At 72.8% G+C, this 57,671-nt stretch carries 42 protein-coding genes and 1 pseudogene (2 of these 43 only partly in view); 38 read left to right on the forward strand and 5 right to left on the reverse strand.

The window, feature by feature from the left end:
• Both ACVDFE_RS29385 and ACVDFE_RS29390 read right to left on the reverse strand, forming a co-directional pair.
• Positions 1 to 108, reverse strand: the 5' end (the start) of a protein-coding gene (locus ACVDFE_RS29385) for a DUF6416 domain-containing protein (RefSeq protein WP_360384563.1). It extends 219 nt beyond the left edge of the window; only the first 108 of its 327 coding nucleotides appear in the window; it begins with the start codon at positions 106 to 108; its stop codon lies beyond the left edge, outside the window.
• Positions 109 to 241: 133 nt separating this feature from the next.
• The gene (locus tag ACVDFE_RS29390) at positions 242 to 472 is read right to left on the reverse strand and encodes a hypothetical protein (RefSeq protein ID WP_360384565.1); all 231 of its coding nucleotides are present in this window, start codon (positions 470 to 472) and stop codon (positions 242 to 244) included.
• Between the two features lie 115 nt (positions 473 to 587).
• Here ACVDFE_RS29390 and ACVDFE_RS29395 point away from each other — a divergent pair, with 115 nt between their 5' ends.
• The 4 genes from ACVDFE_RS29395 to ACVDFE_RS29410 all read left to right on the forward strand — a co-directional run bounded on the left by ACVDFE_RS29395 (position 588) and on the right by ACVDFE_RS29410 (position 6,560).
• On the forward strand, positions 588 to 1,601 hold the full coding sequence (locus ACVDFE_RS29395) for a pyridoxal-phosphate dependent enzyme (protein ID WP_458432694.1): 1,014 nt from the start codon (positions 588 to 590) through the stop codon (positions 1,599 to 1,601).
• Between the two features lie 77 nt (positions 1,602 to 1,678).
• Positions 1,679 to 5,212, forward strand: coding sequence for an nSTAND1 domain-containing NTPase (locus ACVDFE_RS29400; RefSeq protein WP_458432695.1), 3,534 nt, complete (start codon positions 1,679 to 1,681; stop codon positions 5,210 to 5,212).
• Positions 5,213 to 5,331: 119 nt separating this feature from the next.
• Positions 5,332 to 6,183 carry an NAD(+)/NADH kinase gene (locus ACVDFE_RS29405; protein WP_458432696.1) on the forward strand — a complete coding sequence of 284 codons (852 nt, stop codon included), beginning with the start codon at positions 5,332 to 5,334 and terminating at the stop codon, positions 6,181 to 6,183.
• 20 nt (positions 6,184 to 6,203) lie between these two features.
• Entirely contained in the window at positions 6,204 to 6,560 is a 357-nt protein-coding gene (locus ACVDFE_RS29410; protein ID WP_458432697.1) for a 5-carboxymethyl-2-hydroxymuconate Delta-isomerase, read from the forward strand.
• Here the strand turns inward: ACVDFE_RS29410 and ACVDFE_RS29415 are convergent.
• On the reverse strand, positions 6,557 to 7,096 hold the full coding sequence (locus ACVDFE_RS29415; RefSeq protein WP_458432698.1) for a CGNR zinc finger domain-containing protein: 540 nt from the start codon (positions 7,094 to 7,096) through the stop codon (positions 6,557 to 6,559). The two genes, ACVDFE_RS29410 and ACVDFE_RS29415, sit on opposite strands and share 4 nt — an antisense overlap.
• A gap of 72 nt (positions 7,097 to 7,168) precedes the next feature.
• On the opposite strand from ACVDFE_RS29415, the gene ACVDFE_RS29420 reads away from it, so the two are divergent.
• From ACVDFE_RS29420 to ACVDFE_RS29440, 5 genes are all read left to right on the forward strand, one after another.
• Entirely contained in the window at positions 7,169 to 7,630 is a 462-nt protein-coding gene (locus ACVDFE_RS29420; RefSeq protein WP_360384578.1) for a mycothiol transferase, read from the forward strand.
• A complete protein-coding gene (locus tag ACVDFE_RS29425; RefSeq protein WP_458432700.1) occupies positions 7,627 to 8,727 on the forward strand; it encodes a MalY/PatB family protein in 1,101 nt (366 codons plus the stop codon). The genes ACVDFE_RS29420 and ACVDFE_RS29425 overlap by 4 nt, the downstream gene beginning before the upstream one ends.
• Positions 8,728 to 8,731: 4 nt before the next feature.
• Complete coding sequence (locus tag ACVDFE_RS29430) at positions 8,732 to 8,923, forward strand: hypothetical protein (protein WP_458432702.1); 192 nt, start codon at positions 8,732 to 8,734, stop codon at positions 8,921 to 8,923.
• Between the two features lie 155 nt (positions 8,924 to 9,078).
• Positions 9,079 to 9,801: an MgtC/SapB family protein gene (locus ACVDFE_RS29435; RefSeq protein WP_360384584.1), complete on the forward strand. Its 723-nt coding sequence runs from the start codon at positions 9,079 to 9,081 to the stop codon at positions 9,799 to 9,801.
• A 264-nt stretch (positions 9,802 to 10,065) separates the two neighbouring features.
• Entirely contained in the window at positions 10,066 to 11,010 is a 945-nt protein-coding gene (locus ACVDFE_RS29440) for a hypothetical protein (RefSeq protein ID WP_360384586.1), read from the forward strand.
• 160 nt (positions 11,011 to 11,170) lie between these two features.
• Here ACVDFE_RS29440 and ACVDFE_RS29445 read toward each other — a convergent pair whose 3' ends face one another.
• Positions 11,171 to 11,746, reverse strand: coding sequence for a TetR/AcrR family transcriptional regulator (locus tag ACVDFE_RS29445; RefSeq protein ID WP_458432704.1), 576 nt, complete (start codon positions 11,744 to 11,746; stop codon positions 11,171 to 11,173).
• A gap of 107 nt (positions 11,747 to 11,853) precedes the next feature.
• Here ACVDFE_RS29445 and ACVDFE_RS29450 point away from each other — a divergent pair, with 107 nt between their 5' ends.
• From ACVDFE_RS29450 to ACVDFE_RS29475, 6 genes and pseudogenes are all read left to right on the forward strand, one after another.
• Positions 11,854 to 13,377: an MDR family MFS transporter gene (locus ACVDFE_RS29450; protein ID WP_360384984.1), complete on the forward strand. Its 1,524-nt coding sequence runs from the start codon at positions 11,854 to 11,856 to the stop codon at positions 13,375 to 13,377.
• A 4-nt stretch (positions 13,378 to 13,381) separates the two neighbouring features.
• The gene (locus ACVDFE_RS29455) at positions 13,382 to 13,864 is read left to right on the forward strand and encodes a universal stress protein (protein ID WP_360384590.1); all 483 of its coding nucleotides are present in this window, start codon (positions 13,382 to 13,384) and stop codon (positions 13,862 to 13,864) included.
• A 33-nt stretch (positions 13,865 to 13,897) separates the two neighbouring features.
• A complete protein-coding gene (locus ACVDFE_RS29460; RefSeq protein WP_458432705.1) occupies positions 13,898 to 14,371 on the forward strand; it encodes a GNAT family N-acetyltransferase in 474 nt (157 codons plus the stop codon).
• Between the two features lie 522 nt (positions 14,372 to 14,893).
• Positions 14,894 to 15,805 (forward strand): annotated as a pseudogene (locus ACVDFE_RS29465) (CobW family GTP-binding protein); the annotation flags it as partial.
• A 99-nt stretch (positions 15,806 to 15,904) separates the two neighbouring features.
• Positions 15,905 to 17,029, forward strand: a complete 1,125-nt coding sequence (locus ACVDFE_RS29470; protein WP_458434418.1) for a GTP-binding protein — start codon at positions 15,905 to 15,907, stop codon at positions 17,027 to 17,029.
• 73 nt (positions 17,030 to 17,102) lie between these two features.
• Positions 17,103 to 18,062, forward strand: coding sequence for an alpha/beta fold hydrolase (locus ACVDFE_RS29475; protein ID WP_458432707.1), 960 nt, complete (start codon positions 17,103 to 17,105; stop codon positions 18,060 to 18,062).
• 51 nt (positions 18,063 to 18,113) lie between these two features.
• Here the strand turns inward: ACVDFE_RS29475 and ACVDFE_RS29480 are convergent, their stop codons facing one another.
• A complete protein-coding gene (locus ACVDFE_RS29480; RefSeq protein WP_458432709.1) occupies positions 18,114 to 19,364 on the reverse strand; it encodes a helix-turn-helix domain-containing protein in 1,251 nt (416 codons plus the stop codon).
• 122 nt (positions 19,365 to 19,486) lie between these two features.
• On the opposite strand from ACVDFE_RS29480, the gene ACVDFE_RS29485 reads away from it, so the two are divergent.
• The 23 genes from ACVDFE_RS29485 to ACVDFE_RS29595 all read left to right on the forward strand — a co-directional run.
• On the forward strand, positions 19,487 to 20,434 hold the full coding sequence (locus ACVDFE_RS29485) for an alpha/beta hydrolase (RefSeq protein ID WP_458432710.1): 948 nt from the start codon (positions 19,487 to 19,489) through the stop codon (positions 20,432 to 20,434).
• Positions 20,435 to 20,514: 80 nt separating this feature from the next.
• Positions 20,515 to 21,585: a FecCD family ABC transporter permease gene (locus ACVDFE_RS29490; RefSeq protein ID WP_458432711.1), complete on the forward strand. Its 1,071-nt coding sequence runs from the start codon at positions 20,515 to 20,517 to the stop codon at positions 21,583 to 21,585.
• The gene (locus ACVDFE_RS29495) at positions 21,582 to 22,655 is read left to right on the forward strand and encodes a FecCD family ABC transporter permease (protein ID WP_458432712.1); all 1,074 of its coding nucleotides are present in this window, start codon (positions 21,582 to 21,584) and stop codon (positions 22,653 to 22,655) included. Before ACVDFE_RS29490 ends, ACVDFE_RS29495 begins: the two co-directional genes overlap by 4 nt.
• 29 nt (positions 22,656 to 22,684) lie before the next feature.
• Positions 22,685 to 23,518, forward strand: a complete 834-nt coding sequence (locus ACVDFE_RS29500) for an ABC transporter ATP-binding protein (protein ID WP_360384608.1) — start codon at positions 22,685 to 22,687, stop codon at positions 23,516 to 23,518.
• A 104-nt stretch (positions 23,519 to 23,622) separates the two neighbouring features.
• Positions 23,623 to 24,645 (forward strand): iron-siderophore ABC transporter substrate-binding protein, encoded by a 1,023-nt coding sequence (locus ACVDFE_RS29505; protein ID WP_458432713.1) that lies wholly within the window; start codon positions 23,623 to 23,625, stop codon positions 24,643 to 24,645.
• Between the two features lie 34 nt (positions 24,646 to 24,679).
• Positions 24,680 to 26,473 carry an ABC transporter ATP-binding protein gene (locus ACVDFE_RS29510; RefSeq protein WP_360384612.1) on the forward strand — a complete coding sequence of 598 codons (1,794 nt, stop codon included), beginning with the start codon at positions 24,680 to 24,682 and terminating at the stop codon, positions 26,471 to 26,473.
• Between the two features lie 29 nt (positions 26,474 to 26,502).
• The gene (locus ACVDFE_RS29515; RefSeq protein ID WP_458432714.1) at positions 26,503 to 33,366 is read left to right on the forward strand and encodes an amino acid adenylation domain-containing protein; all 6,864 of its coding nucleotides are present in this window, start codon (positions 26,503 to 26,505) and stop codon (positions 33,364 to 33,366) included.
• Positions 33,260 to 37,426: a non-ribosomal peptide synthetase gene (locus tag ACVDFE_RS29520; RefSeq protein WP_458432715.1), complete on the forward strand. Its 4,167-nt coding sequence runs from the start codon at positions 33,260 to 33,262 to the stop codon at positions 37,424 to 37,426. Before ACVDFE_RS29515 ends, ACVDFE_RS29520 begins: the two co-directional genes overlap by 107 nt.
• A complete protein-coding gene (locus ACVDFE_RS29525; RefSeq protein WP_458432716.1) occupies positions 37,413 to 39,116 on the forward strand; it encodes an ABC transporter ATP-binding protein in 1,704 nt (567 codons plus the stop codon). The genes ACVDFE_RS29520 and ACVDFE_RS29525 overlap by 14 nt, the downstream gene beginning before the upstream one ends.
• Before the next feature lie 34 nt (positions 39,117 to 39,150).
• Positions 39,151 to 40,227: an alpha/beta hydrolase-fold protein gene (locus tag ACVDFE_RS29530; RefSeq protein WP_458432717.1), complete on the forward strand. Its 1,077-nt coding sequence runs from the start codon at positions 39,151 to 39,153 to the stop codon at positions 40,225 to 40,227.
• A 124-nt stretch (positions 40,228 to 40,351) separates the two neighbouring features.
• Positions 40,352 to 41,425, forward strand: coding sequence for a hypothetical protein (locus tag ACVDFE_RS29535; protein WP_458432719.1), 1,074 nt, complete (start codon positions 40,352 to 40,354; stop codon positions 41,423 to 41,425).
• A gap of 1 nt (position 41,426) precedes the next feature.
• Positions 41,427 to 42,569, forward strand: a complete 1,143-nt coding sequence (locus ACVDFE_RS29540; protein ID WP_458432721.1) for a toxic anion resistance protein — start codon at positions 41,427 to 41,429, stop codon at positions 42,567 to 42,569.
• Entirely contained in the window at positions 42,566 to 44,179 is a 1,614-nt protein-coding gene (locus ACVDFE_RS29545; RefSeq protein WP_458432722.1) for a substrate-binding domain-containing protein, read from the forward strand. The genes ACVDFE_RS29540 and ACVDFE_RS29545 overlap by 4 nt, the downstream gene beginning before the upstream one ends.
• Positions 44,166 to 44,756, forward strand: coding sequence for a hypothetical protein (locus tag ACVDFE_RS29550; RefSeq protein WP_458432723.1), 591 nt, complete (start codon positions 44,166 to 44,168; stop codon positions 44,754 to 44,756). Before ACVDFE_RS29545 ends, ACVDFE_RS29550 begins: the two co-directional genes overlap by 14 nt.
• 60 nt (positions 44,757 to 44,816) lie before the next feature.
• Positions 44,817 to 46,112, forward strand: a complete 1,296-nt coding sequence (locus ACVDFE_RS29555; RefSeq protein ID WP_458432724.1) for a glycoside hydrolase family 3 protein — start codon at positions 44,817 to 44,819, stop codon at positions 46,110 to 46,112.
• On the forward strand, positions 46,084 to 47,154 hold the full coding sequence (locus ACVDFE_RS29560) for a glycoside hydrolase family 3 protein (protein WP_458432725.1): 1,071 nt from the start codon (positions 46,084 to 46,086) through the stop codon (positions 47,152 to 47,154). The genes ACVDFE_RS29555 and ACVDFE_RS29560 overlap by 29 nt, the downstream gene beginning before the upstream one ends.
• Positions 47,155 to 47,895: 741 nt before the next feature.
• A complete protein-coding gene (locus tag ACVDFE_RS29565; protein ID WP_458432726.1) occupies positions 47,896 to 50,577 on the forward strand; it encodes a BTAD domain-containing putative transcriptional regulator in 2,682 nt (893 codons plus the stop codon).
• Positions 50,578 to 50,668: 91 nt separating this feature from the next.
• The gene (locus ACVDFE_RS29570) at positions 50,669 to 50,848 is read left to right on the forward strand and encodes a thiazolylpeptide-type bacteriocin (protein ID WP_360384633.1); all 180 of its coding nucleotides are present in this window, start codon (positions 50,669 to 50,671) and stop codon (positions 50,846 to 50,848) included.
• Positions 50,845 to 53,262 carry a lantibiotic dehydratase gene (locus tag ACVDFE_RS29575; protein WP_458432727.1) on the forward strand — a complete coding sequence of 806 codons (2,418 nt, stop codon included), beginning with the start codon at positions 50,845 to 50,847 and terminating at the stop codon, positions 53,260 to 53,262. The genes ACVDFE_RS29570 and ACVDFE_RS29575 overlap by 4 nt, the downstream gene beginning before the upstream one ends.
• Positions 53,259 to 54,338 carry a hypothetical protein gene (locus tag ACVDFE_RS29580; RefSeq protein ID WP_458432729.1) on the forward strand — a complete coding sequence of 360 codons (1,080 nt, stop codon included), beginning with the start codon at positions 53,259 to 53,261 and terminating at the stop codon, positions 54,336 to 54,338. The genes ACVDFE_RS29575 and ACVDFE_RS29580 overlap by 4 nt, the downstream gene beginning before the upstream one ends.
• Positions 54,339 to 54,342: 4 nt before the next feature.
• A complete protein-coding gene (locus ACVDFE_RS29585; protein ID WP_458432730.1) occupies positions 54,343 to 55,824 on the forward strand; it encodes a hypothetical protein in 1,482 nt (493 codons plus the stop codon).
• Complete coding sequence (locus ACVDFE_RS29590; RefSeq protein ID WP_458432732.1) at positions 55,821 to 57,371, forward strand: YcaO-like family protein; 1,551 nt, start codon at positions 55,821 to 55,823, stop codon at positions 57,369 to 57,371. The genes ACVDFE_RS29585 and ACVDFE_RS29590 overlap by 4 nt, the downstream gene beginning before the upstream one ends.
• A 12-nt stretch (positions 57,372 to 57,383) precedes the next feature.
• A protein-coding gene (locus ACVDFE_RS29595) for a thiopeptide-type bacteriocin biosynthesis protein (RefSeq protein WP_458432733.1) crosses the window boundary here: on the forward strand, positions 57,384 to 57,671 show its 5' portion. Its footprint extends 1,218 nt past the window's final position; only the first 288 of its 1,506 coding nucleotides appear in the window; it begins with the start codon at positions 57,384 to 57,386; its stop codon lies beyond the right edge, outside the window.

Consider the following 57,671-nt stretch of genomic DNA (forward strand, 5'->3'; position numbering starts at 1 on the left):
TGTCATCAACTCCGAGAAGAGGGCTTTTGCGCTGTCGTTCAGCGTCTCCCACAGTTGCTCCGCAGCGGCACCGTCGGCACGGCTCCACGCGAGCCGGTCTTCAGGCACGGACCGCTCCTCTTCCTGGTCGGGTCGAGGCCCGACCGGCCACGCACGAGTCGCCACGAAAGATCATCGACGATTCGCCCCGCGTGTTACAGCACCTGTGCCGCGGCATCACGAACGGCAACCGCCCCCGGTGCTAGTCCCGAGGACCGCGCAACGTCAGCACCACCCGCAACACGTGCTCCACAGCAGCCGGGAACACCGCCCCGCGCAGCTCGTCGCGGTGAGCCAGGGTCTGGCCGGCGAACTCCACCATCCGGTCGGGTCCCACGCGGCGGACCACGAGCGCGGCGACCTCCTCCAAGTCGAGGCCAGGGTGGTCGAGGCGGGTCAGGGCGAACTCGACGACCAGCTCGTCATCGGTCACGGCGCCTCCTCCCACCGCGGTCCAGCCTAGTGGAGAACCGGTGGGCGAACCTGACGAGCAGGCGTCGCGAACGCGCGCTGGACCGACGGCTCGGCCAGGCCCCAGGCTGGGCACCATGATGTGGTTCACGCGGCCGGGTGCCCGGCAGTGGCGGTGTGCACCGGCGCCTCGCGAGGTGCGCGCCTTCCACGCGGGGCTGCCGGGTTATGCGCCGACGCCGCTCGTCGAGCTGCCGGACCTCGCGGCGGAGCTCGGGGTCGGGCGGTTGCTGGTGAAGGACGAGTCGGACCGGCTGGGGCTGCCCGCGTTCAAGGCGCTCGGAGCGTCGTGGGCCGTGCACCGCCTCCTCGAACGGGTCACCGCGCCGGTCACGCTCGTCGCCGCCACCGAGGGCAACCACGGGCGGGCGGTGGCGCGGATGGCTCGGCTGCGGGGGCGGGCGGCGCACGTGTTCGTGCCGGAGGCCGTGCACCCGCAGGTGGTGCGGGCGATCGCCGGCGAGGGTGCGCGGGTCACGGTCGTGCGCGGGTCGTACGGCGACGCGGTCCGTGCGGCCGCGGAGGCGGACGGGGTTCTGGTGCAGGACGTGGGGTGGCCCGGTTACGAGGAGGTGCCGGGGTGGGTCGTCGAGGGGTACGCCACGCTGTGCGCCGAGGTCGACGAGCAGCTCGGGCGGGCACCGGACCTGGTCGTGGTGCCGGTCGGGGTGGGGTCGCTCGCGCAGGCCGTGATCACGCACTACCGCAGCACGACGGCCGCGCCCTGCGTCCTCGCCGTGGAACCGGAGACCGCCGCGTGCGTCACGGCCAGCCTCATCGCCGGCGAACCGGTCACCATCGGCACGAGCGACACCGTCATGGCCGGGCTGAACTGCGGGACGCCGTCGACCACCGCGTGGCCGTTCCTGCGCAACGGACTGGACGCCGCCGTCACCGTCTCCGACGCCGAATGCACCAAGGCGGCAGCGGATCTGCACACGCGCAACGTCCACTCCGGACCGTGTGGTGCCGCCCCGCTCGCCGGGCTGCGGGCGGCACCACACGGGGACCTCGGGCTCGACTCCACGTCCGTCGTCGTCCTGCTCGGCACCGAGGGCACGAGCGCCAACCCGCGAGGAGCGACCGGCTGACGGCGATGATCATCCAGTTCTGCGGCTGAGCGGCGCCCGCTACCTTGCTCGGTACGCGAGGGCAGGGGGATTCGGGGATGCCACGCAGGGAACGACCGCTCGACGCGGGCGACGGCGCGGTGCTCGCGTTCGCGCGCGAGCTGAGGGCGTTGCGGGAGCGGGCGGGGAGCCCGACCTACCGCGAGCTGAGTGCGCGCACGCACTACTCGGAGGCGGCGTTGTCGCAGGCCGCGGCCGGGCGCAAGCTGCCGACGCTGCAGGTGGCGCTGGCGTACGTGCGGGCGTGCGGCGGTGACGAGGACGAGTGGCGGCAGCGCTGGCAGGAGACGTCCGCAGGCCAGCGGCCCGCCGACGTCGACGACCGGAGCGCGCCGTACGCGGGGCTCGCGGCCTTCCAGGCGGAGGACGCCGACCGGTTCTTCGGCCGCGACCGGCTCGTCGAGCAGCTGGTCGAACGCACGGAGGAGCAGCGCGTCGTCGTGGTCGTCGGGGCGTCCGGTGCGGGCAAGTCGTCGCTGCTGCGGGCCGGGCTGCTGCCGCGCCTGGGCAACGCCGTGCTGTTCACGCCCGGTGCGCAGCCGCTGGAGGAGTACCGAGCACACGCACGTGAGGACGCCGTCCTGGTGGTCGACCAGTTCGAGGAGGTCTTCACCCTCTGCGCCGACCGCGAGACCCGGCGCCGGTTCGTCGAGAAGATCACCGCTCACCGGGTCGTGCTGGGGGTGCGCGCCGACTTCTACGGCCACTGTGCCGACTTCCCGGTGCTGGTCGAGGCGATGGGGTCCGGCCAGGTCACCGTCGGGCCGATGAGCACCGACGAGCTGCGCGCCGCGATCGTCCAGCCCGCCCGCGGCGTCGGGTGCGCCGTCGAGACCGCGCTGGTCGCCGAGCTGGTCGCGAACGGGACCGGCCACGCGGGCGCGCTGCCGCTGCTGTCGCACGCGCTGCTGGAGACGTGGCACCGCCGCAAGGGCAACACGCTGACGTTGCAGGGGTTCCAGGCCGCCGGCGGGTTCGAGGGCGCGCTGTCCAGGACGGCGGAGTCGGTGTTCGGCGAGCTGACCGGGGCACAGCGGGAGCGCGCGCGGTCGTTGTTCCTCCGGCTCACCGCGGTCGGCGACGGCACCGAGGACACCCGGCGCCGGGTCGCCCGCGCCGAGCTGGACGACGAACCGGACACGCGGCTGGTGCTGGAGGCGTTCACCGCGCAGCGGCTGGTCACGGTGGACCACGACCGGGTGGAGCTCACCCACGAGGCGCTGATCCGCTGCTGGCCCCGGCTGCGCGAGTGGCTCACCGCCGACCGCGACGGCCTGCGCGCCCACCGCGACCTCACCGAGTCCGCCGGTGTCTGGGAGTCGCTCGACCGCGACCCCGGCGCGCTGGTGCGGGGTGCGCGGCTCGCGGCGTTCCGGTCGTGGCTCGACGAGCCGCCGCACCCGCTGACCGCCCGTGAACGCGACTTCCTCACCGCGAGCCTGGCCGCCGAGTCCGCGGAGCTCGCGAAGGCCCGCTCCGACCGGCGCCGGCTCGGCCTGCTCACCGCGCTGCTGTCGGTGCTGCTGGTGGCCACGGCCATCGGTGCCGTCACGGCGGTCGACGCGGGTTCCGAGGCCACCCGGCAACGCAACAACGCGCTTTCGCAGAAGGTCGCCCAGGACGTGCACCGCCTGCGCGGCACCGATCCCGCGCTCGCCGCCCAGCTCGCGCTGGCCGCGTTCCGCCTGTCCCCCACCGTCGAGGCGCGCAGCGCGTTGCTGGGCTCGTTCACCCCGGCCTACGCCACCCTGCTGACCGGCCACACCGACGCCGTCAACGCGGTCGCCCACAGCCCGGCGCGGCACCTGCTGGCCAGTGCGAGCCACGACCGCACGGTGCGGCTCACCGACATCGCCGACCCGCACCACCCCCGTGAGGTGCGCACGCTGACCGCCCACACCGACAACGTCCCGCACGTCGCGTTTAACTCCACGGGCAACGTGCTCGCCACGGCCGGTTGGGACCGCACGGCACGCTTGTGGGACACCAGCTCCGGCGCCGTTCTCGCGACGCTGACCGGTCACACCGGGCCGGTCAACGCCGTCGCGTTCAGCCGTGACGACCGCCTGCTCGCGACCGCCGGATCGGACAACTCCGTGCGGTTGTGGGACCTCACGGACCTCCGCTCACCCCGCGAGGTCGCCGTTCTCCCGCACCCGGCACCGGTGGTGGCGCTCGACCTGGGCGACCGGCACCTCGTGACGGGGTCGTGGGACGGCTCGGCGCTGCTCTGGGACCTCGGCACCCGCCGGGCACGGCCCTTGACCGGGCACACCGGCGCGGTCCAGGCGGTCGCGGTCAGCCGGGACGGCGCCCTGGTCGCCACGGCGGGCCAGGACCGGGTGGTCAGGGTCTGGCCGGTCGAGGGCGGCGAGCCGCGCGTGCTGACCGGGCACACGGACGCCGTGCGCGGGCTGGCCTTCGAGGGCTCCCGGCTGGTGAGCACCGGCGTCGACCGCACGGCCCGCGTCTGGGACCTCGACCACCCCGGTGACCCGCTGGTGCTGACCGGCCACACCGCCGCGGTCGTCGGCGCGGTGGTCGCGGGCGGCACGCTGGTGACCGCGAGCGACGACCACACCGTCCGGCTGTGGGACCTGCCGTTGCCGTTGAGCCACAACGACTCGGTGTACTCGGTGGCCTCCTCCGGCCCCCTCGTCGCCTCCGGCGGCTACGACCGCACGGTCCGGTTGCTGGCGAACGGCCGGACGGCCGCGGTGCTCACCGGACCGGCCGGCGCGGTGAACTCGGTGGCGTTCTCCGCCGACCGCCGCACCCTCTACGCCGCGAGCGCCGACCAGCGCGTGCACCGCTGGGACATCGGCGATCCCCGGCAGCCACAACCGCTGCCGCCGCTGACCGGGCACACCGACGCGGTGAACGCCATGGCCGTCAGCCCGGACGGCAAGGTGCTCGCCACCGGCAGCACCGACCGCACGATCGTGCTGTGGGACACCGCCACCGGCACGTCCCTGGGCACCCTGACCGGGCACGCGGAGTCGGTGCAGGCACTGGCGTTCAGCCCGGACAGCCGCAGGCTCGCGAGCGGCGGCGGCGACTTCGGCGTGCGGATCTGGGACGTGGACACCCACCGGGTCACGACCCACCTGCCCGGCCAGGGGCACGTGGTGAAGTCGGTCGCGTTCAGCCCCGACGGCACCCGGATCGCCACCGGGACCACCGACTTCGCCGTCCGCGTCTGGGACGCGGCGACCGGCGCCCGCACGGCGGAGCTGACCGGGCACACCGACACCGTCCACGCCGTCGCGTTCTCCCCGGACGGCACGACGTTGGCCAGTGCGAGCGCCGACCACGACGTGCGGTTGTGGCGCCTGTCCGACCACACCCCGTTCGCGGTGCTCAGCGGGCACACCGAACGGGTGTACGGGCTGGCCCACCCGGACGCGCACACGGTGCTCAGCGCGAGCGGCGACCACACCGTCCGGACCTGGGAGGCCGACGAAGAGCATGCCGCGCAACGGGTCTGCGCCACCGCGTCACCACCGTTGTCACCGCAGGAGCACGACCGGCACTTCCCCGGCGTCGGGCACACCCCGCTCTGCGGATCGTGACCTTCCCCGAACGGGGTGCCGGCCGTGGCGGGAGGCCCGGTACGTCCCCCGTACCGCACGCTTCCCGCCGGACGAGGGCAGACTGGCGTCCGTGACCCAAGACGTGAGGACCCGCTGACGTGCACGCCGCAGGACTGGTGCTGCACCCGCGCCGTGACTCCGCCGCCGCGGTCGAGGCCGTGCTCGGCTGGGCGGCCAACCGCGGTGTCGAGATCCTCGGCATCGACGACGAGATCCAACGCCTGCGCTGCGCCGCCACCCCGGTGTCGGCGGTGGAGCTGGGGCGGCGGGCCGACCTGGTGGTGAGCCTGGGCGGTGACGGCACGATGCTGCGCGCGATGCGGCTGGCCGACGGGGAGAAGGCGCCGGTGCTGGGCGTGAACCTGGGCAAGCTCGGGTTCCTCGCCGAGGTCGACGTGCCGGACCTGCCCGCTGCTCTGTCGGCCATCGACGCGCACGAGTTCACCGTCGAGCCGCGGCTGGCGGTCGACGCGACGTTCGGCGATCAGGAGGTGACCGCGTTCAACGACGTCGCGGTCGTGCGCACGCCCGGTCAGGGCAGTGCGCGGGTGGCGGTGCGGGTCGCGCGGCAGCCGTTCGTGAGCTACGCGGCGGACGCGGTGATCGTCGCGACGCCGACCGGGTCGACCGCGTACAGCTTCTCGGCCGGTGGCCCGATCACCAGCCCGTCGGTGGAGGCGTTGCTGGTCACCCCGGCTGCGCCGCACTCGGCCTACAGCCGCGGGGTGGTGCTGTCGGTGGCCGACGAGGTGGACCTCGACCTGCTGCCGTCGAGCGGGCGGCTGGCCGTCGAGGTGGACGGGCAGGTCGCGGGCTACGTCGAGCCGGGTGAGCGGGTGTCGTTGCGCGGGCGGCCCGCCGCCGCGAAGGTGGTGCGGCTGGGGATGACCACGTTCTACCAGCGGGCGCGGCGCAAGCTGCAGCTCACCGACTCGGCCGAGCTGATCTGAGCACCCAGTAGGTTGACCTCATGCCACAGATCACCGTCGAGTACTCCGCCGAGCTGGCCGGCGCGTTCGACCGCCGCGGGTTCGCCCTCGCACTGCACCGGGCCGTGTCACCGCTGGTCTCCTCCGAGGTGGCCGCGTTCAAGACGCGGTTCCGGCAGATCGAGGAGTCGGTGATCGGCGAGGGTGCGCCAGCCGCGATGGTCCACGTCCGGGTCGGCCTGCTCTCCGGCCGTCCGGCCGAGCTGAAGCAGGAGGTCGGCCGCACGGTCGTCGGGCTCGCCGGTGAGCACCTCAAGCCGGTGGAGGGCCTGCCCACGCAGGTGACGCTGGAGGTCTACGACATGGACCGGGAGCAGTACCGGCAGCTGGAGTCCTAGCCGCTCCTGCGGCGGGCGCGGTACTGGGCCGCCTTGATCCGGTTGCCGCACTCCTCCATGTCGCACCAGCGCCGGTTGCCGGTGCGCGAGCGGTCGATGAAGATCCGCGTGCACTCGGCGCGCCCGCACTCCCTGATCACCAGCTCGTCCGCGCGCTCCAGCAGGGCCGCTGCCGCACGCGCGATCTCGCCGCCCACCGCACGCGCGGTGCCGTGCCTGCGCACCCCGGTTTCCGTCAGCGTGAACGTCGGCGCCGGGGCGTCCGCGTAGGAGTTCACCCGCAGCAGGTCGTCCTCCGGCCGACCGCTGCCCGCGAGCGTGGCCCTGACCAGCCGGTACACCGACTCCCGCAGCTCGACGAGCGCGGTGAGCTGGGCCGCGGTCACCTCCGGCTGCTCCGTGACAAGCCCGGCCGCCACCGCCCACGCACCCACGTCCCGCGGGCCGGTCAGCAGCTCCTCGTCGTCGCCGCCGCGCCACTTCAGGGTGCCCAGGAAGTCCAGTGCCAGGTTGCCGCTGACGAACGCGAAACTCACGTCACCATCTTGACAGGTGACGCGGGTGCCCGGCAACGTTCGCGTCACCATCTGAGAAGGTGACGCGAACTGATGATCACTGTCGAGCAGTACCTCCACTTCACCGGCCAGGCCCTCGACGACATGGCCGCGACCGTGCGCGACCTCGGAGCCGAGCGCGCGAACCGCACGCCCATTCCCGGTGTGAGCAGCCCGTACGCCCTGCTCACGCACTGCTGCGGCGTGGTCGACTACTGGGCGGGTGAGCTCGTCACCGGCCGACCGGCGCACCGCGACCGCGACTCCGAGTTCGTCGCCACCGGACCGGTCGAGCCGCTGCTCGCCCGCGTCGGCCGCACGAAGGCCGCGCTGGAACGCGCTGTGCGGCAGGCCGACTTCCGCGCGCCGCTGAAGGCCGAGCCCGACTCGAACTTCCTCGGCCCCGGCCTCCCGCTCGACCAGGGCGCCGCCCTGCTGCACGTGTACGAGGAGCTCGCCCAGCACCGCGGTCACGTGGACATGCTGCGGGCCGTTGTCGAACGGGGCACCGCGTGAGCTTCGACCGGATCGACGAGTCCCGGCTGCGGTCGGGTTCGGGCGTGAAGTGGGGTTCACTGCCCACGGGCACGATCGGCGCGTGGGTCGCGGACATGGACTTCGGCCTCCCGTCCGCGGTGAAGGCCCGGCTGTGGCACGAGGTCGAGCGCGAGGACTTCGGCTACCCGCACTGGCCCTCCGGCGACCCGGTGGTCGCGGCGTTCGAACAGCGGATGCACACGCGCTACGGCTGGACGCCGTCGGCGGGCCACACCAGGGTGTTCAGCGACCTCATCCAGGTGCTGCAGGTCGTCATCGAGCACACCACCGCACCCGGTGACGGCGTCGCGCTGCACGTGCCGACGTACCCGCCGTTCCTCGCGAGCATCCGGCGCGCCGGTCGCCGGGTCGTGCCGATCCCCCTGCGGCACACCGGGGACGGGTGGCGGTTCGACGCGGAGGTGCTGCGCGGGACGGGGTGCCGGTTGCTCGTGCTCGTCAACCCGCAGAACCCGACCGGCCGGGTCTTCACCCGCGCGGAGCTGACCGGGATCGCCGCACTGGCAGAGGAACTGGACCTCGTCGTGCTGTCCGACGAGATCCACGCCGACCTCACCCACCCCGGTCACCGGCACCTCCCGTTCGCGTCGCTGAGCGCGGAGACGGCCCGGCGCACGGTGACCGCCACGTCGGCCACCAAGGCGTTCAACATCGCCGCCCTGCGCTGCGCGGTGGCGCACATCGGCGTTCCGGCCCTGCGCAGGGCGCTCGACGCGGCACCGCTCGACTACTTCGGCACACCGAACACGCTGGGGCGGGTGGCCACCGTGGCGGCGTGGCAGGACGGCGACCCGTGGCTCGCGGAGCTGCTGGAGACGTTGCGGCGCAACCGGGACACCGTGACCGCGTGGCTGGGGCCCGACCGGCGCTACCACCCGCCGGAGGCCACCTACCTGGCGTGGTTCGAGGGCACGGCCGCGCCGGGGGTGAAGCTCAGCGAGGGCGCGGAGTTCAGCGCGGGCACCGGCGTGGACACCTCGGCGTTCGTGCGGCTGAACTTCGCGACGAGCCCGGACACCCTGGCGGAGGTCCTGCGGCGGTTGGTATCCTCGTAACGGTGTGCCCGCCGCGCTCGATGTCCTGCGGCACGCGTTGACCGGCACCCCGGACGCGCCCGCTCCCCCGTCCCGCCGCGAGCTCGCCGCCCTGCTCACCGCTCCGAACTGGACAGAGGTGCTGCACGTCCTCGCCGCGTCCGAGCCGGAAGCCCTGCGGCAGCTCTCGGAGGCGTTGCCGGCGCTGTACCGGTAGCGGTCCCGCCGCACGGGACCCGCGGGCCGCCGGAAAGTTCCCGGCGGCGTTCAAGATCATCCCTTGGTGGCGCATCGGGCAGGAGGGGTGGCCGCGTGGAGCGTCCACATCGGATACTCCGGTGGCCTTGGCCGCGACCGGAGGAAGGCCGCACGATGACCACCGCGGAAATGCTGCTGCGCCTGGGCACGGGTGTGGGGCTGGGTGCGCTGATCGGCATCGAGCGCCAGTACCGCGCCCGCATGGCCGGGCTGCGCACCAATGCGCTCGTCGCCGCCGGTGCGACGTTGTTCGTGCTGCTGTCCGCGCACGGCTTCACCGGCGGCACCGCCGACCCCACCAGGGTCGCCGCGCAGATCGTGTCCGGCATCGGGTTCCTCGGCGGCGGTGTCATCCTGCGCGAGGGCCTCACCGTGCGCGGACTGAACACCGCCGCCACGCTCTGGTGCTCGGCCGCGGTCGGAGCGCTCGCGGGTGCCGGCCTGCACCTCATGGCGGTGGCCGGAACCGTTGCCGTGGTCGCCGTCCACCTGGTGTTCCGCCCGCTCGGCCGGGTGCTGGACCGGCGCCCGGACACCGGTGAGGAGACACCGGCCACCTACACCTTCCTCGCGGTCACGAGGGACGACGACGAGGCCCACGTGCGCACGCTGCTCGTGCAGGCCCTGTCGCGCACCGACTTCGCGCTGCAGTCGATCGAGAGCACCAACGCCGGCCGCGACGGCCTGGTCGAGGTGCGGGCGGCGTTGAGCGCCGAACAGCGCGACGACAAGCAGATGGAGTCGGCGGTCAGCCGCCTGTCGCTGGAGCCGTCGGTCACCAGCGTGCGGTGGCGGGTGCACGCACCCGGCGAGCGCAACGACGAGGACGGCTGGTGACGCGGTCAGCCGATCCAGTTACCCCGCACGAGGTCTAACACCCCTTCAGGTGGCCGGTACATCAACGCACGATCAGCGCGTGTCGCCCGTTCAGCTATCGCTTGACCAGCATGTTTTCCGCCCTCCGGCACGGTTATTCCCACCCCGGGAGTCACGGTGCTCCGTCGAGAGGAGGGCTCTGCGCGGACGTGGTTCCCATGCTGTGTCCCGCACATCCGAAACGACATCACGTTCCAAGGCAGTTGTCGTCAAGGAAGGAAGACAATGCGCAAGAAACTCAAGGGCGGTCTGCTGGCCGCCGCCGTGGCCGGTGGGCTCGTGCTCGCGAGCGGGCCCGCCTCCGCGGACGTCGCCGCGTTCCACCCGTACTGGTTCGGCGGCGGCGCACACCCGCTGGCCGGGGAGATGCTGCTGCACCACGCTTCACCGTCCACTGTGGCCGCTGAGGACGACGAGGACGCCGAGGACGAGGACGGGCACCACCCGCACGGCCACGGTCACCACCACACCGGCCAGGCCGACTCGGACGCCACCGCGCTCGCCGTGGGCGGTCACGGCGCCCCGTCCGGTGAGGGCGGCGACGCCGAGAGCCAGAACATCGCCCTCTCCGGTCACTCCGGTGACTCCGGCGACTCCGGTGACACCGGCGACAACAGCGCGATCATCATGTGCGTGCAGGCCGACTGCGCGGCGGACGTGTCCTCCGGCGACTCGGGCGACACCGGCAGCGGTGACACCGGCGACGCCGTGAACCTCAGCGCCACCAACGGCGGCGACACGGGCAACGGCGGCAACGGCGGCGACGCCGGGGCCATCGCGGAGAGCGCGACCGCGACCGGGTCGGAGGACGACGACCACGGCTCGGCGAACGACTCGGACGCCACCGCGGTTGCCGTGGGCGGTCACGGCGCCCCGTCCGGTGAGGGCGGCGACGCCGAGAGCCAGAACATCGCCGTCTCGGGCAACTCCGGGCACTCCGGTGACTCCGGTGACACCGGCGACAACAGCGCGATCGTGATGTGCCACAAGGCGAACTGCATCGCCGACGTGAGCTCCGGCCACTCCGGCAACACCACCACCGGTGACACCGGCGACGCGGTCAACACGAGCGTCACGAACGGCGGCGACACCGGCCACGGCGGCAACGGCGGCGACGCCGGCGCATGGGCCACTTCTCTGAGCGAGCTGTACGAACTGGACCTCGACTGATGCCGTGACCGCCGGTGGGACGGACGGGATCGCCCCCTGTCCCGTCCGTCCCACCGGCGGTTCAGTCGAATGCGGGTCTTCGCCGTCCAGATGACCGGCAGGCACGGCAGCGCCGGCTCGGGCCCGTCCAGCGCTGCCGTTCCGGCCTGCGGTCTGCCGCTCAGCAGCTGATCCCGCACCGGCCGAGCAGCCGGTCCACCAGGTCGGGCAGCGGTTCGTCCGCGCCCTCCAGCCACAGCGCGACGCCGGTGCGCAGGACCGCGAAGAACGTCGCCGCCGTCAGCCGCGCCAGCTCCGGGTCGGGGCCGCGCGCCACCAGCACCTCCGTCAGGTCCCGTTCGACCGCCACCTGGTCGCCCGCCTGCCGCGCGAGCAGCGACGGGTGCCTGCGCAGCATCCGCAGCTGGGCCATCCACTCCAGGTCGGGCACGGGCCACGTGGCGTACAGCCGGGCCGTCGCCGCGCGCAGGGCCGGCCACGGCTCCTCCTCCGCCGGCCGTGCCGCGACCAGGGCGACCAGTGCCCTGGTCCGTTCGCGCTCGGCCTCCAGGACGGCGTCTTCCTTGCCGGCGAAGTAGTTCGAGAAGGTGCGCCGGGAGACCCCCGCCGCGTCCGCGATGTCCTCGACCGTCACACCGTCCAGACCGCGCTCCATGGCCAGCCGCAACGCCGCCGCGGCCAGCGACCGCCTCGTCACCGCCTTCTTCTGCGCGCGGAGCGTGGTGAGGGTCTCCATGCACCCAGACTAGCCGTGGAGTAAGTTGCCCATTGTGCAAATTTGCACGACGCGCAAGAATTGAGGGGACGAAGGGACTCGGGGTGAAGACGCAAGAGAGCGGCGCGATGGGGCACCGGCAGGTGCTCGAGTCGTTGTCCGGACTGCTGCTCGCGCTGTTCGTGGCCATGGTCAGCTCCACGGTGGTGTCCACCGCGCTGCCGCGGATCATCGGCTCGCTGAACGGCACGCAGACCCAGTACACGTGGGTGGTCACCGCCACCCTGCTCACCGCGACGGCCACGACCCCGGTCTGGGGCAAGCTCGCTGACCTGTTCAACAAGAAGACGCTGGTCCAGGCCGCGATCGTGATCTTCGTGATCGGGTCGCTGCTGTCCGGCTTCGCGCAGGACACCGGTCAGCTGATCGCCGCCCGCGCGTTCCAGGGCCTCGGCGTCGGTGGTCTGCAGGCGCTGGTCCAGGTCGTGATCGCCGCGATCATCCCGCCCCGCGAGCGCGGCCGGTACAACGGCTACCTCGGCGCGGTCATGGCGGTCGCCACGGTCGGCGGCCCGCTGCTCGGCGGCCTGATCGTGGACGTGTCGTGGCTGGGCTGGCGCTGGTGCTTCTGGGTGGCCGTGCCGATCGCCGCGCTCGCGTTCGTCGTGCTGCAGGCCACGCTGAAGCTGGAGACCGTGCGCAGGCAGAACGTGAAGATCGACTACCTCGGCGCCGCCCTGATCGCCGCCGGTGTCAGCGTGCTGCTGATCTGGGTGTCGTTCGTCGGCAACTCGTTCGACTGGCTGTCCTGGCAGACCGCGGCGATGGTGGGCGGCGGGCTGGTGCTGCTCGGTGCCGCCGTGGCCGTGGAACTGCGCGTGCCCGAACCCGTGGTACCGCTGCACATCGTCACCCAGCGCACCCCGGCGCTGGCGATCATCGCGAGCCTCGCGGTCGGCATGGCGATGTTCGGCGGCGCGGTGTTCCTCGGCCAGTACTTCCAGATCGGCCGCGGCTACTCCCCCACGGAGGCCGGCCTGCTGACCATCCCGATGATGGCGGGCGTGCTCGTCTCCTCGACCGTCTCCGGCCGCATGATCAGCCGATCCGGCAAGGTCAAGCCGTACATCGTGTCCGGCACGGTCATCCTGGTGCTCGGCTTCCTGGGCCTCGGGTTCGTCGACCACGCGACCGCGCTGTGGATCGTCGGCACCGCGATGGCCGTGGTCGGCATCGGTGTCGGCATGACCATGCAGAACCTCGTGCTGGCGGTGCAGAACACCGTGCCGCTGCGGGAGCTGGGCGCCGCGAGCGCCACGGTCACGTTCTTCCGCTCGCTGGGCGGCACGATCGGCGTGTCCGTGCTGGGCGCCGTGCTGGCCAACCGGGTCACCGCCGACCTGTCCGCCGCGCTGCACGTGCCCGCGGGCCAGTCGACCGGCGAGACCAGCGCCCTGAACCTGCAGGCGCTGCCGCCGCAGGTGCAGACCGTCGTGCACACCGTGTACGGCGACGCGACCGCCCACATCTTCCTGATCTCCGCGGCCGTGGCCGTGGTCGGTGTGGTCGCGGCGCTGCTGCTGAAGCCGATCACCTTGCGCACGACCATCGACCTCGAGAAGAAGGACGCCGACACCGCTGTCGTGAGGTGACATCGTGGACCGTTCGCTCAACACCTTCGAAGCCACCAAGGACGACTTCGGCCCCCGCCCGGTGCCGTCCGCGCGGACCATCCTCGTCGGCGTGGACGGCTCCGACACGGCCATGCGGGCCGCCGCCTTCGCCTTCGGCTCGGCCCGCCGCCAGTGCGCCCGCCTGGTCGTCACGTTCGTCGCCTGCCACTCGACGCTGGCCTCGCTGAGCCCTGGCGCGGCATCGGTGTTCGAACACGAGGCCACGGCCGGCCTGTACGCCGAACTGCGCGGCCAGGTGCGGGCGGCCGCCGAGGAGCTGGACGTGCCGGTGACGTTCGTGAAGACCTTCGGCGACCCGTTCACCACCCTGCGCGACTGCGCCGACCGCTGCCAGGCGGACATGGTGGTGGTCGGCGCCTCGCAGCAGGCGGGACACCGCTTCGCGGGCTCGGTGGCGACCAGGCTGATCCGCACGGGCCACTGGCCGGTGCTGGTCGTGCCGTGAGTTTTTGTCGGTGCTCGTCGCTACGGTCATCCCATGCCCCACGTCACGTTGCGAGAGATCGAAGAGTCCGACCTGGACGCGCTGTTCGAGCTGATGCGCGATCCCGAGTCGGTGCGCATGGCCGCTTTCGTCGCCGACGACCCGGACGACCGCACGGCCTTCGACGCGCACTGGCAGCGCATCCTGGCGCGCCCCGACGTCACGAACCGCGCCGTGCTGGCCGACGGCCGGTTCGCGGGCACCGTCGCGAGCTTCGTGCTGGAGGGCGACACCGAGGTCACGTACTGGATCGACCGCAGCCTGTGGGGGCAGGGCGTGGCCAGCCGTGCGTTAACGCTGCTGCTGGAGCTCGTGCCCGTCCGGCCGGTGTACGGGCGGGCGGCGAGCGACAACGCCGGGTCGAGGCGGGTGCTGGAGAAGGTGGGCTTCGAGGTGGTGGGGACCGACGTCGAGTACGCCACCGGGCGGCGTGAGGAGGTGGAGGAGACGATCATGCGGCTGGGCTGAGCCCGGTCGGCTTTGGTCTGCGCGGTCGCGCTGGCCAAGCGGCCTGTGTTGCCCTGCGGGCTCATGGTGTCCGCCGGACCCGCGCCGCCTCGCCGATCCGACGCGCGTCGGATCGTGGGCTCACGTTGCCTAGTTGGCACGCGCCGACCCGCGCCGTCCAGCGAACCTGCGTCGCCCCCGACCCGCGCTGCCCAGCCGACCCGCGCTGCCCAATCGATCGCGACGCCCGCTGGCATGCGCCGCCCAACCGATCCGCCGTCCGGCTGCCCTGCCCAGCTGGCACGCGCCGCCAGATCAACCTGCGCTGCCAGGCGGCTTGCGCTGGCCTGCGCTCCCTGGCGGACCCGCGCTGCCCAGACCAGCCCGTCTCCCTCAGCCGACCCGCACCGCCCAGCCCACCGCATCGCCCACCCCACACCACCCAACTCGCCCGCGCAGCCAACCACCCCACGTCGGCCCCAACCACTCTCCCACCCCACCCACTCGTGCTAACGATAATCATTGTCATGTACGCTGCCACCCATGGCAGCAAGGGTCGTATTGGTAGCCGGGTTCACGCAGCACGACGTGGCGGACGAGGTGTGGCGGGCGTCGCCGGACTCGGTGCTGGTCCGGCACGACCTCAGCCGCCTGGCCGACGGGGTGGTGCGCAGGTGGGTCGACGGCCGGTTGACGGTGCTGGAGCTGGCGCACGGGTGCGTGTCGTGCACGTTGCGGCTGGACCTGGTCCCGTTGCTGGAGGGGCTCGACGCCCGTGTGGTCGTGCACCTCGACCCGGCGTTGGAGCCGGAGGCGGTGTGCTTCGCGCTCAGCGCGACCGAGGTCGAGGTGGAGGCGGTGCTCACCGTCGTCGACCCGGCGCGGTGGCTGGCCGACGCCACCGGTGGTGACACGCTGGCCGAGCGCGGCATGGGTGCGGCGGCGGAGGACGAGCGGACGGTGGCGCAGGTCGTCGTCGGGCAGGCGGAGTTCGCCGACGCGCTGGTGCTCACCGCGGCACCAGACCCGGCGACGGCGGCGGTGCTGGAGCGGCTCAACCCGTTGGCGCCGCGGCAGCAGCTCGACGGGATTGACGTGCCGGCGTTGCTCGCCGCCATTCCCGCGACGGCGCGGCGGGGTGGGTTCGACGACGGGTTCGGGTCGTTGCTCTACGGGGCGCCGCCGCTGCACGCCGCGCACGGGGTGTCGGTGGTGTGCTTCAGCGAGGCGCGGCCGTTCCACCCGATGCGGTTGCACAAGGCGGTGGACGTGCTGCTCGACGGGGTGGTGCGCACGCGCGGGCGGGTGTGGGTGGTGAGCCAGCCCGACGAGGCGCTGTGGCTGGAGTCGGCCGGTGGCGGGTTGCGGGTGGGGAACCTCGGGGCCTGGCCGCGGGACAGGGGTCAGGAACTCGTCGTGATCACCACGAAGGACTCGGCGCGGATCACCGCCGCGCTGACGGCCGCGGTGGTCACGGACGAGGAGCTCGCGCTGGCGGACGAGCTCGACTTCGTGGACCCGTTCGGCGAGTGGCACGAGGAGGCGGAGCTTCTGATGCGCACGCCCGTGACGGTGCTGTCGGGGTTCCTCGGCGCCGGCAAGACGACGTTGCTCAACCACGTGCTCGCCAACCGCGAGCAGCGCAGGGTGGCGGTGGTGGTCAACGACATGAGCGAGGTCAACGTCGACGCCGCGCTCGTGGCCGGGCAGGGGACGCTCGACCGCACCACCGAACGGCTGGTGGAGCTGACGAACGGCTGCATCTGCTGCACGCTGCGGGAGGACCTGCTGGAGAGCGTGGGCGAGCTGGCGCGGTCGGGGCGGTTCGACTCGATCCTCATCGAGTCGACCGGCATCTCCGAGCCGATGCCGGTGGCCGCCACGTTCGAGTGGACCTTCGAGGACGGCACCAGCCTGTCCGACCACGCCCGCCTCGACACGATGGTGACGCTGGTCGACGCGGCCGGGTTCCTGCGTGAGCTCAAGGCGGGTGACCGGCTCGACGAACGCGACCTGGCCGCCGCGGAGGAGGACGAGCGCACGATCTCGGACCTGCTCGTGGACCAGGTGGAGTTCGCCGACCTGATCGTCGTCAACAAGACGGACCTGGTCGGCGCCGAAGAGCTCGCGACGGTGAACGCGCTGCTCAAGCGGCTCAACCCGGTCGCACGGCTGCTGCACACCCAGCGCGGCGTCATCGACCTGGCCGAGGTGTTCGACACCGGCCGCTACGATCCGGTCACCGCGGCCCGGTCCCCCGGCTGGGCGCAGGAGCTCGCGGGCACCCACACGCCGGAGACCGAGGAGTACGGCATCCGGTCGGTCACCTACCGCGCCGACCGGCCGTTCCACCCCGGCCGGTTGCTGGCCGCGCTGGCGGACTGGCGGACACCGCTGCGCAGCAAGGGTTTCTGCCACATCGCCACCCGGCGGGACGTGCTCGCGGTGTGGTCGCAGGCCGGTCCCAACCTCACGTTCGAACCCGGCCAGCTGCTCACCGGTGACGAGCGGCCGCGGCAGGAGCTGGTGTTCATCGGTGTCGGCCTCGACCCCGACGAGCCGCGCCGCCTCCTCGACCCCGCCCTGCTGACCGACGCCGAGCTGGCGGACCCGGCCGGCTGGGCCGCGTTCGACGACCCGCTGCCGCCGTGGAGCGCCGAGGACCTCCACGCGCACTGACCGGTTCCACCGGTCTTCAAGCGCCGCTTGTTCGGATGTCCGCGCCGAGCAACGGGATGTGGGGGTAGGGACGATGGAGTTGAACAGACGCGGCGTCTTCGCACTGGGCGCCGCACTCGCCGCGGGCACGGGGGTCGCGGGCACCGGGGTCGCGAACGCGGAGGGCGCCGGGGCGAAGCACGCGGAACCGAACCTGCCCGGGTTCAAGCACAACTACGCGCGGGTGAACGGCGTCCGCCTGCACTACGTCACGGGTGGCAGCGGCGAGCCGCTTGTGCTGCTGCCGGGGTGGCCGCAGACGTGGTGGCTCTACCACAAGATCATGCCCGCGCTGGCCGCCCGGTACCGGGTGATCGCGGTGGACCTGCGCGGCATGGGCGGTTCGGACAAGCCGCAGTCCGGGTTCGACAAGAAGACGATGGCGACCGACATCCACGAGCTGGTGGGCGCGCTCGGGTACAGCAAGGTCAACGTCGTCGGCCACGACCTGGGCAGCATGGTGGCGTTCGCGTTCGCCGCGAACTTCCCCGCGGCCGTCGACAAGGTCGCGTTCATGGACGTGCTGCACCCGGACGAGAGCTTCTACCACATCCCGCTGCTCCCGCCGCCCGGCGGATTCAGCCTGTGGTGGTTCGCGTTCAACCAGGTGCAGGCCCTGCCGGAGCAGCTGCTCGCCGGCCGGTTCCGCCACCTCGCCGACTGGCTGTTCGCGAACACCGCGTTCACGCCGGCCGCGATCGACGAGCGGTCCCGCCAGATCTACGCGCGGTCTTACAACTCACCGGACGCGATCCGCGCGAGCAACGGCTGGTACCAGGCGTTCCACCAGGACATCGCCGACGGCAAGACCTACGCCAAGCTCGTCCCGCCGGTGCTGGGCCTCGCGTCCGTCTCGTCCTACGACCAGTTCCTGGGCGCGCTGCCGGCCGTGGCGAACGACTTCCAGGTCGTGCGGGTCGACGGCTCCGGCCACTGGCTCGCCGAGGAGCAGCCCGACTTCGTGGCACGGGCGCTCACCGAGTTCTTCGGCTGACCGCCCAGCGGCAGCGGGACGACCGCGGGCGCCGGGAGTGCGCCTGCCGGATCAGCCGGACCCGTTGTCCCGCAACCGGCGCAGCAGCAGCGCGAGGTGCAGCCGAAACCGCCCGCCCGCCGAGTCGACCTCGAACCCGAGCACCGTCTCGGCGCGGGCCAGCCGGACGGTCATGGTGCTGTGGTGGCGGTGCAGCACGGCGGCGGCCTTGCGCACCGATCCGGTGGCGCACAACGCGTCCAGTGCCGCGAGCGTGTCGGGCTGGACAGCGGCCAGCCGGTCGAGTGCGCGGACGTCGTCGAGCGCGGCGATGTCGTCCCGGTCGACCCGCTCGGCCACCAGCGCGAGGCCGCCGAGCCGGTCCCACCACACCACGGGTTCGCTGTCCGCGGTGAACCGCAACGCCTTCAGCGCGCCGTGCCACGACCGGGCCGCCTCGATCGCGGGCACCACCGGCCCGACGCCGACCCGCACCCCGGCGGCGCCTGGCAGCCCTGCAACGCCCGGTGCCCAGGCGGCATCCGGCACCTCGGCGGCATCCGGCACCCCGGCGGCATCCGGCACCTCGGCGGCATCCGGCACCTCGGCGGCGCCTAGCAGCCCGACGCCGACTCGCACCCCGGCGACGCCCGGCAATCCGACGGCATCCGGCACCCCGACGGCGCCTGACACCCCGACGGCACTCGGCAGCCCGACGGCACCCGGAAATCCAACGGCACCCGGCACCTCGGCTGCGTCCGGCACGTCCGTGCTCAGCACTGCCCGCACGCTGCCCAGCACCACCGACCGCCCCGGCAGGTCGCCGGTGGTGGCCAGCACCCGCAACCGGCTCGTGGCGGCGATGCCGAGCAGGTGCAGCGCCCGCGAGCGCTCCGCCGTGCCGGCGCCCTCCGAGAGCACCAGCTCCACCAGCGCGGGATCGCCCAGTTCGGGCAACGGCACGCTGGAGTGGTCCAGCAGCACGGCGGCGGCGATGGCGAACCGTTCGAGCAGCATGTCGTCCAACGGCGCGGGCGCGCCCTCGCGGGCCACCCACACGTCGGCGCCGCCCTCCAGTGCGCGGACCGCTGCACGTGCGGGAGCCGGTGCGGCCGTCACGCCGGTGCCGGGGGCGGCGCGCAGCACCAGGCCCTGGCCGGGGGCCCGCAGGCCGACCGGGCAGCCGGCCAGCTCGGCCGTGCTGTGCACCAGGGTGTCGAGGCCGGAGCGCTCGGTGATCAGGCGGTCGAAGAACCCGATCACCCGCACGGCGTTCTCGGCATCGGCGTCCAACCCGGACAGCCGCAGCAGCAGGCCCTTCATCCCGTCACGATAGCCCCGCGGGACGGCCGCACCGGGCGATCCGCCACCTGGCTGTCCCGGAGCGCCGATCCCCCGCCACGTGTCGGCTGCCGCCGGAGCCGGAACGGCTCCATGATCGGTGCATGAGCTACGCCATCGACCCGGAACTGCTGCCCTGGCTCGACATGCTGCCCGCACTGCGGTTCACCGACCACGAGGAGCTGCTGGCCGCCCGCGCCAGGCAGTCCGAGCTCCTCGCCGCCATGCCGACGTACGAACCGGTGAACGCGATCGACGTCCGCGACACCACCGTGCCGGGACCCGACGGCGCGCCGGACGTGCCGGTGCGGGTCTACTCACCGACCAGGGACGCGCAGCCCGTGCCCGGCCTGCTCTACATCCACGGCGGCGGGTTCATCGTCGGCGACCTCGACATGTTCCACTCCTCCGTGCTGCGCATGGTCGACGAGCTGGGCGTCGTGGTCGTGTCGGTGGACTACCGGCTGGCACCGGAGCACCCGTTCCCGGCACCGGTCGAGGACTGCTACGCGGCCCTGCGGTGGCTCTCGGCCAACGCGGCCGAGCTGGGCGTCGACCCCGGACGCATCGGCGTGGCCGGGGAGAGCGCGGGCGGCGGGCTGTCCGCCGGGGTCGCGCTGCTGGCCCGCGACCGCGGCGGGCCCGCGCTGTGCTTCCAGCTGCTCGGCATCCCCGAGCTGGACGACCGCCTCGACACCGAGTCCATGCGCGACTACGTGGACACGCCGCTGTGGAACCGGCCCAACGCGATCTTCAGCTGGGCCAGCTACCTCGGTGGTGCCGAGGAGGTCTCGCCCTACGCCGCGCCCGCCCGCGCCACCGACCTGTCCGGGTTGCCGCCCGCGTTCGTGACCGTCTGCCAGTTCGACCCGCTGCGCGACGAGGGCATCGAGTACGCCCGCCGGCTCGCGCACGCGGGGGTGCAGGCCGAGCTGCGCCTCTACCCCGGCACGTTCCACGGGTCGAGCCTCGTCGAGAGCGCGGAGGTCTCGCGGCGGATGTTCACCGACGAGCTGGACGCGCTGCGCCGGGGACTGCGGATCACGGGCTGACCGGGGGCCGGGCCAGGCACGCGGTCACGTGATCGACGCGCGTCACCCACTTAGGTAAGGGTGAGCTAACGTAGCGGCTCGTGAGCATCGTGGTGGAGCAACGCGGAGTCGACCCCGCACCGGGCGGTGGGGGCGCCGGTCCGCGACGGCGCAGGCTGCTGGGACTCGTCCTCCTGGTGGTCCTGCTCGCCGCCACCGCGGTGCTCTCCACGACGATCGGCGCACGGGCGCTCAGCCCGGCGCAGGTGTGGCAGGGGCTGTTCGGCGACCCCGGCACCGACCAGCGGCTCACCGAGATCGCGCTGATCATCCACACGTCGCGCATCCCGCGCACGGTCCTCGCGGTCGTGGCGGGGCTCGCGCTCGGGGTCGCCGGTGCGCTGATCCAGGGCCACACCCGCAACCCGATCGCCGACACCGGCCTGCTGGGCGTCAACTCCGGCGCGTCGTTCGCGGTGGTGCTCGCGGTCTACCTCTTCGGCCTGCAGAACCCGCTGCAGTACCTGTGGTTCGCGCTGGCCGGTGCCGCGGCGGCCGGTGTGGTCGTGTTCGGGCTGGCGAGCCTCGGCCGCGGCTCGGGCAACCCGCTGACGCTCGCGCTGGCCGGGCAGGGCGTCACGATCTTCCTCGCCGCGATGACGACGGCGGTGGCGTTGCAGGACAAGGCGTCGCTGGACGTGCTGCGGTTCTGGAACGCCGGTTCGGTGCAGGGCGTCGGCTGGAACGTCATCGCGGTCGCCGGGGCGTTCGTCGCCGCCGGGCTGGTGCTGGCGGTGGTGAACCTGCCGACGCTCAACCTGCTCAACCTCGGTGACGACGTGGCGCACGGGCTCGGCGTGAACATCGCGGCCGGGCGGACCGTCGGCGTACTGGCGATCACGTTGCTCGCCGGCGCGGCCACGGCGGCGTGCGGGCCGATTGCGTTCCTCGGGCTGATGGTCGCGCACATCGCGCGCTGGATCACCGGCCCCGACTACCGGTTCCTGGTTCCGTTCGCGGGGCTGCTCGGCGGGGTCCTGCTGCTGGTGGCGGACATCGCCGGCCGGCTGGTCGTGCGCCCGGCGGAACTGCAGGCGGGCATCGTCGTCGCGCTGCTCGGCGCCCCGTTCTTCGCGGTGCTGGTGTGGCTCGGGAAGTTCAGGCAGGCATGAGCACCTCCGCGGCCGACCCGGCCACCGAGAAGATGCCCGCGGGCCTGCGCCTGGGCGGCTGGTCCTGGGTCTGGCGGCCCTGGCTCGTGCTCGCCGCGGTGGTGCTCGCCGCGGCCACGTTCCTGCTGTTCTGCGTGTCCATCGCGGTCGGCGACTTCACCATCGACCTGCCCGCCGTGATCAGGACGATCTTCGGCCAGGGCGAGCGGGTCGACGAGTTCGTGGTCATGGACCTGCGCATGCCGCGGTCGCTCATCGGCCTGATCGTCGGCGTCGCGCTCGGCATCTCCGGTGCGCTCACCCAGTCGATCGCCCGCAACGCGCTCGCGAGCCCGGACGTCCTCGGCATCACCACGGGCGCCGGCGCGAGCGCGATCTTCGTGGTGACCACGTCGGGTGGCGCGGTGGTCGGCGGGTCGATCGGGCTGCCCGCGGCGGCGCTGGCCGGTGGCCTCGGCACCGGGCTGCTCGTCTACTTCCTCGCGTGGCGGAAGGGCATCGACGGGTTCCGGCTGATCCTGATCGGCGTCTCGGTGAGCGCGATGATGACGGCGCTGACGACGTGGCTGCTGGTGCTGGCCGACATCCGCGACGTCGCCCGCGCGCAGTCGTGGCTGGTCGGGTCGCTCGACTCGCGGTCGTGGGCCGAGGTGTGGACGACGCTGTGGATCACGGTCGCGCTGGTCGTGGTCGTGCTGGCGGTCTCGTTCCACCTGCGCCCCATGCACTTCGGTGACGACGTCGCCGCCGGCCTCGGCGTGCGGTACTCGCTCGTGCGGGCGGTGCTGCTGCTGTGCGCGGTCCTGCTCGCCGGAGTCGCGGTGTCGGCGGCCGGTCCGGTGCCGTTCGTCGCACTGGTCGCGCCGCAGATCACGATGCGGCTGCTGCGCACCCCGGTGCCGCCGCTGGTCGCGTCCGGGCTCTTCGGCGCGCTGCTGCTGATCGGTTCCGACCTGATCGCGCGGCAGGTGCTGCCCAACGACCTGCCCGTTGGCATCGTGACCGCGATGATCGGCGGTCCGTTCCTCGTCTACCTGCTGGTGCGCGCGAATGTGAAGCGGCCTGCCTGAGGTGAGCCTCAGTTAAGTAAGGTTGACCTATGACCGCGATGCGCAACGATGTCGCCCGGCTGGGCGCCCAGGGCGTCACGGTCGGGTACGCCGACCGGGTCGTGCTCGACGACCTGGACGTCGCCATCCCGACCGGGGTGATCACCACGGTGATCGGGCCGAACGGCTGCGGCAAGTCGACGCTGCTGCGGACGTTGTCCCGGCTGCTCAAACCGCGCCGGGGCACGGTGCTGCTGGACGGCGACGACATCGCGCGGCTGCGGACGAAGGACGTGGCGAAGCGGATGGGCCTGCTGCCGCAGACCCCGATCGCGCCGGAGGGCCTGACGGTCGCCGACCTGGTCGCGCGGGGCCGGCACCCGCACCAGAGCTGGGTGCGGCAGTGGTCGTCGGACGACGCGGAGATCGTGGCGAGGGCGCTGGCCATGACCGGTGTCTCCGACCTCGCGCACCGGCCGGTCGACTCGCTGTCGGGCGGGCAGCGGCAGCGGGTGTGGATCTCCATGACGCTGGCGCAGGGCACCGACCTGCTGCTGCTCGACGAGCCGACGACCTACCTGGACCTCGCGCACGCCATCGACGTGATCGACCTCGTCGACGACCTGCACGAGAACGGCTGCACGATCGTGATGGTGCTGCACGACCTGAACCTGGCCGTCCGCTACAGCGACAACCTGATCGTCATGAAGCAGGGGTCGATCGTCGCCCAGGGCCACCCGAGCCAGGTGATCACCAGCGAGCTGCTGCTGGACACGTTCGGCCTGCAGGCGAAGGTCATCGACGACCCCGTCTCGGAACGGCCGCTGATCGTGCCGATCGGCCGGACGCACGTGGTATCGAAGAGTGACCAAGGACTAGGTTAGCCTGCCCTAACTGGGTGATAAGGTTCGGCTGTCCTAAATTTCCCCCGCCGCGTGGGCAGCGAAGATCGAGGTGCCGAATGGGCTTCAACCGTCCGAGAACAGCCATGACCTGGAAGCGGCTGACCGCTGTGGCCGCCGCCGTGGTCGTCGGCGGCAGCGTGCTCGCCGGGTGCGGCTCTTCCCAGCCGGCGTCCACGCCCGAGGGTGGCAACGCGAGCGGTGGCACGTTCCCGACCAAGGTCGAGCACTTCTTCGGCACGACCGAGATCAAGGAGGCCCCGAAGCGGGTCGTCTCCCTCGGCTACACCGACGAGCAGACGATGCTCGCGCTCGGCACGGTCCCGGTCGGCATGGTCGACCAGTACCCGAACCCCGAGGGCACCAGCCCCGACGTCAACACCCAGTGGCCGTGGGTGAAGGACAAGTGGGGCTCGACCAAGCCCGAGGTCGTCATGAAGAACGGCGACACCGAGCCCAACTACGAGAAGATCGCGCAACTGCGCCCCGACCTGATCGTCGCGGTCTACTCCGAGGCCGACCAGGCCTGGTACGACAAGCTCAGCAAGATCGCCCCGACGGTCGGCCGCCCCAAGGGCGAGGCCGAGGCGTTCAGCGGCAAGTGGCAGGACACCACCCTGCAGATCGCCAAGGCGCTGGGCAAGCAGGCCGAGGGCGAGAAGATCATCAAGTCGGTCGACGACAAGTTCGCCGAGATCAAGAAGGCCAACCCGGACTGGGCGAACCAGACCGCGGTCGTCACCTCCTGGTACAAGGACGCCATTGCGCCGTTCGCCACGACCGACGTGCGCAGCCAGCTCGTGACCGGCATGGGCTTCAAGGGCAACACGAAGGTCGACGAGGTCGCGGGCGGCAAGTTCTTCACCACGCTGTCCCCCGAGCGCATCGACGTGATGAACGTCGACCGCATCTTCGTGATCGCCGACAAGGCCGACGCGGACAAGCTGAAGTCGTTCGAGCTCTTCGCGAACCTGCCCGCCGTCAAGGCTGGCAAGGTGTCGTGGCTGCTCGACAGCGAGGGCCCCGCGATCGGTGCCGCGATGTCGCAGGCCACGCTGGCCTCGCTGCCGTACGCGATCGACGAGATCGCCAAGTCCGCGAAGTCGTAGTACCCGCTCAACCCCTGCGAAAGGCCTCCGAACAGTGAGCACCACCGCGTCCGCGCCCGTGACCATCCTGCGCACGGCGACCGGACGGGAGGCCCTCCGCTGGGTGTACGACCACTGCCGCACCACCCCGCTGCTGCCGATCGCCACCGTGCTGGCGACGGTGGCCGGGGCGGTGCTGCAGGTGGTCCCGGTGTTCCTGCTGGGCACCGTCGTGGACGGCGTGCAGCAGGGCCGTGACCCGGCGGTGCTGTGGTCCATCGGCACCACCACGGTCCTGGCCGCGCTGGGCGGGGCCGTCATGACCTCCGTGTCGACCTACCTGGTCGGCCGGGTGGGCGCAGACCTGCTGGCACGCCTGCGGGAAGGCGCTGTCCGCGCGGTGCTGGGGATGCCGAGCGCGCGGATCGAACAGGTCGGCCGCGGTGACGTGCTGTCCCGCGTGGGCGACGACGTCGCCGTGATCTCCAAGGGTTTCCGCACCGCGATCCCGACGATCTTCTCCGCGACCGTGCTGGTCGTGATCGCCACGGCCGGCATGTTCGGCCTGGACTGGCGGCTCGGGCTCGCCGGTGCGATGGCACTGCCCGCCTACTGGTGGGCGTTGCGCTGGTACCTGCCGCGCTCGCAGCCGCTCTACCGCGCCCGGTCCGAGGCGCAGGCCGACCGCGCGCAGGCGTTGATCAGCGGCCTCGACGGCATCGACACCGTGCGGGCCTACCGGCTGGAGAGCGCGTTCCGGGACAAGGTGACCGCCGAGTCGTGGCGGGTGCGCAACATCGGCATCGACGTCTTCCGGTTCTTCGGCCGGTTCATCGGCCGCGAGAACCGCGCCGAGTTCATCGGCCTCGGCCTGATCATCGTGGTCGGCTACCTGCTGGTGGCGAACGGGCAGTCGACGCTGGGCCAGGTGTCGGTGGCCGCGCTGCTGTTCCACCGGTTGTTCAACCCGCTCGGGCTGATCATGGCGTTCTTCGACGAGGCGCAGAAGTCCGGCGCGGGGCTGACCCGGCTGGTCGGCGTGCTGTCGGAGTCCGACGGCGACCAGCTCGTGCGCAGCGCGGTGGCCGTGGACGCGAACGCGCGGCCGCTGCCCGTGTCGGTGCGCGGGCTTTCCTTCCGCTACCCCGAGTCCGACCACGTGGTGCTGCGGGACGTGGACCTGGAGATCCCCGCGGGCACGTCGCTGGCGCTCGTCGGCGCGACGGGTGCGGGCAAGACGACCCTGGCGGCCCTGGTCGCGGGCACCGGTACCCCGCTGACCGGGTCGGTGCACATCGGCGGGACCGACCTCGCGGACGTGGACGAGGCGGGCGCGCGGGCGTTGGTGAGCATCCTGACCCAGGAGGCGCACGTCTTCGCCGGCCCGCTCGCGGAGGACCTGCGGCTGGCCGCCCCCGACGCGACCGACGACGAGCTGATGGCCGCCCTGCGCACCGTCGGCGCCGCCGGGTGGGTGCAGGCGCTGCCCGACGGCCTGCGGACCGACGTCGGCGAGGGCGGCGAACGCCTCGACGTGACCAAGATCGCCCAGATCGCGCTGGCCCGCCTCGTGCTGGGCCGCTCCCCCGTCGTCGTGCTGGACGAGTCGACAGCGGAGGCGGGCAGCCAGGGTGCCGCACAGCTGGAGAAGGCGGCGCTGGCGGCCTGCCGGGGCCGGACGACGCTGCTCGTGGCGCACCGGCTCACCCAGGCCGTCGCCGCGGACCGGATCGCGGTGCTCGACGCGGGCCGCGTGGTGGAGCTGGGCACCCACGACGAGCTGGTCGCGCGTGACGGGCGTTACGCCCGGCTTTGGGCCGCTTGGCGACTCGGCTCCGCGACCACTTAGGTTAGGCTCACCTTCACCGAGATGAGGGGATGGCTGAGTCGTCGATGGAACTGGTGGCCGACCGTGACGTGCTTCTTCCGACCGCCCGGATCGACTCCGTCCGGCGCCGCGCCGGCGAGTACCCGCAGCGGACCGTCGCCGTCGCCGCAGCCGTCGCGCTGAACCACTGGGCGGACCCCGGTCTGCGGGTCGACGGCCTGGACCTCTCCCCCGCCACGCTCTTCGGCGACCTGCTCGTCTGGGCGGACAAGGGCGAGGACGCCGCGCGGTGGAACGTCACCGAGCGCCAGGAGGGCTGGACGATCGGCCTTCCCGCGGGCGTCCCGCTCGACGAGGCGCAACGGGTGCTGGACGACCTGGCCGAGTTCCCGAACCGGGCGATCGGCACGATGACCGCCCAGACCCCCGGCGACCGGCTCGCGGAGCTGGCCAGGTGGAACGACAACGACCTCCCGCGCGACCGGCCGAGCATCGTCGAGCTGTTCCGCGCCCAGGCAGCCGAACGCCCCGGCGCCGTCGCGGTCAACGACGGCGACCGCGCGTTCACCTACGGCCAGGTGCTCGCGCTGTCCAACCAGCTGGCCCGCCACCTCCTCGACCGCGACCTGCGGCCGGAGCAGGTCGTCGGCATCTCGCTCGACCGGTCGGCGGAGATGGTCGTGGGCCTGCTCGCCGTGCTCCAGGCCGGTGGCGCGTTCGTGCCGCTGGACCCGCAGTGGCCGGCCTCCCGCCGCGAGTCGGTGATCACCGACGCCGGGGTCGTCCTGCTGCTCGGCAGCGGTCAGGACGGTGAACCCGAGGCGGTGCGGGTCTCGTTGGAGGACTGGGACTTCGGCGCGTACCCCGCCGACCCGACCGACGTCGAGGTCGGCGGCGCGCAGCTCGCGTACGTGATGTTCACGTCCGGTTCGACCGGCCGTCCCAAGGGCGCGATGATCCGGCACGAGGCGATCAGCGAGCGGCTGCTGTGGCAGGTGCACCAGATCCTCCACTTCGGACACTCCGACGCGTCGCTGTTCAAGGCGCCGCTGTCGTTCGACATCTCGATCAACGAGATCTTCCTGCCGCTGGTGTGCGGCGGGCGGACCGTCGTCGTGCGCTCCGGCGGGGAACGCGACCCGCACCACCTGCTGCGCACGATCGACCGGCACCGGGTGACGTTCGTGTACCTGGTGTCGTCGATGCTGGACGTGCTGCTGAACATCGCCTCGGACGGCGAGCTGGCCAGCCTGCGGCACGTGTGGTGCGGCGGCGAGGTGCTCACCCCCGAGCTGTACGAGCGGTTCCGCACGCAGCTCGACATCCCGATGTACCACGGCTACGGGCCCGCCGAGGCCACGATCGGCGTCTCGCACGTGATCTACCGCGGCGAGGCGGAGCGGCTGTCGACGTCGATCGGCAAGGCCAACCCGAACACCGACCTGTACGTGCTCGACGACGAGCTGCGGCCGTGCCCGGTCGGCGTCGGCGGCGAGCTGTACATCGGCGGGTTCCTGCTGGGCCGCGGGTACGTGAACGCGCCGGGTCTCACGGCTTCCCGGTTCGTCGCGAACCCGTTCGCCACCGACGGTTCCCGGCTCTACCGGACCGGTGACCTGGCGCGGTTCGCCGCCGACGGGTCGCTCGACTTCCTCGGCCGGGTCGACAACCAGGTCAAGATCCGCGGCATGCGGCTGGAGCTGGAGGACGTCGAGGTCGCCCTCGCCGAGCACCCCGGGGTCCGGCACACGTGCGTCGTGGTGAGGAAGAACTCCGCGGGCGGCAACTACCTCGTCGGGTACGTGATCCCGATGACCGAGGGCCTGACCGCCGACGAGGTCAAGCGCTGGGCGGCCGAGCACCTCGTCGAGTACATGGTGCCCGCCCACGTCGTCGTGATGAGCGAGTTCCCGTTGACCCCCAACGGGAAGCTCGACCGGCGCGCGCTGCCGGAGCCGGTGGTGGACACCGGCCCGGTGACGGCCGCCGCCACCGACGACGAGGCCGTCATCTGCGCCGCCGTCGCGTCGGTGCTGCGGGTCGAGGCGGTCGGTGCCGACCAGGACTTCTTCGAGCTGGGTGGCGACAGCATCCTCGCGATCTCGCTGCTGAGCGCGCTGCGGGCCGAGGGCGTCTTCGTCACGGCCACGCAGATCTTCGTGAACCGCACGCCGCGCGCGCTCGCCGCCGTCGCCACCCGTGACGGTGGTGCGGTGGCCGACCACGACGACGTGCCGACCGGTCCGGTGGCCGGGCTGCCGATCGTGCAGTGGCTGGGCGAGACCACCGACGCGATCGACGGGTTCGTGCAGTCGGTCGTGCTGAACACCCCCGCCGATCTGACCGCCGAGGCTTTGACGCGGATTCTCGACGCCCTGGTGGCACGCCACGACATGCTGCGCGCCAAGCTCGTGCGCGGCACGCGGTGGTCGTTCGACGTCCTGGAGACCGGTGCGGCGCTGTGGGAGGAGAGCACCGCCTCGCTGGAGGACTGCGTCACGGCGGCGACCGAGGGCCTGAACCCGGACGCCGGGATCATGCTGCGCGCGGTGTGGCGGTCCGGTGCGCGGCAGCTCGTGCTCGTCGTCCACCACGTGGTGGTCGACGGCGTGTCGTGGCGAATCCTGTTCGACGACCTGGCGCTGGCGTGGCAGCAGGTGTCCTCGGGTGCGCCGGTGGAGCTGCGGCCGGTGGGGACGTCGTTCCGGCGGTGGACGCAGTTGCTGGAGCAGGCCGACTTCTCGGCGGACCTGGAGCACTACCGGCGGCCGTTGCCGGGTGCCGACGCGCTGCTCGGCCGTCGTGAGCTGAACGACGACGACGTCGTCGCGCGCGAACGGGTCCGGACGGTCACCGTTGGTGCCGCGGCGACCGCGGCGCTGCTGGGCGACGTGCCGGCGTTGTTCCACGCGAAGGTCAACGACGTGCTGCTGACCGGTCTCGCGGTCGCGCTCGCGAAGTGGCGGCGGGACAACGGCCAGGACCAGACGTTCGCGCACGTCGAGCTGGAGGGCCACGGCCGCGAGGGCCGGTTCGTGCCGCTCGACCCCGACCTGTCCCGCACGGTCGGCTGGTTCACCACGCTGTTCCCGGTGGTCGTCGACCCCGGCACGGTCGACGACCTGCCCGCCGCGCTGAAGAACGTCAAGGAGGACCTCGCCGGGGTGCCGAGCAACGGCGTCTCCTACGGTGCGCTGAAGTACCTGGGGCACAACGAGTTCGGCGGCACGCGGCCGCAGGTGCTGTTCAACTACCTGGGCCGGTTCGACGGCGGCGCCACCGGTGACTGGCAGCTCGCGGAGAACGCGGGCCAGCTCGGTGAGAAGCGCGACCCGCGGATGCGGCTGCCGCGGGCGCTGGAGCTCAACGCGAGCGCCGAACCCGGTGACAGCGGTGAGCTGGAGCTCGTCACGGTCCTCTCGTGGCCGGAGGGCGTGTTCACCGACGCCGACGTGGAGCGGATCGGCGGCTACTTCACCGAGGCGCTCTACGCGCTGGCGGCGTTGACGGAGGGCGGCCACTCCCCCAGCGACTTCGACCTGCTGCCGCTCACCCAGGCCGACGTCGACCTGCTCGACGGCCCGGCGTTGCGCGACGTCCTGCCGCTGACGCCGTTGCAGGAGGGCCTGTACTTCCACTCGATCTTCGACGACGAGTCGTCGCACCGGTACGTCGAGCAGCAGCTGCTGACGTTGACCGGCGCGGTGGACGCCACCCGGCTGGAGGCCGCGGCCGCACGGGTGCTGGAGCTGTTCCCGAACCTGGCCGCCCGGTTCACCGGCCTGCCCGACGGCCGGGTCGTGTCGGTGCTGGAGTCCGGTGTGCGCCCGGAGTTCGCCACGGTGGACGGCCAGGGCATGACCGGCGAGGAGATCGCGGCCTTCGCCGAACGGGACCGGCTGGCCGGGTTCGACCTCGCGCGCGGGCCGTTGATGCGCTTCACGCTGATCCGCACCGCACCCGGCCGGTACGTGCTCGTGCAGACCGTGCACCACATCATCGCCGACGGCTGGTCGGTGCCGCCGATGCTGCGCGCCCTGCTCGCCGAGTACGAAGAGCCGGGGTCGGTGCACGTGCGCGGCAGCTACGCCGACTACGTGCGCTGGCTGGTCACGAGCGACGCGGCCGAGAGCGACCGGGTGTGGGCCGCCGAGCTCGCCGGGCTGCCGGGGCCGTCGTTCGTGGCGGAGGGGCACACGCCGTCCGAGCGGTTCGCGGACTCGGTGCTCGACGCCCCCGCGGGCCTCGACGAGTCGGTGCGCGCGGCCGGGGTGCCGCTGAGCGCCGCCGTGCACAGCGCGTGGGGCGTGACGCTGGGTGCGTTGCTGGGCAAGCGGGACGTCGTGTTCGGGTCCACCGTGTCCGGCCGGGACGCCGACGTCCCGGGCATCGCGGACATGGCCGGGTTGTTCATCAACACGATCCCCGTGCGGACGCGGTGGGGCGCTGACACCTCCGCGGCCGAGCTGCTGGCGTCGGTGCGCGACCACCAGACGGCCGTGCTGCCGCACCAGCACGTCTCGCTGACCCGGATCGGGCGGCAGGCCGAGCACGGGTCGGCGTTCGACACGCTCGTGGTGTTCGACGTGGCGACCGACGTGACGGCGTTGAGCGGCCCGTTCACGATCGCCGAGGTCGTCAACGAGGGCGCACCGCACTACCCGCTGACGCTGGTGGTCGAACGCGGCAACGACGGTGCGCTGCGGTTCAACCTCGTCCACGACACGACCGTGGTCCGGGCCGCCGGTGCCGAGGTGCTCCTGCGGGCGTTCACCGGCACGCTGACCGCGCTGCTGTCCGGTTCGCTGGTCACGCCGGTGCTGGAGCAGGCGCGCCCGGCGGTCGCGGTGGAGCCGGCCACGCTGGTGGAGCTGTTCGACGCTGCGGCACAACGTGATCCGTCCGCGCGGGCCGTGACGATGTGCCACCTCGACGGCAGCTCGGAGGGCCTGTCGTACGGGATGCTGGCCGACACCAAGAACCGGTTGGCGCGCTCGCTCGTCAACGCGGGCGTCGGGCCGCACGAGCGGGTGGCCGTGGCGATGCCGCGGTCGTTGCAGCAGGTCGTCTCGCTGCTGGGCATCGTGTCGGCCGGTGGCGCGTACGTGCCGCTGGACCTCGCCTACCCGGACGAGCGGCTGGAGTACGTGCTCGCCGACTCGGCGCCGCAGGTCGTGCTGGTCGAGCGGGAGCACCGGGAGCGGTTCGAACGGCTGCTCGCGCGTGCGGGCGTCACCGCGCGGGTTCTCGTGTACGGCGAGGAGGTGCCGGGTGACGGCGTGCTGCCGTCGTTCGACTGGCGCACCCCGGCCTACGTGATCTACACGTCCGGGTCGACCGGCAAGCCCAAGGGCGTCGTCGTCTCGCACGCGAACGTGGTGGCGCTGCTCGCGAACACCCAGCCGGACATGGACTTCGGCCCTTCTGACGTGTGGACCCAGTTCCACTCGTACTCGTTCGACTTCGCGGTGTGGGAGCTGTGGGGCGCCCTGGTCCACGGCGGCAAGCTGCTCGTCCCCGACCACGGCCTGACCCGGTCGCCGGTCGACTTCCACCGGCTCGTGCGGGCGCGCGGTGTCACCGTGCTCAACCAGACGCCGTCGGCGTTCTACCAGTTCATCGAGGCCGATCGGCTCTCCGACCCGCTGCCCGCGTTGCGGCGTGTGATCTTCGGTGGCGAGGCGCTGGACCTGTCCCGGCTGCGCGGCTGGGTCGAGCGCTACGGCACCGACCGGCCGGAGCTGGTCAACATGTACGGCATCACCGAGACCACCGTGCACGTCACGCACCGGGTGCTGGACTCCGCGGACTTCGAGTCCGGTGCGGTGAGCCCGATCGGCGGCCCGATCCCCGGGCTGCGCACCTACCTGCTGGACTCCTCCCTGCGTCCCGTTCCGCCCGGCCGGGTGGGCGCGATCTACGTGGCCGGCGACCAGCTGTCGCTCGGCTACCACGACCGCCCCGGCCTGACCTCGACCCGGTTCGTCGCGGACCCGTTCGGCGGCGGCCGGATGTACAACACCGGCGACCTCGCGCGCCGCACCCTCGACGGCGAGCTGGAGTTCGTCGGCCGCGCCGACGACCAGGTGCAGCTCAAGGGCTTCCGCATCGAGCTCGGCGAGGTCGAGGCGGCCGTCCGGTCCGTTCCCGGCGTCGTGGATGCCGCGGTGACGGTGGCCTCCTCCGCCGACCACCTGGTCGCACACGTGGTCGGCACGCCTTCCGCTGACGTGGCCGGGTTCCTGGGCGCGAAGCTGCCGGTGCACATGGTGCCGCAGCGGGTGCTGTTCCTGGACGCCCTGCCGCTGACGGTCAACGGCAAGCTGGACCGCAAGGCGCTGGAGGAACGCGCTGCCGGCGAGGTCGAGGCGGTCGCGTCCGCGGACGCTCCGGCGCTGTCCGCTCTCGTCGCGATCTTCGCCGACGTGCTGCCGGGCTCTTCGGTGGACGCCGACACCGACTTCTTCGTCGCGGGCGGCGACAGCATCATCGCGATCGGCGTGGTCAACCGCGCCCGCGCCGCCGGCTTCTCCCTGACCCCGCGCGACCTCTTCCTCCACAAAACCCCCCGCCTCCTCGCTTCGCACGCGGGGCCCTCCCGTGCGCTCCTGGTGAACGAAAGCTCCCCGCGTGCACTCGAAACGGCGGTGGACGGGCCGGTCGTGCCGACGCCGATCGTGCTGCGGCAGCGGGAAGCTCGGTGGGGAGCTTCGGCGGTTCGCGCAGGCCAGGCAGGTGGAGTGCGCGTCGCTGGCGGATGCGCAGCGTGCCGCGGAAGCCGTCGTGCGGGCGCATCCGGTGCTGCGGATGCGACTGACGGTCACGCACGGGGTGTGGTCGCTCGGAATCGATTCCGACTCGCAGGCCCCCAGGGGGGATCGGGTCCCCACTCCAATCGTCTCAGGCTGGTCTGACAGTTCCGGCGAGTCGCAGGTCGGGGGGCTCGCCGCCACGGACAGGTCGCAGATCGGGGTCGTCGCCGCCGTCACCGACGACCCGCAGGTCGCCGCCGACGAGGCCGCCGACCGGCTCGACCCCGAAGCCGGTGTCCTGACCGCGTTCACCTGGCTGGAGGCCACCGGCACCCTCGTCGTCGTCATCCACCACCTGGCCGTGGACGCGGTCTCCTGGATGATCCTGCTCGACGACATCACCGCGGCCCTCCGCGGCGAGGACCTGGCGCCGGCCACCACGCCGTTCACCGCCTACGCCGCAGCACTCGCCCTGAGCGCCCACCACACCGCCGACCTGCCCCGCTGGGTCGACGCGCTCGACGCGCCGCCGCTCACCCCGCAGGTCGGCCAGGTCCGCGAGGTGACCGTCAACCTCGCGGCCGACATCACCGACCGCGTCGTCCACACCGCACCGACCGCGCTCGGCCTCGCCCTGACCGAGCTGCTGGCCGGTGCCCTGCGCACCGCCCTCACCGAGATCCAGGGCACCCCCACGGACCTCACGGTCGAGCTGGAACGCCACGGCCGCGTCCCGGTCGAGGAGCACCACGACTACACGCGCACGGTCGGCTGGTTCACCTCCATCGCGCCCGTGAAGCTGAGCGCGCACACCGACCCGGTCGAGGCGGCACGTGAACTGACCGCCAGGCAGCCCGACGAGCAGCAGCACGTGCGGTACGGGCAGTTGCGCTACCTCAACCCGCAGACCGCGCCGGTGCTCGCCGCGCTGCCCCGCCCGCAGGTGCTGTTCAACTACCTCGGGCGTGGGAGCGAGGCGCAGGCGCTGCACGTCGACGCCGGTCCGCGGCCGGGTCCGTACGCGGTCGAGGTCAACACCTGGGTCGACACCACCACGGGCAGTCTGCGGGCCACGTTCGGGCTCTCCGAGGACGTGTCGGACGAGATCGCGGCACGGTGGCTGCTGGCGCTGGAGCGGATCGCGGACGCTTCGACGACCGCGCGCCGGACCGCGCCGGTGTCGCCGTTGCAGCGCGGGCTGTACTTCCAGGCCGAGCTGGCGCGCAGCGGCGGGCAGTACGTCGCGCAGAGCTGCTTCACGTTCCAGAACCGCCTTGACGCCGATGCGCTCCAGAAGGCCATGGCGCACGTCATCGCCCGGCACCCGGTGGTGGGCGCGGGGTTCGCGGACGAGGACGGTGAACCCGTCCAGGTCCTCGCACCGGGCCGCCAGGTCGCGGTCCGCACGGTGGACGTGCTCAACCAGGACGCCGTGGAGGCGTTGCGGACGGAGGACCGCGGTACGGCCTTCGACCTGGAGAACCCGCCGCTCGTGCGGCTGACCGTGCTGCGGCTGCCGGACGGCCGGGACGCGTTGCTGTTCAGCTACCACCTGCTGCTGTGGGACGGCTGGTCGCGCGAGATCGTGCTGCGCGAGCTGTTCGACGCCTACCGGGCGATCCGGAACGGCGAACCGGTCGACTCCTCCCCCGCCACGCCGAGCTTCGAGAGCTACACCCGCGCGCTGAAGGAAAAAGACGCGCAGGCCGCGGAACGGTTCTGGGCCGGCTACCTCGCCGACCTGCCCGGCCCGACGCTGCTCGGTGACGGGTCCACTTCGGACAGCCTGCCCACGAAGATCGTGCGAACGCTGGACGTCGAGACCTCCGAACGCGTCCGGGACGCCGCACGCCGGCACGGTGTGACGCTCAACAGCGTCGTCACCGGCGCGCTCGGCCTCCTGCTCGGCAGCGAGACCGGCCGCGGTGACGCGGTGTTCGGCGTGACCGTGTCCGGCCGCGAAGAAGAAGGCACCGACGGGATCGTCGGCGTGCTGCTCAACACCGTGCCGATGCGGGTCACGGCCCGGCCGCACGACACGACAGCCGCGTTCCTGCGGGGCGTGCAGGCCGGCCGGGTCGACGCGATGGACCACGAGCACGTCGGGCTCGGCGAGATCCAGCGCGCGAGCGGGCAGGACCAGCTCTTCGACACCCTGTTCGTGCTGCAGAACTTCTTGGACGACAGCACGTTCGAGGAGTTCAACGCCGTCAACGGCATCGTGGGGCACGAGTCGGAGGACTCGACGCACTACCCGTTCACCTGGGTCGTGACGCCGGGCCGGCAGCTCACGGTCAAGCTGGAGTACCGGCCGGAGGTCACCGATCCCGCGCTGGCGCACCGGTTGTTCGACGAGTACCTGCGGATCGTCGACGACCTCGCCACCACCGACGGCCCGGTCGGCGCGGTCCGCGGCACCGGCCCGCAGCCGGAGCTCCAGCCCTCCAACGACTTCGGCGACCGGACCGTCGTGGACCTGTTCGACGTCGCGGCCGACCGCACCCCGGACCGGATCGCACTGGTCTCGCACGGCACCACGATGACGTTCGCCGAGCTGCGGGACCGCAGCCGCCACCTCGCTGGCGTGCTGAAGGACCGCGGCATCGGTGTCGAGACGTCGGTCGCCATCGCGGTGCCGCGCTCGCTGGACTGGGTCGTGGCGCTGTTCGGCGTCCTGCGCTGCGGCGCGGCGTACGTTCCGCTGGAGCTGGACCACCCGGACCAGCGGATCGCCGCGATCGTCGAGGACGCGCGGCCCGCGCTGATCATCACGACGCGAGCGGTCGCACCGCGCATCAACGGCACCCTGTTCGAGCTGGACGGACCGTGGCCCGCCGCCGAACCGGTGACCACGTTCGCACCGGACGACCCGAACCGGCTCAGGCACGCGGCCTACACGATCTACACCTCCGGCTCGACCGGCAGGCCCAAGGGCGTGGTGACCGAGTACGCGGGCCTGACCAACATGCTCGTCAACCACCAGCGGCGGATCTTCGAGCCGGTGCTGGCCGAGCACGGGCACCGGACGTTCCGGATCGCGCACACCGTGTCGTTCGCGTTCGACATGTCGTGGGAAGAGCTGCTGTGGCTGGCCGACGGCCACGAGGTGCACATCTGCGACGAGGAGCTGCGCCGCGACGCCACCGGGCTCGTGGAGTACTGCCTGCGGCACGAGGTCGACGTCATCAACGTGACGCCGACCTACGCGCAGCAACTGGTCGCCGAAGGGCTCCTGGCCGGTGAGCACCACCGGCCGGCGCTGGTGCTGCTGGGCGGTGAGGCGGTCACGCCGGCGCTGTGGCAGCTGCTCGCCGACACCCCCGGCACGGTCGGCTACAACCTCTACGGGCCGACCGAGTACACGATCAACACCCTCGGTGTCGGCACGTTCGACTGCGTGGACCCGGTGGTCGGCGTGGCGATCGACAACACCGACGTCTACGTGCTCGACCCGTGGCTGCGGCACGTCCCCGACGGGGTCGCGGGCGAGCTGTACGTCTCCGGCGTCGGCATCGCGCGCGGCTACCTCGGCCAGCCCGGCCAGTCGGCGGAGCGGTTCGTGGCCTGCCCGTGGGTGCCCGGCGAGCGGATGTACCGCACCGGCGACCTGGTGATCCGGCGCCCCGACGGCAACCTGCTGTACCTGGGCCGCACCGACAAGCAGGTCAAGATCCGCGGTCACCGCGTCGAGCTCGGCGAGGTGGAGGCCCGGTTCGCCGCGCACCCGGACGTCCGGTTCGTGGCGGCCGTCGCGCAGTCCGACCCGCAGGTCGACGGCGCGCACCGGCTCGCCGCCTACCTGGTGCTCGCCGACGGCGCGGACATCCCGTCGATCGCCGCCGAGGTCGGGGCGGGGCTGCCGGACTACCTGCGGCCCTCGCACTACGCGCAGGTGGACGCGATCCCGTTGACGGTCAACGGCAAGGCCGACACCTCGGCCTTGCCCGAAGCGCGGCCGCTCGGCACGCTGATGACCAAGGTCGAGGAACGCGAGCTCACCGAGACCGAGACGGTGGTGCGCGAGCTGTTCGCCGAGGCGCTCGACCTCGACGAGGACGAGGTGGGCGTGGCGAGCGGTTTCACCGACCTGGGCGGGCACTCGATGCTCGCGGTGCGGCTGGTCGGTTTGCTCCGCCGCGAGTTCGGCCCGATCATCACCATCCGCGACCTGCTGGCCCTCTCCACCCCCGAAGCGATTGCGCAGCACCTTGACGAACACTGACACCACCCCCGACGTCCGCACCGGCAGGGAGATCCTGCGGATCGCGGTGCGCCGCAACCGGGGCGCGATGACGAGCGGGACCCTGCTGATGGGGTCCTACCAGGCAGCCGAGACCGCGGTGCCGGTCCTGCTCGGCGCGATCGTCGAGTTCGCGTTGCGCGGCGGGCAGCTCAGCTCGCTGGGCCTCGCGCTGCTGGGGCTAGGGCTCGTGATGGCGACGGTGTCGTACTCGTGGCGCTTCGGCATGCGAATCCTGCAGAAGGCCAACACGACCGAGGCGCACCGGTGGCGGGTCGCGGTGGCCGACCGCGGCCTGCAACCGGTGGCGCGCGACGTCGAGCTGAAGTCCGGTGAGGTGCTGACCGTCGCCACCGAGGACGCCGACCAGACCGCGGACATCATCGAGGTGGTGCCGCTGCTGATCGCCTCGCTGGTGTCGATCACGATCGCGGGTGCCGTGCTCGCGGTGATCAGCGTGCCGCTGGGCATCACGGTGTTCGCGGGCACAGCGGCGATCCTGACCGTGCTGAGCGTCATGTCACGGCGGATCGGCACGAGCACGCAGGTGCAGCAGGCGAAGGTGGCGCGGGCCGGCGCGAAGGTGTCGGACCTGATCGCCGGGCTGCGGCCGCTGCACGGTTTCGGCGGCTCGTTTCAGGCGTTCCAGGCGTACCGGCGGGTGTCGGACGAGGCCAGGAAGCAGTCGGTCGTGGTCGCGCGGGTCAACGGCGTGTACGCGGGCACGGCGCTGGCGCTGAACTCGTTGCTGGCTGCCGCGGTCACGCTGTGGGCGGGCTGGCTGACGTTCGACGGGCAGATCTCCGTCGGGCAGCTGGTGACGGCGGTCGGCCTGGCGCAGTTCCTGATCGAGCCGCTGAAGCTGTTCTCCGAGATGCCGAAGTACGTGATGATCGCGCGTGCCTCGGCCGACCGGATGGCGCTGGTGCTGGCCGCGCCACCGCGGATGATGCCCGGCGTGGAGGAACCCGGCCCTGACGGCGGGCTCGAGGTCGAGGACGTGCACCACGGGGCGCTGCAAGGGGTTTCGTTCAGCGTGCGGCCCGGCGAGCTCGTCGCGGTGGCCGCCTACCAGTCGCAGGCGGCGGAGGAGCTGGCCGCAGTGCTGTCGGTCGCCGTGCCGCCCGCGGCGTACTCGGGCGTGGTGCGGATCGGCGGGCGCGAGCTGGCGCGGCTGTCGATCGAGGGCATCCGCGGGCACCTGCTGGTGAACCCGGCGCGCCACGAGGTGTTCGCGGGGACGTTGCGGGACAACGTGGACCCGTCCGGCACCGCGAAGCTGGTCGACGAGGCCGTGGCGGCGGCGATGCTGACCGACGTCGTGGCGCTGCACGCCGAAGGCCTCGACTACGCCGTGCGGGACCGGGGAGCGAACCTCTCCGGCGGCCAGCGGCAGCGGTTGTCCCTGGCCCGCGCACTGGCCGCGGACCCGGAGGTCCTGGTGCTGCACGACCCGACGACCGCGGTCGACGCGGTGACGGAGCTGCTGATCGCCCGCAACGTCGCCGAGCTGCGCCGCGGCCGGACCACAGTCGTGATCACCAGCAGCCCGGCGCTGCTGGACGCGGCGGACCGCGTGGTGGTGCTCGACAACGGCGTGGTCACCGGCGAGGGCACCCACCGCGAGCTGCTCGGCCGGGACGCCGAGTACCAGCTCGCCGTGGCGCGCTGACCACGCCTCCACCAGGAAAGGACCCCCACCTCCCATGCAGGCACGTTTCGCCGAGTACGGCCTCACCGCGGTTCCCGGCACCGCCGAGTTCTGGGACGCGGTGCGCGGGCCGGTCCCGGTCCCCGCTGACGGCGGCCACCGGACGTTGTTCCTCTGGCGCGGTTCCGCCGCGGTGCTGCGCTTCGAGTCGTGGTCGGGCCCGGTGCCGTTGCAGCGGTTCGGGGACAGCGACTGCTGGTACGCCGAGGTCGTCCTGCCGCCGCGGCTGCGCGTGACCTACCACTTCTTCGACGGCGACGACTACGACGGCGAGCACGCCGACCCGTTCAACCCGGCCGGCGCCGGTCCGAACCGCTCGATCGCCGCCACCCCGGACCTGGACCCGCAGCCGCACTGGCCCGTCGTGGGCCCGGACGAGGTGCTGGACGTGCCTTCCACTCGAATCCGGTGGAACGGCTCGCTGGGACGCAAGACCGTGCGTGTGCACAAGGGCGGTGAACCGGTCGTGCTGCTGCTGGACGGCGACGACTGGATGTACGTGCACCCGGCGGTGGCCGCGTTCGAGTCGGCGGTGCGTGCGGGCGAGATGCCGTCGGCCACGCTGGTCTTCCTCCCCACGCCCCGTGATCGCGACGCCGAGTACACGGGTGCGGCGCTGTGGCCGGCGGTGCGGGACGAGCTGCTGCCGTTGCTCGCCGAGAACGGCGTGACCGTCGACCCGCGGCGGTTCGTGGTCGCCGGGCAGAGCCTGGCCGGGTTGAGCGCCTTCCGCGCGGCACTGGACTTCCCCGAGCTGGTGACGCGGGTGGCCTGCCAGTCGGGGTCGTTCTGGTGGACGCCCGGCCTGCCCGACCAGGGCCTGTCGCTGGACGGCCCGGCGGGTGGCGACACCGCGGAACGGGTGCGCGGCGCGGACCTGTCCCACCTGCGGGTCGCGTTCGACGTCGGCGAGCACGAGCCGCGGATGCACCGCCACTGCGAGGCGGTCGAGGGCCTCGCGGAGAAGGCGGGGGCGTCCGTGCGTGCCACCCGCTCCCCCTCCGGGCACGACCGCGCGGGCTGGCGGCACGCGCTGGTCCGCGACGTCGCCTGGTTGCTCACCGAACGGTGACAGGCGCGCACTAGCAGGACACGTTCATCGACTGTTCACCTGCTGCTTGCGACCACCCCCAGCGCCACGGCGTCGGAGTGACGAAGGATCTGTTCTCCGGCAGATGGTTCGCAAAGGGTGGGCAGTGAAGAGAACGCTCGGCATCGGTTTGGCGGTCGTGCTCCTGGTGGGCGTGGTGGCCGCGGTCTACTTCGGCCAGGGCGACGGCGGGGCCGCGCGGCTGCAGACCGTGCGCGGGGTGATCGGTTCGGAGAAGCTCGCCTTCTTCGCCGACCAGCGCGTCAGGGACGTGTTCGCGAAGCACAGCCTGGAGGTCGAGGTGGACCCCGCCGGGTCGCGGCAGATCGCCACCGCCACGGACCTGGCGCCGTACGACTTCGCGTTCCCGTCGAGCGCCCCGGCGGCCGAGAAGATCCAGCGCGACCGCAAGGCCGCCCGCACCTACGCGCCGTTCTCGTCACCGATGGTGGTGGCGACGTTCGACCCGGTCGTCGAGCTGCTGACCAGGGCGGGGGTCGTCCAGGACGGCCCCGGCTACCGGACGTTCGACGTGCGGGCCTACCTGGACCTCGCGGCCAGGGGCACGCGGTGGGATCAGCTGCCCGGCAACACCGCCTACCCGGCGCGCAAGAACCTGCTCGTCACCACGACGGACCCGCGTGACTCGAACTCCGCGGCGATGTACCTGGCGATCACGTCGTTCGTGGCCAACGGCGGTGTGGTGAGCACGCCGGAGGCGGAGGCGAAGGTGCTGCCGGCGGTGTCGAAGCTGTTCCTGGACCAGGGGTACACGCAGAGCAGCACCGAGGGGCCGTTCGAGGACTACCTGTCGGCGGGCATGGGCAAGACGCCGCTGGTGCTGGCCTACGAGGCGCAGTTCGTGGACCGGGTGGTGCGCGGCGACTCGACAGTCCGGCCGGACATGAAGCTGCTCTACCCGGCGCCCACGGTGCTCTCGAAGCACACGCTGGTGCCGTTGAAGGACAACGGCGACCGGGTGGGACAGCTGCTGCAGACCGACGCCGAGCTGGGGCGGCTCGCGGCCACGTTCGGGTTCCGCACCGCCGACCCGCGTCACTTCACCGAGGTCGTCAAGGAGAAGAACCTCCCGGTGCCGCAGGACGTCGTGGACGTCGTCGAGCCGCCGGCGCACGAGACGCTGGAGCGGATGCTCGAAGCGATCGCGAAGCAGTACTGACATGTCCGACTTCGTGCTCACTCCCCCGGACCCCGTCGAGCCGGTGCCGGTCGAGCGGGCGGCGGGTCTCATCCCGGTGCCCGACGACGCCAGGACCGAGCTTTCCACCAGGGCGCAGGCGTTCGTCGACGCGCTGGGTGCCGTTGACCCGCGGTCGCCGGACTTCGGCCGGATCGTGGACGAGGCGCTGGTGCTCGGCGAGGCGGAGATGCGGGTCGCCGCGCAGATCGCGGGCCGACTGCTGGACCGCACGCTCGCGTCGGTGTCGTCGCCGAACACCACGCAGGTGACGGCGAGTCTGACCGAGCTGCGCCGGTCGGTGCGCGAGCTCGACCCGCAGGACCTGTCGAAGCTGACCGGCCGCAAGGTCCTCGGGTTCCTCCCCGGTGGCAACGCCGCCAAGGGCCTGCTGGCCCGGCTGCGGGCGGCCGACGAGCCGGTCAACCGGATCGTGCTGCGGCTGCGGTCCGGGCAGGACGCGCTGAAACGGGACAACGCGGCCATCAAGGGCGAACGGCAGCGGCTGTGGGACCTGATGACCAGGCTGTCGCAGGACGCCGCTTTGGCCGGTGAGATGGACGCGGCCGTCGACCGGCAGGTGCAGATCTTCGACCTGTCCGATCCCGGCCGCGCCACCGCGTTGCGCGCCGACGTGCTGTTCGGGCTGCGGCAACGGCACCAGGACCTGCTGACCCAGCTCGCGGTCTGCGCGCAGGGGTACCTGGCGCTCGACGTCGTGCGCCGCAACAACGACGAGCTGATCAAGGGCGTCGAACGAGCCGTCACGACCACGGTCACAGCGCTGCGGATCGGGGTCGCGGTCGCCGCCGCACTGGCCGGGCAGCGCGAGGTGATCGACCAGGTCGACGCCGTGCGCGGACTGACCGACGAGATCCTGAGGTCGAACGCGACGCTGATGTCCGTGCAGGCTCAGGACGTCCAGCGCATCGCGGCGACGCCGACGGTCGGCATCGACGCGGTGCGGACCTCGTTCGACCAGATCTACGCGGCGATCGACGCGATCGACACGTTCAAGGCCCGCGCGGCCGACTCGATGTCCAGCACGGTGCACGCGCTGGACGCCGAGATCCGGCGCGCCCACGACCACCTGAGCCGCGTGCGCGGCACCGAGGAGCCAGCATGATCCGCCGCCTCATCCCGGCAGTCGCCGTCGTGGCGCTGCTCGCGGGGTGCTCCGACGACCCCGACCCGGCCAGACCGGTCGGCGACGCGGAGCCGGGGGTGCTGCGCGTGCTCGCCGGCAGCGAGCTCGCCGACCTGCAACCCGTTCTCGACGAGGCCGCCCGCGCCACCGGTGTCACCGTCAAGTTCGACTTCACCGGCACGATCGAGGGCGCGGAGAAGGTCGCGTCCGGCGCCGCCGAGCAGGGTTTCGACGCGGTGTGGTTCTCCTCCAACCGCTACCTGGAACTCGTTCCGGAGGCGCAGAAGCGGCTCGGCACCGCCACGAAGGTGATGGGGTCGCCGGTCGTGCTCGGGCTGCCCGCCACGAAGGTGCGGGAGCTGGGCTGGGAGGGCAAGCGGGTCGGCTGGGCGGAGATCGCCGCGGCCGCCGGGCAGAAGAGGTTCACCTACGGCATGACCGACCCGTCGGCCTCCAACTCCGGCTTCTCCGCGCTGGTCGGCGTGGCGGCGGCGTTGTCCGGCTCCGGTTCCGCGCTCGACGCGGCCCGGGTCGCCGCGGTCTCCCCCCAGCTCAAGGAGTTCTTCTCCGCGCAGACGCTGTCGGCGGGCTCGTCCGGCTGGCTGTCGGAGGCGTACGCGCGGCGGGCGAAGGGCGAGGACCCCGGCGCGAAGGTGGACGGTCTGATCAACTACGAGTCGGTGCTGCTGTCGCTCAACACCACCGCGCCCGACCCGTTGACGCTGGTCTACCCCAGCGACGGCGTGGTGACCGCCGACTACCCGCTCACGCTGCTCACGTCGGCGTCGTCGGAGGCCCGCGACGCGCACCGGAAGCTCTCCGACCACCTGCGCGGCACCGACGTGCAGCGCAAGATCATGGAGTCCACCCACCGGCGCCCGGTCGTGCCGCAGGTGCCGCTCGACTCGCAGTTCGCGGTGCGCGACCTGGTGGAACTGCCCTTCCCCGGCAGCCAGTCCGCTGTGGACGGTCTGGTCACCACCTACTTCGACCAGCTGCGCCGACCGTCCCGCACGCTCTACGTGCTCGACACGTCCGGGTCGATGGAGGGCGACCGCATCGACGGCCTGCGTTCGGCGCTCGTCGGCCTCACCGGCGCGGACTCCTCGCTGGCCGGCCGGTTCAGCCGCTTCCACGGCCGCGAGCAGGTGACGCTGCTGCAGTTCGACAGCAGCGCCCGGTCCCCGCTGACCTACGAGGTGCCGCAGGCCGACGCCCGCCCGGTGCTCGACCAGATCGGCACCACGGCGAAGTCGCTGGACGCGGGCGGCGGCACGGCGATCTACAGCAGCCTGCGCAGCGGCTACGACGTGCTGCGCCGCCAGCTCGACGCCGACCCGGACCGCTTCACCTCGATCGTGCTGATGACCGACGGCGAGAACACCGGGTCCGAGGGCATCGAGGACTTCACCGTGTTCCACACGACCCTGCCGCAGGACCTCAGGGGCGTCCCGGTCTTCCCGGTGCTGTTCGGCGAGAGCGAGACCGAGGAGATGGAGCGGGTCGCGAAGATGAGCGGCGGCAAGGTGTTCGACGCCCGCAGCCGTTCGCTCTCGGCCGCGTTCAGGGAGATCCGTGGCTACCAGTGACGCGGTGCTGCGCTACCTGGCGTCGTGGAAGAACCTCGCGGGCTGCGCCGGCGGCCTGCTCGGGCTGGCGCTGCACTTCGCCGGGCTGGCCGGGTCCTACTGGGTGCTCGTGGTCGCCGGCCTGTACGGCGTGGGCGCGCTGGCCGCGCCGCCGGAGGAGGTCGTGCTGGTGACCGCCCCCGAGGAGGAGGCGGGGCAGCTGCGTTCCGAGCTCGACGCACTGGTGGCGCGCGTGCACGGGTTCGGCGGCCGGGTGCCCGCCGAGGTGGCGCCGAAGCTCGCCGAGGTCGCCGACGTGCTGCGCGGCATGCTCGACCGGCCGCGCGAGCTGCGCGGCGACCCGGACGCGCTGCACTCGGTGACCCGGTTGATCGGCACGGACCTGCCGCTGTCGGTGCAGACGTACCTGAACCTGCCGTGGTGGTACGCCGCCGCGCGCGGGTCGGGTGCGGAGCTGCTGCGGCAGCTGGACCTGCTCAGAGCGGACGCCGTCCGGGTGGCCGAACGGTTCCACGCGGCGGACGAGCAACGACAAGCCGACCACGGCAGGTACCTGGAGGACCGCGACCGGCTCTGAGGTGGCTCAGGCCCGGCTGTCGCGACCGCGGACCTCGACACGGGCCCTACTGTCGTCGGGGTGACGGACATCGAGGAAGCGCTCACCGGACTCGACCTGGAGCGGAAGGTCCGGCTGCTGACCGGCGCCGCGCTGTTCGCGCTCCACCCGGAGCCCGCGATCGGGCTGGCGGCGCTGAAGGTGTCCGACGGGCCGACCGGCGTGCGCGGTGCCGAGCTGCGCGGCGGCACGGTCGCCGCCCTGCTGCCCAACGCCACGCTGCTGGCCCAGCACTGGGACCCGGAGCTGGCGCGCGAGGTCGGCGCGCTGCTCGCCGACGAGGCCGCCGCCCAGCAGGTGCACGTCGTGCTCGGTCCGACGATCAACCTGCACCGCACGCCGCTGGGCGGGCGGCTGTTCGAGGCCTACAGCGAGGACCCGCTGCTCACCGGTGTGCTCGCGGCCGCGTACGTGCGGGGCTTGCAGGACAAGGGCATCGCCGCGACGCCGAAGCACTTCGTGGCCAACGAGTCCGAGACCGAACGGCGCACGGCCAGCTCGGTGGTGGACGAGAAGACGTTGCGCGAGGTGTACCTGCTGCCGTTCGAGGTCGTGGTCGAAGACGCCCGGCCGTGGGCGGTGATGGCCGCGTACAACCGGGTCAACGGCATCGCCGCCACCGACCACGCCGAGCTGGTCGAGGGCGTGCTCAAGGACGAGTGGGGGTTCGACGGCCTGCTGATGTCGGACTGGTTCGCCACGAAGTCCACGGCGGAGAGCGCGAACGGCGGGCTCGACCTCGTCATGCCCGGACCGGGCGGCCCGTGGGAGGAGCGGCTGGTCGAGGCGGTGCGGGCGGGCGAGGTCGCCGAGTCGACCGTCGACGAGCACGTGCGCCGGTTGCTGCGGCTGGCCGACCGGGTCGGCGCGTTCGGGGAGCGGTCCTGGCCGACCGGCGTGCCGGCGCCGGACAGCCCGCGGCGCCGCGAGCAGCTGCGCCGGTTCGCCGCCGGCGGCATGACCGTGCTGACCAACTCCGGGGTGCTGCCCCTGGACGCGCAGGAGGTCGCGCTCATCGGCCGGCCCGCCCTCGACACCGTGGCGCAGGGCGGCGGTTCGGCCGGGGTGCGGCCACCGCACGTCGTGAGCATCGCGGACGGCCTGGCCGCGGAGCTGGGCGACCGGCTGTCCGTTGTGGACGGTGTGGAGGTGCGCACCCGCCACGCCGCACCGGCACCCGGCGTGCTGCGGAACATCCGTGCCACGACGTTCGACGCCGACGGAGAAGTGCTCGCCGTGCGGGACGTGGAGATCGCCGAGCTCGCCGCGTACGGCGGGTGGGCGCAGGGTGCCGCCGCGATCGAGCTTCTCCGGTGAGGTCGTGCTGCCGGGTCCGGCACGGCTGCTGGTGGGCGTGCGCGGCTTCGGCGCCTGGACCGTCGAGGTCGCGGGCGAGCGGTACGAGGAGCGACTGGCCTGGGCGGACGGCATCGTGGAGGAGGCGCTGCTCAAGCCGCCGGCGTGGACCACCGAGGTCGAGCTCTCCCCCGGTGACCGGATCACGGCGACCGTGCGCGAGGCCGCCGCGCTCGTCGGCCTGATCACCCAGCCGGTGCCCCGCCCGGCCGCCGACGCGATCGACGCCGCCGTGCGGGCCGCGCGGGAGGCCGACGTGGCGGTGGTGGTCGTGGGTCTCACCGAGGAGCAGGAGACCGAGGGCTTCGACAAGACCACGCTGGCGTTGCCGGGTGAGCAGGACGCGCTGGTCGCGGCCGTGGCCGCCGCCGCTGCACGGACCGTGGTCGTCGTGAACGCCGCCACGCCGGTGCTGATGCCGTGGCTGGAGCAGGTCGACGCCGTGCTGTGGGCGGGACTGCCCGGTCAGGAGGCCGGTGCCGCGGTGGCGACGGCGTTGCTCGGCCACGTCGAACCGGCCGGGCGCCTGGTGACGACGTTCCCGCGCTCCGACGCCGACGCGCTGACGCCGGTGCCCGTGGGCGGCGAGCTGGTCTACGGCGAGGGAACCGCGATCGGGTACCGCGGCGCCACCGACCCGCTGTTCTGGTTCGGCCACGGCCTCGGTTACACCGAATGGCGCTACGGCGACCTCTCGGTGTCCACTCGGGACGATGCGGTCGACGTCGTGTCGGTGCGGCTGGACAACGCCGGCGACCGGGACGGGCGCGAGGTCGTGCAGGTGTACCTGCGAGCGGTTGACGAACCGGTCCGGCTCATCGGCTGGGCGGTCGCGGACGTCGCGGCCGGCTCGTCGGCGCTGGTCGAGGTGCGGTGCTCGCCGCGCGTGCAGCGGACCTGGTCGGACGGCTGGCAGCCGTTGACCGGCGACGTGCTCGTGGCGCGCGGGCTCGGTGACGTGCGGGCCGTGCACGTGCGGGTGCCTCGGGACGGACAGGACTGAGCCGCCCGGACAGTCATCCTCGCTCAACGGTGTCGTTACGGCGCAACGACACCGTTGAGCGAGGAAGTGGCGCGCACTGGGAGACCGGGGCGGTGTGGGTGGACGGTGCCGGTGTGCGCGAGCCGCGCCATCCGCCACCGCGCCACCGCGAAGCGGGCGGTGAGGAGCCGGTCCGTTGATCTTCCTCGTCCACGCCGCGCGCTCATCGCAGCGGCGGTACGTTTGGCTCCGGGGGGAGGAATCATGGTCGAGCCGATCACTCCACCGGCGCCCGGACCCGTGCGGTCCGCGCCGGTCCGCCGGCGGGAGGTCGCACCCGCTCGCGCGCTGCCGGCCCGTGGTGCGGGCGCGGCACCTCCCGGGTGAGGCCGGACCGGTCGAGGCGCACGCCGGGGGTGGTGGCCGCGGCCGGGCTGGGGGCCCCAACCGGGCCACCGGCCAGCGTGCTCCACCTGCCGTGGGTGCCGGTGCGGTCCGGCCGGCCCGCGGCGGTGGGCTGGTCCCAGGTGGCCGGCGTGTGCGGTGACTTTCACACGCCGGCCGGGTTCTTGGGGGAACCGGACCAGACCGCTGCGCCGACCCCCAATTCCCGGTCGGTCCGGCGGCGCAGTTGCCTGATCTGGGTACAAAGGTGCCAGGTGCCGTGCACAGATTTCGCCCAGACGGCGCACAGACCGTGACCAGGGCGAAGGCGACGATGGCGCACACACGCTTCGTGATCATGGAGGAGGACGGTTCAGGGTGGAGTTCCTGGTGCTCGGCTCGCTCGCGGTGCGTCGTGACCGGACGCCGCTGGAGCTGGGCGGGCCTCGCCAGCGCGCGGTGCTCACGATGTTGCTGCTGCACGCGAACGAGGCCGTGAGCGTCGCACAGCTGACCGAGGCGGTCTGGGACTCGCCGCCGGTGTCGCCCGAGTCGAACCTGCGCACGTACGTGGCCGGGTTGCGGCGCGCGGTGGGCGACCGGCTCGTGACCCTGCCCGGCCACGGCTACCGGCTCGTCGTGCGGCCGGGCGAGCTGGACCTCGACGAGTTCGACCTGCTGGTGCGCCGGGGCGAGGAGGCGGCGGCCGACAACGACACCGAGGCCGCCGCGGACTTCTTCGCCCAGGCGCTCGGGAAGTGGCATGGCACGCCGGTGGAGGTCACCGCGGGACCGTTGCTGCGCGCGGAGTTCACGCGCCTGCAGGAGCGCAGGCTGACCGCGGTGGAGAAGTTCGCCAAGGCCGCCACCGAGCTCGGGCGGTTCGGCGATGTGATCGACCGGTTGCGCCGCGAGTCGGCCCAGCACCCGTTGCGGGAGGAGCTGTGGGCGCTGCTGATGCTCGCCCTGGACCGCGCCGGCCGCCGCGGCGAGGCGCTCGAGGTGTACGCCGCTGCCCGCAGGCACGTGGTCGAGCAGCTCGGCGTCGAACCAGGGGCCCGGTTGCGGCAGCTGCACCAGGTGGTGCTGGAGAGCCGGGCGCCCTCGCCCGCGGCTCTGAGCGCGCACCGGCAGCTGCCGATGGACATCGCCGAGTTCACCGGCCGCGAGGCCGAGCTGCGCAGGCTGTGCGAGCCGGGACCGCAGTCCACGGTGGTGATCTCGGCGATCGAGGGCATGGCCGGTGTCGGGAAGACCAAGCTCGCCGTCCGCGCCGCGCACCGGCTCGTCGAGCGGTACCCGGACGTGCAGCTGTGGGCGGACCTGCACGGCTTCGACCACGACGAGCTGCCCGCCGACCCGGCAGCGGTGCTGGAGAGCTTCCTGCGCCTGCTCGGGGTGCCCGGCGCGCAGATCCCCGAGTCGCTGTCCGACCGCGCCGCGCTCTACCGCGACCGGCTCGCGGGCAGGCGCGCGGTGGTGCTGCTCGACAACGCTGCGGGTGAGGACCAGGTCCGGCCGCTGCTGCCGGGCAGCTCGACGTGCCTGGTGCTGATCACCAGCCGGCGCAGCCTGCTCGGGCTGGACGGGGCGAAGTCGGTCTCCCTGGACGTGTTCACGCCGGACGAGGCGGTCGCGCTGCTGGCCCGCATCGCCGGCGCGGACCGGGTGTGCGCCGAACGCGAGGCCGCCGCCAGGGTCGCGCAGCTGTGCGGGCACCTGCCGATCGCCGTGGCGCTGGCCGCGAAACGGCTCGCCCGCCGTCCGCAGTGGACCGTGCTGGACCTCGTGGCACAGCTGGAGAGAGGCGGTCTCGGCGCACGGGGCGTGTTCGACCTCTCGTACCAGGCGCTGCCCGAGCACCAGAGGCGCCTGTTTCGGCTCCTAGGACTGCACCCCGGTGAGGACGTCACCGCCGAGTCCGCCGCCGCCCTCGCGGGGCTCACCGCGTACGAGGCGGAGGACCTGCTGGAGACGTTGCTCGACGAACACCTGCTCCAGCAGCACACCCCCGGCCGGTACGTGCTGCACGACCTGCTGCGCGCCTACGCCGTGGAACAGGCGAAGGCTGCCGAGCCGCCGCCCGCGCGCGCCACCGCGTTGCGCCGGGTGCTCGACTGGTACCTGCACACGTCGTGGCGTTCGGCCGTTCAGCTCAACCCGCAGCGCAAGCTGGAGCTGCCCGCGGCGGACCCGGCCGTGCACCCGCGCGAGTTCGCCGACCGCGACACCGCGCTGCTGTGGTGCGACACCGAGCGGGCGAACCTCGTCGCCGCCGTCCGCGACGCCGCCGAGCACGGCCTGAACGGGCAGTGCTGGCTGCTCGCGCAGTGCCTGTGGGACTTCTTCAACCTGCGCAAGCACTGGGCGGACTGGCTGGAGACGCACGGCGTGGCGCTCGGTGCCGCCCGCTCGGCAGGCGACCGTTCCGCCGAGGGCCGGATGCTGATCACCCTCGGCATCGCCCTGCGCGAGGTCCGCCGCCACGACGAGGCGATCGACTGCGGCCGGCAGGCGCTCGCGATCTTCCGCGCGATCGGCGACCGGTACCGGCAGGAACCCGTGCTCAACAACCTCGGCATCGCGTACATGACCACCGGCCGCCTCGACGAGGCGCTGAAGTGCTTCGAGCAGGCAGCCGAGATCGCCCGGGACCTCGGCGACCTGCACACCGAGGCAGTGCTGCTCAACAACATCGCCCTGCTGCACGCCGACGCCGGCCGCTTCCACGAGGCGCTGGACCGCTACCGGCGGGCGCTGGAGATCCGCGGCGAGGTCGAGGACCCCTACAGCGAGGCGATCCTGCTCAACAACATCGGCGAGGTGCACCGGGGGCTGCTCGACTTCCCGGAGGCCGTCGCGCACGTCGAACGCGCGCTGGAGACGTTCCGGCGCATCGGCGACCGCTACGGGCAGGCCGAGTCGCTCGACAACCTCGGTCTCGCGCTCGACGGGCTGGGCGACCGGCGCGGTGCCGAGAAGTGCTGGCTGGAGTCGGTGGCGCTGTTCGAGGAGCTGGGCGAACCCAAGGCGGACGAGGTGCGCGCCCGGATCGGCTGAGCGTTGTCGATCCGGGCTCCAGGCCCGGTCCATCGTGATCTCCGACCCTTCACCCACGGCCTCCCCGGCCTTCTCGTGAAGGGACAACTCCATGAAGGACCTCTCGTTCGACCTGGACGACCTGGAGCTCGGCGACCTCGCGGTCACGTCGATCCGCGACTCCGCGGCGCTGCCCGAGGGCGGTGCGTCCGGAGCGGCGTCGTCGTGTTCGTGCGGCAGCTCGTCGTGCAGCAGCTGCACCCAGCCGAACCTGCCGACGCTGAACGCATGACCGACCCGACGCGGGGAGAACCGGCGCCCTACGCACTGGTGCGCCTGGCCGCCCTGCCCCACCCGGACGGCGCCGCCGACGCGGCGCCGTTCCGGCGTGCCGCGGCGGCGCTGGCGGACAAGGAGGCGGAGCTGCTCGCGCTGGCCGGGCCGCTGGGCGAGCAGCTGCACGACAGCGCCGCCGAGCACGACCCCGGTTTCCACCGCCGGGTCGTGCTGCCGTTGCGCCGCGACGTCCACAACGGGCGGACCCCGCGGCCCGCGCTGGTCGAGGCCGCGGCGGACCTGGTGTCGCGCTACCCGGACCTGCGCAAGTGGCTGGAGCTGCTATCCGAACGCGCCGCGCTGCTGGCGGAGGCCGACCGCGCCCGGCCCGCCGCGCTGGCCGCCGAACGCGCCGTGCTGGCCGAGGTGTGCGCAGCGGAACCACTGCGCAAGGCCGCCGTCTTCAGCGGCCGGGACCTCTGGCAGGGCCTCGCCCGCGCCGGTGCCGGTGACCGCCGCGCCCGCAAGGCCGAGCCGACCGTGCTGCGCTACGCCCTGCGCGCCACCGCGAAGACCAGTCCGCTGTCCTGGTACACCGCCGTCGGCTGGGGCACCTGGTCCGCCGACGCGCCCGCTCCCGAGTGGGGCGAGCCGGTCGCCGTCACACGGGTCAGCCAGGTGCTGCTGGCCCGTCTGGTCGCCGCGCTGCTGGCCGACCGCGAGCTGCTGTTCGACCACCCGCACCGCCTCGCCGCCGACGTGCACGAGGAGGGCGACCGGGTGCGGTTCCGCAGGGACGTGCCCGCGACCGGCCCGCTGCGCGCCCACGTGGGTGCCGAGGAGGACGTCGAGCTGGCCGCGAGCGCGCCGCTGCGCTACCTCGTCGGCCTGACCGCCGCGAACCCCGGGGGCATCACCCCCGCCGAGCTCGCGAGCGTGCTGGCCACCCGGCTGCCCGACGGCGAGTCCGAGCGCGCCCACTCCTACGTGGCGCTGCTGCTCGACATCGAACTGCTCCTGCCGGTGCTCCCGGTCGACCCGCAGGACCCGTCCGCCTGCCTCGCGCTGGCGGCGTGGTTGCGCGGCACCGGACGCGCGGGCCTGGCCGACCGCGTGACCTCGGTGCACCGCGACACCACCGCGTTCAGCGGGCTGCCCGCCGCTGCCCGGCCGGCCGCGCTGACCGCGTTGTTCGCTGCCTGGGCGGAGCTGGGTGAGCTGGTCGGTGCCGACCTCACCGGCGTCACGCCGCTGAGCGAGGACGTGGTGCTGCCCCAGCCGGTCCGGCTCGGCCGCGCCCACGGCTACGACGGCGTGCGCTCGCTGGCCGGCCTGACGCCGTTGCTGATGCTGTTCGACCGGCACCTCGCGATCCGCAGGAACATCCGCGACCGGTTCGTCGTGGAGTTCGGCCACGGCGGTGTCGCCCGGCTCGCCGCGTGCGCTCCCCTGCTGCGCGACTCGCTGTCCGGCGCCCCGACCGGCGGCCTCGGTGCCAGCCGCGCGCAGGTGGCGGACCTGGTGCGGGACGGCGTGATCACCGACGAGGCCGTGACCGCGGCGGCGGACCTGCTGCCCGCGTGGATGAAGACCCGGCCGGTGTCGTACTCGTTCTTCGCGCAGCCCGCACGGGGCGGACTGGTGGTGAACCACGTCTACGACGGGTTCGGCCGCTTCCCCGGCCGGTTCCTGGACCTGCTGCCACCCGAGGCGTACGCGACCGTCCGGGCCACTTTGGACGGTGTGTTCCCGCGCGGTTTCGTCGAGTACCGGCCGGTGCAGGGCTTCACCCCGAACCTGCACCCGCTGCTCGGCCGGCGCGAGGTCGGCGAGGACCCGCACTGGGCCGACCTGACCCCCGACGCGCTGGAGCTGTTCCACGACCAGGAGCACGACGAGCTCCGGTTGCGCCACCGCGACTCCCGCGCCGTGGTCGACGTGCTGTACCTCGGCTACCTGATGCCGATCTCGCTGCCCGACCGGGTCGCCGCCCTGCACACCGACCTCACCTGCGGTGGCGTGGAGCTGAGCCCGTTGCGGCGCACCACGTCCGTCGACGGCGTCCTGCGCTCGGAACGGCTGCGCCACCACGACGTGGTGCTCAGCCGCCGGTTCTGGGACGCCGACTCCGCACAGCTGACCGCGGAGCTCACCGACGTCGCCGCCGTGGCCCGGTTCCGCGCCCGTCACGGCCTGCCGGCACAGGTGTTCGCCGGACCCGGCGGCGTGATCACCTCGAACGAGGACGCCGTGGCCCGCGTGGCAGCGGCGAAACCGCAGTACGTCGACCTCACCAACGCACTGCACCTGCGCGGCCTGTCCCGCCTGCTCGCCCGCTACCCCGGCCGCGTGCAGCTCACCGAGGCGCTGCCGGTGCCGTCCGGCCAGGTGCTCGAAGTGCTGGCGGAGACCTACCGGAGGGCCGGATGACCGACGTCGTCGTGCACTACCACGACCCCGTCAAGGCCCCGTTGCTGCGCGACGGCGTCCTGCCCGCACTCGCCGCGGCCACGGCGGCGTTCTCGGACGTCACGGGCCACGTGGAACGCCACTGGCTGCACGGCCCGCACCTGCGCGTCCGCCTCGACGGTCCGTCCGCCGACCCGGCCGCCCTGCTGCTCGCCGCACTGCTGCGCTCCCACCTGGCCGCCCACCCGTCCACGGTGGAGCTGTCAGAGGCGGAGCAGCTGGCCCACGCCTCGGCCGCCGCGATCACCGAACTGCTGCTGCCACCGTTCACACCGCTGCACCCCAACAACTCCGTGCGCATCGAACCCACCTCGCACGACCGCCTGCTCGACCTGCTGCCCGCGAGCCACATCCCGTTGCGCGCGCACGGCCTGCGCCTGGGCATCCCCGCCGTGCGGCAGTCGCTCGACGTCCCCCGCGCGGTGCTGGCGCTGACCGCGATCGCCGTGCACGCCAGCCGCTACCCCGCCGGCCTGCAGTACGGCTACCACTCGTTCCTCTCGCACGTCGAGGACTTCCTGCTCGCCAACGACCCCGACGGCACCCTGCGCACCCGCCTCGACGCCGTGTGGGCCGCCAACGCCGACACCGCCCGCACCATGGTCTCCCGCGTGGCGTGGGGCCACCCCACCAGCGCACTCGAAGCCGCCTGGCAAACCTGGACCATCGACCTGCGCCTCGCCGCGGAGGCCCACTACGACGCGGGCCACCTCGACCCGGCCCCCAACCCGCGCCACGGCACCCGCGCCCGCGAGATCGGCGACCCGGCCACCGTCCGCCGCTACAACTACGGCGAACGCACCGAGTTCAGCGCCTACCACAGTGCTATGTGGACGGTCGACCTCTCCGACCCCGGCGTGGTCCGCAACATGACGGTGTACCGCTTCGGCACCAACGTCCTCTACCAGCTCCTGACGCTGTGCGACGTCACCCCGATGGAGCGCTACGCCGCCGCCCACCTGCTGTCCCGCGCGGCCCAGGACGTCCTCGGCACCACCTGGTCCGACCAGTTCGCCGCCCTGCCGAAGGTGGGGTGAGCACGTGCTCGTGCACCTGCGCCCGGTCGTGCGCGCGACCCGGACCCCTGACGGCCTGCACCTGCGCGGCTGGGCGTCGAGCTGCACCATCACCGGTGGCGCGGGGCTGTGGCGGGTGTGGCAGCGCCTGGCCCCGCAGCTGACCGCCGGGCTCACCGCGGACGCCCTCGTCGTGCCGGAGGAAACGACTCCGGCGGTGCGGGCGGCGGTGGAGGTGATCCTGGAGGCGTTGCGGGAGCACGACATGCTGGTGACGGTGCCGGCGGAGTGGGACGGGCCCGCGCCGGACGTCGCCGAGTGGCTGGAGTCCGTCGCGGCCGACCCGGTGGACGCGTGGCGGCGGCTGCGGGCCGTCACCGTTGAGATCACGGGATGTGGCGAACCGGCGAGCGCGGCGGCACGGGCGGTCGAGGCGGTCGGCCTCGCCGTGCGGGTGAGCCCTCGTGTAGAACAGCCGACCTCCCTGCTCCTCCTCACCGCGGGCCCGTTCACCCTCCAGGCGGGGTGCGGCGCCGACGTCGGCTATGTCCTGCCCCCATCCTCTCTTTCAGCCAGCACTGAATCCACTGCACAAACTGCTCGACTCAACGCCACTGGCACCCCACCCGCCGTCCTGGCCGCCCTCATCGGCTCCACCGCCGTCCACCGCCTCCTCTGCGCCGTCGCCGGCCTCGAAGACCCCGCCGCAGCCGAAGCCAGAACCCCGCACCCACAGGTCCTGATCGCCCGCACCACCCCGCTCCGCGCCACCTACCACCCCCTGCTGACCGGCCCACCCCCGACGGACCCGTGGCGCGCCCTGGACGCCCTCACCGACGCCGAGCTCGGCCTGGTCGAGCCCCCGGTGTTCGGCGAGCTGCTCCAGGTCCCGGCCAAGCTCGCCACCTGCGGCACCGCGCTGGGCATCGGCACCACCGCCGACGCGGCCCGCCTCGACGCCGCCCTCGCCGCGGTCAAGACCGACGCCGTCCTGGGGGTCGACGACCTCCACGCCCGCGGAGCCGCCCTGCGCCTCGCCGCACGCCACCACCCCGGCGAGCCGGTGGAGCCGCCGGACGACCCGACCGCACGGCGGTGGTGGAAGGCGCTGACGGAACGGTTCGCCGTCCCCGCCGAGCTCCGCACCACCCGTCTCGCGCCGGGTGTGCACCGGGCGGAGGTCCACCGGGGCCACCACCTGCTGGCCTGGGCCGTCGAGGCGACCGCGGCGGACGCGGTGGCGTTCGCCGCGCTGGCCGCCACCGGGCACGCGCAGGCCGGCCGCACCGGCACCGCCCACCTCACCGGTGCCGCTCCCCACCGCGCGGACGCCGGCCAGCCGAGCTGGGTCACCAGGGAGTGGTTGTGGCCCAACGACGTCCGTGACCGCGAGCAGGAGTTCCAGGACGCCCTCACCGCACTGCCCGGTGTCCGGGTCACCCCACGACCGCTCGACCCGGAGCCGCACGCCGCCGGACTCGTCGCCTACGCCGTGGACCCGCGATGATCACCTACACCCCCGCCGACCCGCCGGCCGTCCGTGCCGACGGCGCGCTCACCCTCGTCGGACCCACCAGCGGTGTCTGCACGGCCTGCGCGGAACACGCCCGCCTGACCGTCGCCGGCGCCCCGCCGCACGGCGACCTCCGGCTCGCGGGCCTCGTCCCGCCCGCGTTCCGCCCGTTCGTCGAGGCCGTGGGGCAGCTGGAACCCGGCACCCTCCTCGCCCTCCGCACCGACCTCGCCCTCGTCTCCACCCACCGCGTCCGCCCCCGTCCCGGCTGCTGTCCCCTGCCGGAACCCCGGGACACCACGGAGATCACCGGGAACGCCTTGCGCGCCGACAACCCGCTGACCACCGTCGAGAACCTCACCGCCGCAGTCGTCGACCACCGGTTCGGCCCGGTCACCGGGTTGTTCCGCGCGGGCCACCTGCCGCTGCCGACGATGACCGCCGAGCTGCACGGGCACGGCGCCGGTCACGGCCGCACCGCCGGCTTCGAGCAGGCGGAACGGGTCGCGCTGTTCGAAGCGGTCGAGCGGTACAACGGAATGCGCCCGCGCAGCCACCGGACCACGTTCGAGGCGTCGTTCGCGGAGCTCGGCCCCGACCACGCGGTCGACCCGGCGACGCTCGGCCTGCCCGACCACCACCGCTACACCCCGAACCTCACCTTCCGCTGGGTCGAAGGCTGGTCGTACACGAGGCAACGCACCATCGCCGTACCGGAACAGGTGGCCTACTGGGACGTCGAAACCCCGCCGGAGCAACGGTTCCTGCACGAGACGTCCAACGGCTGCGGTCTCGGCAACAGCCTCACCGAGGCCGTCCTGCACGGCCTGTTCGAGGTCGCCGAACGCGACGCGTTCCTGATGGCCTGGTACGCGCAGACACCGTTGCGGCGCATCCGCCTCCCCCGGGACCCCTTGCTGCACCACCTCACCGACCGCCTGGAAGAGCTCGGCTACGAGCTGCTGTTCCTCGACGCCACCACCGACATCGGCATCCCGTCGGTGCTGGCGCTGGCCCGCACCGACCGCACCACGCTGCCCAGGGCCTTCTTCGCCGCCGGCGCGAGCCCCGATCCCACAGCGGCGCTGCGGTCCGCGGCCGTCGAGGTCGTCGTGGACGTCGAGTCGTTCGCCGACCGGGCCCGCGCGAATCCCGGGGCCTACGACCGGCACCGCCTCCTCCGCCTGCTGCACGAGCCGGAGCTGGTGCGGTCGATGGACGACCACGTCGCCGTCAACACCCTGCCGGAGGCCGCCGACCGGTACGCCTTCCTCGTCGGCACCGGCGAGACCGTCCTCGAAGACCACCGCGACCACACCAGCCTCGAAGGCCTGCTCGACCACTACAGCGCCCGGCTGCGCCACCAAGGCCTGGAACTGGTCGCCGTCGACCAGACCGACCCGGTCACCGCGGGCGGTCTCGGCCTGCACTCGGCCAAGGTCCTCGTGCCGGGTGCGCTGCCGATGACGTTCGGCCACCGGCGCACCGCCGGTCTGCCCCGGCTGCGGGCGAAGGCCCTGCACCCCCACCCGTTCCCGTGAGATGGAGCAGCTGTGACCTGGACCGGCCTGCACTGCAGGGTCTCCTGGAACCGCACGGACGTCGACACGTTCATCGCCGACGCTCTCGCCCCGGCGATGGCCGGCCACGAGTGGTACTTCCTGCGCTACTGGGAGACCGGCCCGCACCTGCGCGTCCGCGTCAAGGACGCCACCGGGGACCAGGTCGGTGACCTCACCGCGACGCTCACCCGGCTCATCGCCGCACAGGACTTCCAGCCAGGCACCGACGACCCGGACTGGTTGCCGCACGGGGACGTCCGCGAGGTCGAGTACGTCCCG

It is taken from the genome of Lentzea chajnantorensis (assembly GCF_054300775.1).

Coding starts and splice junctions, on each gene's coding strand:
- ACVDFE_RS29570 (WP_360384633.1), top strand. CDS start 50,669: ATGAAGGACCTCTCGTTCGACCTGGACGACCTGGAGCTCGGCGACCTC.
- ACVDFE_RS29470 (WP_458434418.1), top strand. CDS start 15,905: ATGCGCACGCCCGTGACGGTGCTGTCGGGGTTCCTCGGCGCCGGCAAG.
- ACVDFE_RS29485 (WP_458432710.1), top strand. CDS start 19,487: ATGAGCTACGCCATCGACCCGGAACTGCTGCCCTGGCTCGACATGCTG.
- ACVDFE_RS29580 (WP_458432729.1), top strand. CDS start 53,259: ATGACCGACGTCGTCGTGCACTACCACGACCCCGTCAAGGCCCCGTTG.
- ACVDFE_RS29445 (WP_458432704.1), bottom strand. CDS start 11,746: ATGGAGACCCTCACCACGCTCCGCGCGCAGAAGAAGGCGGTGACGAGG.
- ACVDFE_RS29515 (WP_458432714.1), top strand. CDS start 26,503: ATGGCTGAGTCGTCGATGGAACTGGTGGCCGACCGTGACGTGCTTCTT.
- ACVDFE_RS29420 (WP_360384578.1), top strand. CDS start 7,169: ATGATCACTGTCGAGCAGTACCTCCACTTCACCGGCCAGGCCCTCGAC.
- ACVDFE_RS29500 (WP_360384608.1), top strand. CDS start 22,685: ATGACCGCGATGCGCAACGATGTCGCCCGGCTGGGCGCCCAGGGCGTC.
- ACVDFE_RS29590 (WP_458432732.1), top strand. CDS start 55,821: ATGATCACCTACACCCCCGCCGACCCGCCGGCCGTCCGTGCCGACGGC.
- ACVDFE_RS29505 (WP_458432713.1), top strand. CDS start 23,623: ATGACCTGGAAGCGGCTGACCGCTGTGGCCGCCGCCGTGGTCGTCGGC.
- ACVDFE_RS29520 (WP_458432715.1), top strand. CDS start 33,260: ATGCGACTGACGGTCACGCACGGGGTGTGGTCGCTCGGAATCGATTCC.
- ACVDFE_RS29395 (WP_458432694.1), top strand. CDS start 588: ATGATGTGGTTCACGCGGCCGGGTGCCCGGCAGTGGCGGTGTGCACCG.
- ACVDFE_RS29400 (WP_458432695.1), top strand. CDS start 1,679: ATGCCACGCAGGGAACGACCGCTCGACGCGGGCGACGGCGCGGTGCTC.
- ACVDFE_RS29450 (WP_360384984.1), top strand. CDS start 11,854: ATGGGGCACCGGCAGGTGCTCGAGTCGTTGTCCGGACTGCTGCTCGCG.
- ACVDFE_RS29530 (WP_458432717.1), top strand. CDS start 39,151: ATGCAGGCACGTTTCGCCGAGTACGGCCTCACCGCGGTTCCCGGCACC.
- ACVDFE_RS29410 (WP_458432697.1), top strand. CDS start 6,204: ATGCCACAGATCACCGTCGAGTACTCCGCCGAGCTGGCCGGCGCGTTC.
- ACVDFE_RS29480 (WP_458432709.1), bottom strand. CDS start 19,364: ATGAAGGGCCTGCTGCTGCGGCTGTCCGGGTTGGACGCCGATGCCGAG.
- ACVDFE_RS29545 (WP_458432722.1), top strand. CDS start 42,566: ATGATCCGCCGCCTCATCCCGGCAGTCGCCGTCGTGGCGCTGCTCGCG.
- ACVDFE_RS29475 (WP_458432707.1), top strand. CDS start 17,103: ATGGAGTTGAACAGACGCGGCGTCTTCGCACTGGGCGCCGCACTCGCC.
- ACVDFE_RS29495 (WP_458432712.1), top strand. CDS start 21,582: ATGAGCACCTCCGCGGCCGACCCGGCCACCGAGAAGATGCCCGCGGGC.
- ACVDFE_RS29575 (WP_458432727.1), top strand. CDS start 50,845: ATGACCGACCCGACGCGGGGAGAACCGGCGCCCTACGCACTGGTGCGC.
- ACVDFE_RS29440 (WP_360384586.1), top strand. CDS start 10,066: ATGCGCAAGAAACTCAAGGGCGGTCTGCTGGCCGCCGCCGTGGCCGGT.
- ACVDFE_RS29460 (WP_458432705.1), top strand. CDS start 13,898: ATGCCCCACGTCACGTTGCGAGAGATCGAAGAGTCCGACCTGGACGCG.
- ACVDFE_RS29540 (WP_458432721.1), top strand. CDS start 41,427: ATGTCCGACTTCGTGCTCACTCCCCCGGACCCCGTCGAGCCGGTGCCG.
- ACVDFE_RS29435 (WP_360384584.1), top strand. CDS start 9,079: ATGACCACCGCGGAAATGCTGCTGCGCCTGGGCACGGGTGTGGGGCTG.